Genomic DNA, 55881 nt, shown 5'->3' with positions numbered 1-55881 from the left:
CGCGGCTCGACGACTTGTGCGTGATCTCGATGCGCTCGCCGATCCCGGCGAACAGCACGGTGTGATCGCCGACGATGTCGCCGCCGCGCACCGCGGCAAAGCCGATCGACGACGGATCGCGCTCGCCCGTCACGCCGTGGCGGCCGTACACCGCGCAATCGTCGAGCGTGCGCCCGAGCGCGCCGGCGACGGCCTCACCCATCATCAGCGCGGTGCCCGACGGCGCATCGACCTTGTGGCGGTGATGCGCCTCGATGATCTCGATGTCGTAGCCGTGCGAGAAATGCTTGGCCGCGAATTCGAGCAGCTTCAGCGTGACGTTCACGCCGACGCTCATGTTCGCCGCGAATACGATGCCGATCCTGGCCGCGGCGGCCTGCAGCCCGGCCTTCTGCTCGGCGGTGAAGCCGGTCGTGCCGATCACGAGCCGCACGTCGTGGCGCAGCGCGGCCTCGATGTGCGCCATCGTGCCTTCCGGACGCGTGAAATCGATCAGGTAATCGGCCTGCGCGAACACGGCGTCGAGGTCGGCGGTCAGCTTGACCCCGGTTTCCTTGCCGAGGAACGCGCCGGCGTCCTGGCCGAGGAACGGCGAATCGGCACGGTCGAGCGCGCCGACGAGCTGCGCGTCGGCATCGTTGAGAACGGCTTCGATCAGCATCCGGCCCATTCGGCCCGATGCGCCGGCAATCGCAATCTTCATGGCTTTCTACACGACAGGTCTAAAGGCGGGCGGCGCATGCCGCCCGGTTCCCGCTTACTGCGACTGGGCCGGCGCGGTGATCGGCTGGTTCTGCAGCGTGTCCGAGCCTTGCGGGCCGACCGGCTGCGCCGCGTCGCTCGACGTGTTCGGCTGCGGCGGACGGTGGAACTGGAACTGCGGCTGGATCGCCGGCACGGCGCCCGGCGGCTGGCCGCCCGGCACCGGCGCGCCGCTGGAAGCCTGCGTCGACGGCGTGAACCGGCGCGCGGCCGCGGTCTGCCCGGACACCTGGTTGGTCGCGCGGTTGGCCGCGCGCGCCGCCTGCTCGTTCGCGTCCTGGCCGGCCGCAGCGGCCGCGTCGGACGGGCCGGCGACGGCCTCCGGCGCCGGCGCGCTCGCCGCTTGCGCGGCGCTCGCGGCGGCAGCAGCCTCGGCGGCCTTCTTCGCCGCCGCGGCCGCCTTCGCCTTCTTGCCGCCGCGGTCGCCGTCGATGTCGGCCAGCAGGTCGAGTTCCGAAGGCAGGTTGTCCGCCCCCGTCCAGCCCGCGACGCGATCGCCCACGAACGTCACGACGAGGTCGCGCTGCTGGACGACGGCGGTCGAGCCGCGCTTGAAGTAGAACAGGTAATCCCAGCGGTCGGCATGGAACATGTCCGCCAGCAGCGGCGTGCCGAGCAGCGTGCGCACCTGCTCGCGCGACATGCCGACCTGCAGCTGCGCGGCCTTCTCCTGCGACACGAAGTTGCCTTGCACGACGGTAATCCGGTAAGGGGTGATGCTCTGCGCGATGCGCTGCGTCACGCTGTCGTACGACGAACAACCAGCCAGCGCGGCAACGGCGGCGGCAGCGATGATGACACTCCGCATGCGGCTCCTCTGAAAGTGCGAAAGAGATTCTGGAATCATTTCCCTCACCGTGCAGGCCCGTGGCAGGCCGCGCGTGTTTCTGGAACGGCGAAAAGCCGGTAACATTGAAGCCCTGCATTGTACTCTAGGGATGCCTAGCCATGACCAATCCGACGGATCTCAAGAATATCGGGCTAAAGGCCACCCTACCGCGCCTGAAGATTCTCGAGATCTTCCAGCAGAGCCCCGTGCGCCACCTGACGGCCGAAGACGTCTACCGGAACCTGCTCAACGAGCAGCTCGACATCGGGCTCGCGACCGTCTACCGCGTGCTCACGCAGTTCGAGCAGGCCGGCCTGCTCTCGCGCAGCAACTTCGAATCCGGCAAGGCCGTGTTCGAGCTGAACGAGGGCTCGCACCACGACCACCTCGTGTGCCTCGATTGCGGCCGCGTCGAGGAATTCTTCGATCCCGAGATCGAAAGCCGCCAGCAGGCGATCGCGAAGGAGCGCGGCTTCCGGCTCCAGGAGCACTCGCTCGCGATGTACGGCTCCTGCACGACCGAGAACTGCCCGCACCGCAAGCACTGAACCGGCGCGACCCGCGCATGCGACACGGCCCGGCCGGCATCTCGCCGCCCGGGCCGTGTACTTTTCCGGCTCCCGCCTGCCGCGCGGGATCGCCGGCAATGCTTACGAAACCCCTTCGATACCCGCGCAAGCCGGCTCGAATGCGAGCCCCCACGCATGGTCGAGCGGAATCTCGTCGCAGTTCGGCTGCGGCCCGCCGCGATCGACGACCACGAAATCGCTGACCGCGTCGAGCGCGAGCAGCGGGTGGTGCCAGACACCCTTCGCATAATTCACGCCCTGCCACCCTTCGGCCAGGAACGCGCGCATCGCGTCGGGCCGGAACTCGCCGGCCGGCGCGACGACGATCGCGTAACGCGACACCGCCGCGAGCGGGATGAACGCCTGGCTGCCGTGCGGATGGCGCTCCATCAGCGTGACCGCGACCGGCAGCGCGCGCGGCTGCGCGCGGAACATGCTGACGAGCGGCCGGCCGCCGTCCGCGCACACGTCGATCGTCGCGAGATCGTGAAAGCGTTCGGTCGAGCCGCCGTTGATCGGGAAATGCCGCGCGCCTTCGAGTGCGATCACGTCGCCGAACGGCGCGAACGCTTCGCGGGTCAGGCGCTCGACGCGCAGGATGGGAGATCCGCTCATGCCGTTGCCCTCCTTCACGCCGGCTCGCCCCACAGACGCAGGCGCGACACGCCGCCGTCCGGGAAGATGTTGAAGCGCACGTGCGTGACGGGGCCGAGCGCGGCGAGCTGGTCGAACGTGTGGACGTGATCCATCGACAGCTTCTGCTCGCCGAGCAGTTCGGCCCAGAACATCGCCTGCGTGACGAGCGAATCGTCGGTGCCGCCCGCGACCCGCGCGGCCTGCAGCGAGCAGCGGTCGGGGAAATTGCCCTTGAAGAACGCCGTGTCGACCTCGACGCGCCGGATGACGCCCGGCCGCGCAAGCGCGACGATCGCCCAGTCGTTGCCGGGCTCGCGGCGCCGCCGCGTTTCCCAGCCGTCGCCCATGTTCGCGCCGCGCCCCGGCATCAGCATCTGCGAGGCCGAGCCGAAGTGCTGGTTGTTCGCGGCCACCAGGTGGCCGCCGTTCTCGATCGCCGCGAGGTCGACCAGCTCGCCGGCCGGCTGGTCGCGCCAGTCGCGCTGCGGCTGGCCGTACACGCGCAACCGCGCGAGCCCGCCGTCCGGATACAGGTTCACGCGCAGGTGCGTGTACGGCTGCGCATCGGCGACGCTCACGTAGTGATGCGCATTGCCCTGCAGCGTCGTCGCCGGAACGATCGTGCGCCATTCGGCGTTGTCGGGGGGCGTGTCGCCTTCGGCGATACACGCATCGATCGACGCGGCCGGCGGGAAGTTGCCGGTGAAGTGGCTCGTGTCGAGGGCGACGCCGTGAATCACGCCCGGCCGCGCGAGCCGCACCACGCAGAAGTCGTGGCCGGTCGTGCGCTTGCGGCGCGTTTCCCAGCCGTCCATCCACTTGCCGTGGTCGTCATACTTGCCGGGAATGAACACCGCCGGCTCGGGATTGAGCATGCGTTCCTTCGGCGCGAAGAATTCGTCGCTGGCGAACAGCGCCTGCGCACCGAGGCGCGGGTCGGCAAGGTTCATGTAACGCCGTGCGAACGCCGGCGCGTCCGGATCGAGAATGGGGGCTGCCATGTCGTCTCCTGAGGTTCGATGAAGGGCCGGCGCGTCGAGGCGCCGGCCACATGAATGCCGGATGCGCGGGGCGGCCGCGAGCGCCGCCGCCCCGCGCGGGGTCGCGCTCAGAGCGCGTGAGCCTGGTCGCCGGCGACCGGCGCCGCGCGGCCTTCCTCTTCGGCGGGCACGTAGCGCAGCTCGCGATTCAGCACGCGCGTCGCGCGGGCGCGGTCGATGTCGTTCTCCCACACCGCGACCACGACCGTCGCGACGCAGTTGCCGATCAGGTTGGTCAGCGCGCGGGCGATGCCGACGAACCAGTCGACCGGCAGGATCAGCACGAGGCCCAGCACAGGGATCGCGGGGATCGCCGACAGCGTCGCCGCGAGGATCACGATCGCCGACCCGGGGATGCCGTGCGCGCCCTTCGACGTGACGAGCGACACGAGCAGCACGACGATCAGGTCGTGCGTCGACAGCGGCGTATTGGTGGCCTGCGCGATGAACAGCACGGCGAGCGTCAGGTAGATCGAGAAGCCGTCGAGGTTGAACGAATAGCCGGTCGGGATCACGAGGCCGACCGTCGAATCCTTGACGCCCATGTATTCGAGCTTGCGCATCACCTGCGGCAGCACCGCGTCCGACGACGCCGTGCCGAGCACGATCGACAGTTCCTCGCGCAGGTAGCGGATCAGCTTGAACACCGAGAAGCCCGCGAGCCGCATCACCGTTCCGAGCACGACCGTGACGAACACGAAGCAGCTCAGGTAGAACACCGCGACGAGGTAGCCGAGCTGCTTGAGCGACGCGACGCCGTACTTGCCGGTCGTGAACGCGATCGCGCCGAGCACGCCGAGCGGCGCGAGCTTGATGATGAAGCCGATGATCCGGAAGAACACGTGCGACAGTTCCTCGATCAGCGAGTTGACGCGCTGCGCCTTGTCGCCGAGCAGCGACAGCGCGGAGCCGAACAGCACCGCGAACACGAGGATCTGCAGGATGTCGCCCTTCGCGAACGCGTCGATCGCGGTCTCGGGGATGATCTTCATCAGGTAGCCGGCCGTGTCCTTCAGGCTCTCGGCGTTCTTCGCGTACGACGCGAGCGACGCCGCGTCGAGCGAGCGCAGGTCGATGTTCATCCCGACGCCCGGGCGCGTGAGCCAGGCGAGCACGAGGCCGATGCCGAGCGCGAGCGTCGTCATCACCTCGAAGTAGACGACCGCCTTCAGGCCGACCCGGCCGACCTTCTTCAGATCGCCCGCGTTGGCCATCCCGCTGACCACGACGCAGAACACGATCGGGCCGATCACCATCTTGATCAGCTTCAGGAAGCCGTCGCCGAGTGGCCGTAGCGATTCGGCGAAATGCGGGAAGAACGCGCCGAGCGCGACCCCCAGGATCAATGCGACGACTACCCGGCCAAACAGCGAATTGAGGAATTTCGACACGGCGCTCTCCCGATCCAACGGTTGCAGTTTCGTCTGTTCATACTGGTAAGACCAGTGATGTTATGGTGGATAGTAGGAAGCCGATATAGTGACGTCAAGGACGGACAAAATAGGGATTTCCCGCCCCTTCGCACGCGTCGTTCCCGCCCCGGAACGGGCCGGGTCGTGGCTTTCCCGTAGGGCGCTCATGCACCGCGCAAGTGCGGATTACAATGCCGGTCAGACCGGCCATCGTTCGCATCATGAAAAATGTTCCACATACCGTGACCGACGCCGCCATCGCGACGATCCGCGACCGGATCGAGACAGGCGTGTATCCGGTCGGCAGCCTGCTGCCGGCCCAGCGCCAGCTCTCCGAGGAGCTGGAGATCAGCCGCGCGTCGCTGCGCGAGGCGCTGTCGACGCTCGAGGCGCTCGGGATGCTGCGCATCCGCGCGGGCAAGGGCGTGTACGTCGAAAGCGCGCAGGCCGCGACCGCGCACGCGTGGCAGTTCGCCGAGCAGTCGTCGCCGCCCGATACCTACCAGATGCGCTATGCGCTCGAGGGATTCGCCGCGCGGATGGCCGCGCACGTCGTCAGCGACGACGACATCGCGTGGTTCGAGACCAACCTGACCGACCTGCACGCCGCGCTGTCCGACAGCGCGCTCGACGAAGCGTCGCAGCTCGACTTCGACTTCCACATGCGGATCATCCACCTCGCCGGCAACGCGGCGATCGAATCGATCCTGCGCAGCAGCGCCGACATCATGAAGGAAAGCCAGCGGATGCCGTTCTACCGGCGCGAGCTGCTGCTGTCGACCTGGCACGAGCACCGCGCGATCGTCGATGCGCTGATCGCGCGCGACGCATCCGCCGCGGGCAGCGCGATCGAGACGCACATCGCGAACGCCGCGCAGCGCGCCGGCATCTTCTTCCCGACGCCGCGCGCGTAACGCGGCCGCGCCGCCGCGTGGTCGCGCCGGTCACCCGCCCGACGGTTCGCGATACGCGAGCGCGCGCTCGATGAACGCGCGCGCCGCGACGCTGCGGTACGCGCCCTTGCGCGTGAGCAGCGCGGCCGTGCGCGTGGGCAGCGGCGGATCGATCTCCAGCGCGCACAGGTCGCTGCTCTCGCGCGCAACCGCGTGAGGCAGCACCGTCGCGAGCCGGCCGCGCCGCACGAGCTCGAGCACGGCGCTGATCGTGTTCGTCTCGATCGCGATCTTCGGCTGCGCGCCATGCTCGATGAAATACCGGTCGATGCGCTCGCGTGTCGCGAACGCGCGGCTCAGCAGCACCAGCGGCTCACCGCCGAGTTCCGCCGGCGTCAGCGCACGGCGGCGCCGCGCGAGACGGTGCGTGCGGCCCGTCACGAGCGCAAGCGGCTCGTCCCACAGTGGCAGCGCGTCGATGTCCGGCGCACGCGGCGGTACGAACCCGAAGCCCGCGTCGAGACGATCGTCGGCGAGCAGCGCCTCGATGCGCTCCTGCGGCATCGCGTCGATCGTCAGCGCGACGTTCGGATAGTCGGCATGGAACGCGTCGATCAGCGAGCCGCTCAGGTAAGCCGCGAAGGTCGGCATCATCGCGAGCCGCAACGAGCCGCCGCCGAGATCGGCCACGTCGTGCAGCGCACGCTGCCCCGTGTCGAGTTCCTGCAGCGCGGCGCGCGCGTGGCGCGCATAGACTTCGCCGAATTCGGTGAGGCGCACCGTGCGGCCCGACCGGTCGAACAGCGGCACGCCGAGCGTCGCCTCGAGCTGGCGGACCTGCTGCGACAGCGTCGGCTGCGACACGTGAAGCGCGTCGGCCGCGCGCGTGAAGCTGCGCTGCTCGGCGACGGCCAGGAAATAGCGGATGTGGCGGAGTAGCATCGCGGCCAATGTATTGGGATTGCCAATGCAGGCCATAAGGATCCAGTCTTGGACGCTATGGGTCGATTCCCGCATCATACCCACATCCGCTCCCGTGCCCCACGCCTGTCGCCGCCTTTCTCGCGACCATGGAACCGCATCACGACAACCACCCTCCCCTCACTCGTGGCATGACGCTGCTGTTCGCCTGCGCGTGCGGCATCGTCATCGGCAACATCTATTACGCGCAGCCGCTGCTCGCGGCCATCGCGCGAAGTTTCGGGCGCGCGCCGACCGAGCTCGGCTATCTCGTCACGCTGACGCAGCTCGGCTATGCGGCGAGCCTGCTGCTGATCGTCCCGCTCGGCGACGCGGTCAACCGCCACACGCTGATCGTGCGGCTCCTGATGCTCAACGTCGTCGCCCTGGTCGCGGTCACGGTCAGCACGAACTTCACGATGTTCGTCGTCGCGAACGTCGCGGTCGGCTTCGTCACGTGTTCGACCCAGCTGCTCGTGCCGTTCGCGGCGTCGCTCGCCGATGCGCGCTCGCGCGGCCGCGCGGTCGGCACCGTGATGAGCGGGCTGCTGCTCGGCATCCTGCTCGCGCGCGTCGCGGCCGGCGCGATCGCCGACGGGTTCGGCTGGCGCGCGGTGTACGGCATCGCCGCGGCGCTGGTGCTCGCGCTGACAGCCGTGCTCGCCGCGAAGCTGCCGAAGGATCGCCGTACCACGCGCGTCGACTACGCGGCGCTGATGAAGTCGCTCGTCGCGCTGGTGCGCGCGCAACCGCTGATCGCGCTGCGCTCCGCCTACGGCGCGCTCGTGTTCGCGTGCTTCAGCCTGCTGTGGACCGGCCTCACGTTCCTGCTGAGCCAGCCGCCGTATGGTTATTCCGAAGGACAGATCGGCCTGTTCGGGATCGTCGGCGCGGTGGGCGCGCTCGCGGCGACGTCGGCCGGCCGGCTCGTCGATCGCGGGCACGGCAATGCGGCGACCGGGCTGTTCGCGGCCGCCGTGCTTGGATCGTTCGCGCTGATCGCGGCCGGCGCGCACTCGCTCGCGGCGCTGATCGCGGGCATCCTGCTGCTCGACGTCGGCGTGCAGGGGATGCACATCTCGAACCAGAGCGTGATCTATGCGCTGGCCGGCAACGCACGCAGCCGCGTGACGACGCTCTACCTGACGAGCTACTTCATCGGCGGCGCGTTCGGGTCGTTCGCGGCGAGCGTCGCGTACGGCAGCGACGGCTGGCGCGGCGTCTGCATCGCGGGCGCGGCGCTGTCGGGCGTACTGATCGCGCTGTGGCTCGCGTCGCAGCGCATCGGCGCGCGGCAGGTCACGCAGTAGTGCGGCAGCGCTTGCGCTGCCACGACGCAAAAAAAAAAGCACGCCGCGCGGATCGCGGGCGTGCCTTTTTCAACGATGCCGGCCTGCCGATGGTGCTGCGCGCAGGCGCCGGGCCGTCACGCGGCCTCGTCCGCGAAATCGATCAGCACCTTCATCGCTCGCTGCCGGTCGCCGGCCAGCTCGAACGCGAGGTTCGCGTCGCGCATCGGGAACACGCGCGTGACGGCGGGCCGCAGGTCGACGCGCCCCGCGTTGATCAACTGCACCGCGAGCGCGAATTCCGCATGGAAGCGGAACGAACCGCAGATCGACAGCTCCTTCGCGACCACGACGTTCTGCGGCAGGCTGACGTCGCCGCCGAGCCCGAGCTGCACGACGACGCCGCGCGGCCGCATCACCTCCAGCCCGTCGCGCAGCGCGCGCGCATTGCCGGAACACTCGATCATCACGTCGAACGTGCCCTTGTCGGCGCCGTAGCGCTCGACCCACCCGGCATCGGCCGACGCATTGATCATGCGGTCGGCGCCCAGCGCGCCCGCCACCGCCAGCGGCGCATCGACCACGTCGGTCGCGACGATCTCCGCCGCACCATGCACGCGCGCCGCCGCGACCGCCAGCACGCCGATCGGCCCGCACCCCGACACGAGCACGCGCTTGCCGATCAGCGGGCCCGCGCGCGACACCGCATGCAGCCCGACCGCGAACGGCTCGGCGAGCGCCGCGAGCGACAGCGGCACGTGATCGGCCACCTTCACGCACTGCCCCGCGTCGCACACGAGCGCGTTGCGAAACGCCCCCTGCACGTGCGGCATCCGCATCGCGCTGCCGTAGAAGCGCATGTCGAGACACTGGTTCGGCAGCCCTTCGAGGCAGTAGCGGCATGCACCGCACGGCCGGCTCGGATTGACCGCGACGCGATCGCCGACCCTCACCGACGTCACGTCCGGCGCCACTTCCGCGACCGTGCCGGCCACCTCGTGACCGAGCACCATCGGCTGCTGCAGCCGGATCGCGCCGAACCCGCCGTGCCGGAAGTAATGAAGGTCGGAGCCGCAGATGCCGCCCATCGCGACATCGACGCGCACCTGGCCCGGGCCGATCTCGCCCGCGTCCTGCCCCTCGACCCGCAGGTCGTTCGGCCCGTGGATCACGACACACATGCAACGCATACGCATGACACCCTCCTCAGGCGACCGGCGTGAGCAGCGGCTCGCCGGCGAAGTGCGCGGCGAGGTTGTCGCGCACCAGCCAGCCCATCGCCTGGCGCGTCTCGATCGTCCCGCTCGCATGGTGCGGCTGCAGCAGCACGTTCGGCAACGCGAGGAAACGCGGGTCGATGCGCGGTTCGTTCCAGAACACGTCGAGCGCCGCGCCGGCGATCGCGTTGCGCTCGAGCGCATCGAGCAGCGCCGGTTCGTCGACGGTCGTGCCGCGCGACACGTTCACGAGATAGCCCTTCGGCCCGAGCGCGTCGAGCACGGCGGCGTCGACGAGGTGGCGTGTCGTCGGCCCGCCCGCGAGCGTGACGATCAGCAGGTCGCACCAGCCGGCCAGCTCGGCGAGGTCGCCGAAGAAACGGTGCGGGCTGTCCGCGCGCGGCGCGACGTCGAAGTAGCCGAGCTCGACGTCGAAGCCGGACAGCCGGCGCGCGAGCGTCGAGCCGATCCGGCCGAAGCCGACCACGCCGACGCGCTTGCCGTAGAGCCGCGTGACGAGCGGCATGTCGCCGTCGCGCCACGCGCCGGAACGCACGTAGGCGTCGCCGGCGTCGATCCGGCGCATCATCGCGAGCGCGAGCCCGACGCCGAGATCGGCCACGTCGCCGGTCAGCACGTCGGGCGTATTCGTCACGCGAATGCCGCGTGCGCGCGCCGCGGCGAGATCGATCGCGTCGGTGCCGACGCCGTAGCACGCGATGATCTCGAGCTTCGGCAGCGCGGCGATCAGTTCCGCATTCGCGCCGAGATCGCCGCGCGTCGCGAGCGCGCGCACGCCGGCGCCGTGCTCGGCGAGGAACGCCGCGCGGTCGGCGGCTTCCCACAGCCGGTGGACGTCATAGCCGGCCGTCAGCCAGGCGTCGTCCCACGGCTGGTAAGGGCCCGTCATCAGCAGTTCGGGCCGCTGGATCGATTCTTGCGCCATCTGCGCTTGCTCCTGTCGAGGTAAATTGAATGCGAAAGCGTGCCGGGCCGCATCGGCCGCCCGGCCCGGTCATGCGTGCCGGGCGAGCGGGTCGGCATCCGGTGTCGGCGCCGCCTGCGCGGCGTCGAGCGGATCGTCGAGATCGCGGTTCAGCGTTTCGGGCATCCGCGCCGTCGTGAACAGCGTGATCAGCGTCAGCAGCACCAGGTACGCGGCGATCGGCACCCACGCGCGCACGCCGGCCGTGTGGTCACCCCCATGCAGCGCGATCACCGTCGCGATGATCGTCGCGCCGACGAGCGGCGCGATCCCGCCCGCGAGCACCGCCGACACTTCGCGCGAGAACGACACGCCCATGTAGCGGTGACGCGCGCCGAACAGTTCGGGCAGCAGCGCGGCCTGCGCGCCGAGCATCCCCCAGTTCGCGAAGCCCTGCGCGACCGAGATCGCGACGACGCTTGCCACCACGTTCCCCTGGCTGAAGATCCACCACACCGGGAACGCGAGCGCGAGTTGCAGCCACGCGAACGTGCGATACACCCGCACGCGGCCGAAGCGGTCGCTCAGCCGGCCCGCCAGCGGCACCGTGCACGCGCCGACGGTTGCCGCGCACACCAGCGCGAGCGCGCCGATCGGCCCCTTCATCCCGATCACGCCCGCGAGATAGCTGACGGCGAGCGCCTGGTAGATCGACGAGCCGCCGTTCTCGGCCATCCGCAGGCCGATGCCGATCAGCAACGAGCGCTTCGAATGCTGCACGGCGCTCTTCAGCGGATTCGCCAGTACCTGCGCACGCTTCTCGAGCCGCACGAAGGTCGGCGACTCGTGCAGCCGCACGCGCATGTAGATCCCGACCGCGACGATCACCGCGCTGAACAGGAACGGCACGCGCCAGCCCCAGCCGTCCGTCACGCGGTCGAGGTTCGCGAGCAGCAGGAAATAGACGGCGGCCGCGAGCACCGTGCCGAGCTGGATGCCCAGGAACGGCAGCGACGCATAGAAGCCGCGTTTGCCCGGCGGCGCGTATTCGGTCATCAGCACCGCGGCGCCGGCCTGCTCGGCGCCGGCGCCGAGGCCCTGCAGGATCCGTAGCAGGACGAGCAGCGCGGGGGCCCAGTAGCCTGCCGTTTCGAAGGTCGGCAGCACGCCGATCAGCGTGCTCGCGACGCCCATCAGCAGCACCGTCGCCGTCAGCACGAACTTGCGGCCGATCCGGTCGCCGAGCACGCCGAACACAACACCACCGAGCGGGCGCACCGCGAAGCCGACGAAGTAGGTGCCGAAACTCGCGATCAGCCGCATCTCGGCGGTCTGCCCGGGAAAGAACAGCGGCCCGAACACCAGCGCCGATGCGAGCGTGTACAACGCGAAATCGTAGTATTCAAGCGCGCTGCCCAGCGAGCAGGTCCACGCCGCGCGGTTGAGCTGCTTGGGGTCGACGCCGCGGCGCTCGACGGTTTCGCCCGGCGCGCCGGAGCCTGCATCGTGCCGCGCGGGCGGCGGGAAAGTGCGGTCCATCGTTGTCTCCTGTCTCCTGCTTCCGTTCCGGAACCGGGTCGCGCGATGCGCGCCGGGACATCGGCCCGCTCGTGCGGCGGGCTCTTCTGGGAATTCGGATGCCGGCCGTGGCCGGCGCGACGGCGCGAACGCCGCCGCTCAGACGGCGGCGGTCAGGCCGCCGTCGACGAACAGCGTCTGGCCGTTCACGAAATCGGATGCGGCCGACGCGAGGAAAATCGCCGCGCCGCACAGCTCGTCGACGCGCCCCCAGCGGCCGGCCGGCGTGCGCTTGCACAGCCAGTCCGAGAACGCCGCGTCATCGACCAGCGCGCGGTTGAGTTCGGTTTCGAAATAGCCGGGTGCGAGGCCGTTGGCCTGGATGCCGTGGCGCGCCCAGTCGGCGCACATGCCTTTCGTCAGCATCCGCACAGCGCCCTTGGTCGCCGCATACGGCGCGATCGTCGGCCGCGCAAGCTCGCTCTGCACCGAGCAGATGTTGATGATCTTCCCGCGGCCGCGCGCGATCATGTGCCGCGCGACGGCCTGCGCGACGTTGAACACGCCGTCGAGGTTCACGCGCATCAGCGCCTGCCAGTCGTCGGGCTCGAACGCGTCGAGCGGCGCGCGGCGCTGGATGCCCGCGTTGTTCACGAGGATGTCGATCGCGCCGACGCGCGCCTCGAAATCGTCGACCGCCGCACGCACCTGCGCATGCTCGGCGACGTCGAATACTGCGTAGTCGGCCGTGAAGCCTTCCTCGCGCAGGTGCCGCACGAGCGTCGCGGCCTTCTCCTCATTGCGATCGTTGATGACGATCGCGGCGCCGGCTTCGGCCAGCCCGCGGGCGAGCGTCAGCCCGATCCCGCGTCCGGAACCGGTAATCAGTGCGCGGCGGCCGTCGAGGCGGAACCGGTCAAGCGCGTGGGTCATGCGTGTCTCCTCGTGCCAAGGGAGCCGGCTGCCCGTCGCGGCCGGTCTCGCGTTGACGGTATCTTCGGCCGCCGGCCGGGGGCCGTGCCAATGGTCTTTTTTGATCCGGTTATCATGAAATCTGATTACCGATCTCCCGTACCCGCCGCCCATGGAACTCAAGCAATTGCGCGCCTTCGTCACGCTCGCGGAAGAGCTGCATTTCGGGCGCGCCGCGCAGCGCCTGTTCATCGTGCAGCCCGCGCTGAGCATGCAGATCAAGGCGCTCGAGGAAGAACTCGGCGCGCGCCTGTTCGAGCGCGACCGGCACAAGGTCGAGCTGAGCGACACGGGGCGCGTGTTCCTGCCCGAAGCCCGCGCCACGCTGCAGCAGGCCGCGCGCGCGGAGCAGATGGCGCGGCTGTCGAGCCGCGGCGAGATCGGCACGCTGCGGATCGCGTTCGTGTCGTCGGTGCTGTCCGCGCTGCTGCCGGCCGTGCTGCGCACGATGCGCGAGCGCTATCCACTGATCGCGCTCGAACTGAAGGACATGCCGACGCCCGACCAGATCGCCGCGCTGCGCGACCGGCGGATCGACTTCGGGATGATCCGGCTGCCGGCCGCCTATGCGGGCATCGACACGCGCGTGGTGCTCGAGGAAGGCTTCGTCGTCGCGCTGCCGCTCGACCATCCGCTGGCCGCACACGACGCGATCGCGCCGGCGGCGCTGCGCGGCCAGCCGGCGTTCGTACTCGCGCGCCGCTACGCGCCGGGCTTTCACGACGACATGCTGCTCGCGCTGAGCCGCGCGGGCACGACGCTCGAGATTGCACAGGAGTTCGGCGAATTCACGACGATGCTGGCGCTCGTCGCGGCGGGGATGGGCATCGGGCTGATCCCGGCGGAAGCCGCCAGCGCGCTGCCGCCGAACGTGCTCGCGCGGCCGCTCGATCTGGCCGGACACCGCACCGGCATCGGCCTCGCGTGGACCGACCTCGACAGCCCGCTGAAGCGCGCCTTCGTCGCCGCGCTCGAGCAGGTGACGGCAACGCCGGGGCCCTGAGCCCGGACAATAAAAAAGCCCGGCCGGAAAACCGGGCCGGGCTCGTTCGCCGCGCAGGCCGCCTGGCGGCGGCTGCGCAACGCGGCGATTACTTCGCGTTCGCGAACGCGACTGCCGTATCCAGCATGCGGTTCGAGAAACCCCACTCGTTGTCGTACCAGCTCGACACCTTGACGAGGCGGCCCGACACCTTGGTCAGCGTCGCGTCGAACGTCGACGAAGCCGGGTTGTGGTTGAAGTCGATCGACACCAGCGGTGCGTCGTTGTAGCCGAGGATGCCCTTCAGCGCGCCTTCCGATGCTTCCTTCATGATCGCGTTGACTTCCTCGACCGTCGTGTCGCGCTTGGCGATGAACGACAGGTCGACGACCGACACGTTGATCGTCGGGACGCGGATCGCGTAGCCGTCGAGCTTGCCGTTCAGTTCCGGCAGCACGAGGCCGACGGCCGACGCAGCGCCCGTCTTCGTCGGGATCTGGCTGTGGGTCGCCGAACGCGCACGGCGCAGGTCTTCGTGATAGACGTCCGTCAGCACCTGGTCGTTCGTGTACGCGTGGATCGTCGTCATCAGGCCGGTTTCGAGGCCGATCTTGTCGTTCAGCGGCTTGACGAGCGGTGCGAGGCAGTTCGTCGTGCACGATGCGTTCGAGATGACCGTGTGCTCGGCCTTCAGCACGTTGTGGTTCACGCCGTAGACGATCGTTGCGTCGACGTCCTTGCCGCCCGGCGCCGAGATGATCACCTTCTTCGCGCCGCCCTTCAGGTGCGCGCTGGCCTTTTCCTTGGTCGTGAAGAAGCCCGTGCATTCCATCACGACGTCGACGCCCAGCTCGCCCCACGGCAGTTCGGCCGGGTTGCGGTTCGCCAGCACGCGGATCTTGTCGCCGTTCACGACGAGGTAATCGCCGTCGACCGACACTTCGCCCGGGAACTTGCCGTGCGCGGTGTCGTACTGGGTCAGGTGCGCGTTGGTCTTCGCATCGCCCAGGTCGTTGATCGCGACGATCTCGAGATCGTGCTTCTTGCCGTTTTCATAGAACGCGCGCAGCGTGTTGCGGCCGATACGGCCGTAGCCGTTGATTGCGACGCGAATCGTCATGGTCTATCTCCTGATGGCTGAAAAAATTCGTTTCGTGCAGCTTCACGGTGCGACGCGCGCGAGGGGTGGCGCGCGTCGCGTAGGTTCTCAGGCCAGCACGGCCTTCGCGGTTTCGACGACGTGCTCGACGGTGAAGCCGAAGTGCTTGAACAGCACGCCGGCCGGCGCCGATTCGCCGAACGTGTCGATCCCGACGACGCCGCCTTCGAGGCCGACGTACTTGTGCCAGAAGGCCGTCACGCCCGCTTCGATCGCGACGCGGCGCACGCCGTGCGGCAGCACGCGTTCGCGGTATTCGGCGTCCTGGCGGTCGAACACGTTGGTCGACGGCATCGACACGACGCGGGCCGCGATGCCCTGCTGCGCGAGCGGCTCGACGGCCTTCATCGCGAGTTCGACTTCCGAGCCCGTCGCGATCAGGATGATCTTGCGCGCGACGATCTCTTCGTCCCAGTCCTTCAGCACGTAGCCGCCCTTGTCGATGTTCGCGATCTGCGCATCGGTACGCGGGTTGAACGCGAGGTTCTGGCGGCTGAAGATCAGGCTCGACGGACGGTCTGCGGCAACTGCGTGGGTCCACGCGACGGCCGTCTCGACCGTGTCGGCCGGACGCCACACGTCGTGGTTCGGGATCAGGCGCAGGCTCGACACGTGCTCGATCGACTGGTGCGTCGGGCCGTCTTCGCCGAGGCCGATCGAATCGTGCGTGAACACGAAGATCGACGGCACCTTCATCAGCGCGGCCACGCGCAGCGCGTTGCGGCTGTAGTCGGAGAACGTCAGGAACGTGCCGCCGAACGGCTTGTGGCCGCCATGCAGCGCGAGGCCGTTGATCGCGGCGCTCATGCCGAATTCGCGCACGCCGTAGTTGATGTGGTTGCCGAGCGCGACGCCCGGGCCTTGCGGATTCGCGCGGACGGCCTTCGAGGCCTTCCAGTTGGTCAGGTTCGAGCCGGTCAGGTCGGCCGAGCCGCCGAGCAGTTCCGGCAGTGCGGCGGCCAGGCCTTCGATCGCCTGCTGCGACGCCTTGCGGGTCGCCACCGTCTCGCCGCGCTCGTTCGCGCCGGCGATGATCGCCGCGGCCTTTTCGGCCCAGTCGGCCGGCAGCGCGTTGGCCATCCGGCGCTCGAATTCGGCCGCTTCCGCCGGGAACTGCGCGCGATACTGCGCGAACGTCGCATCCCATTCGGTTTCCGCGTGCTTGCCGGCTTCCTTCGCGTCCCACGCCGCATAGACTTCCTGCGGAATCACGAACGGCGCCCAGGTCCAGCCGAGCGCTTCGCGCGTCTTCGCGATTTCTTCCGCGCCGAGCGCCGCGCCGTGCACGTCGTGGCCGCCGGCCTTGGTTGCCGCGCCCTGGCCGATCACCGTCTTGCAGCAGATCAGCGTCGGCTTGTCCGACAGCTTCGCCTTCGCGATGGCCGCGTCGACCGCGTCGACGTCATGGCCGTTCACGTTCGGGATCACGTTCCAGCCGTACGCTTCGAAGCGCTTCGGCGTATCGTCGTGGAACCAGTTCACGACGTCGCCGTCGATCGAGATGCCGTTGTCGTCGTACAGCGCGATCAGCTTGTTCAGCTTCAGCGTGCCGGCGAGCGAGCAGGCTTCGTGCGAGATGCCTTCCATCAGGCAGCCGTCGCCGAGGAACACGTACGTGTGGTGATCGACGATCTTCGCGCCGTCGCGGTTGAATTCGTCCGCCATCAGCGCTTCGCCGAGCGCCATGCCGACCGCGTTCGCGAGGCCCTGGCCGAGCGGGCCGGTGGTCGTCTCGACCCCCGGCGTGATGCCGTACTCCGGGTGACCCGGCGTCTTCGAGTGCAGCTGGCGGAAGTTCTTCAGCTCTTCCATCGGCAGGTCGTAGCCGGTCAGGTGCAGCAGCGCGTACAGCAGCATCGAGCCATGGCCGTTCGACAGCACGAAGCGGTCGCGGTCCGCCCAGTGCGGATTCGTCGGGTTGTGCTTCAGGTGGCGCGACCAGAGCGCGACGCCGATTTCGGCCATGCCCATCGGCATGCCGGGGTGGCCGGAGTTCGCTTGCTGGACGGCATCCATCGCGAGCGCGCGGATCGCGTTGGCCATCAGGGTGGTAGAGGCGGGAGACGAAGTCGTCATGTCGAGTCCGGAGAACGAGTCGAGGAAACGGGGCACGGCGGCATCCGGAAGCTCGGGCGTCGATCGTTCCCGGCGCGCGGTGCGGCGCCTGACGGACGCGAAGCGGACGGAGCCTACGGACGAGGCTGCAAAGCTCGACATTTTAACAGATGGGCTGACATTTCCCTTGTCCGCGCCTAGTGTTCCGGCACGGTTTTCAGCCAAACCGCACGCCTCCTATAATTCAGGCGTCGGAACTGCCTGCCCCCAACGGCCCGCCCGTGAGCACCACGCTACTTTTCCACCCTACGCCCGACGCCACCTACGGGTTCCCGAACGCCCGGCGGCTCGCGCACGTCGCGTCCCCGCACCAGCGGATCGAAGTCTGGGAAACCCCGCAGCTCGGCCGCCTGTTCACGCTGGACGGCCGGCCGATGACGTCGGTCGGCGACGAGTACGTCTACCACGAGTGCATGACGCACCCGGCCGCGCTCGCGCACCCGTCGCCGCGCCGGGCGCTCGTGCTCGGCGGCGGCGACGGCGGCGCGGCGCGCCAGTTGCTCAAGCATGCATGCATCGAGCGGATCGTGGTCGCGGAACTCGACGACGAAGTGATCGGGATGGCGCGCCGCTATCTCGACGACGTGCACCAGGGCGCGCTCGACGATCCGCGCGTCGAGGTCGTGATCGGCGACGCCGCGCATTTCGTCGAGTCGACCGTCGAGCATTTCGATCTCGTCGTGTTCGACCTCACGCCGCCCGATTCGCCGGCGGCCGGCCTCTATACGCGCGCGTTCTACGCACGGCTCAAGCGGATCCTCGCGCCGTGCGGCGCGATCTCGATGCACCTCGGCTCGCCGGTGTTCCACGCGGCGCGGATCGCCGCGCTGCTCGACGACCTGCGCGCGAGCTTCGCGGTCGTCGATCCGCTGTCCGCACACGTGCCGCTGTACGGCTCGCAGTGGCTGATGGCGATCGCGAGCGACACGCTCGACGCCGCCGCGCTGTTCGCGCACGACATCGACGACCGGCTCGCCGCCCGCCACGTCCAGGGTTTGCGCTACTACGACGCGCGGCTGCATGCGTCCCTCTTTGCCCTGCCGCGCGCGCTGCGCGATACACTGGGCGTCCGCCGCTAGGCGGCCCGGGCCGCCACACCGCACCGCGGCACTGCCGCACCGCGCCATCGCGGCGTCGCCGGATGTGCGATGCGCGGCACCGGAGCGAACACGCGGCGCCCCCTGAACGAACGCCTGGGCACGGAATCGAAGCAAGCGCCGAAGCGCCAACACAGGAGATTTTCATGACCGATCCACGTCCGGCCAACGTGCCTTGGTTGACACCCTACCTGGCCGTACGCAACGCGCGCGCCGCCATCGAGTTCTTCAAGGCCGCATTCGGCTTCGAGTTGCGCGACCTGCACGACGAAGACGGCGCGATCATGCACGTCGAGATGGCCTATCGCGGCCAGCTGATCGTGATGTTCGCGCCCGAGGGCGCGTTCGGTTCGACCGCGCTCACGCCGAAAAGCGCGAACGCCACCGCACCGCAATCCTTCTATTTGTATGTCGACGACGTCGACGCCACGTGGCAGCGCGCGCTCGACGCGGGCGCCCGGTCGCTGACCGCGCCGCAGGACCAGTTCTGGGGCGACCGCTTCGCGCAGATCGAGGATCTCGACGGCTACCGATGGGCCCTCGGGCGCCGTCTCGACACATGAACGACACAGTGACACGCATGACCGAAGCCACCACCACCGCGGCCGTGCCGCGCTTTTTCGTCGACGCCGCGCTGCGCGCCGACGCCACGCTCGCGCTGCCGGCCGACGTCGCGCGCCACGCGCAGGTGCTGCGCCTGCAGCCCGGCGACGCACTCGCGCTGTTCGACGGCACGGGCGGCCAGTACCGCGCACGACTCGTCGAGATCGACAAGCGCAGCGCGCTCGCGCAGATCGACACATTCGAGCCGGCCGAGGCCGAGCCGCCCTATCGCGTGACGCTCGCGCAAGGCATCGCCGGCGGCGACAAGATGGACTGGGTGATCGAGAAGGCCGTCGAGCTGGGCGTCGCGGCGGTCGTGCCGCTGTCGACCGCGCGCGGCGTCGTGAAGCTCGCCGGCGAACGCGCGGACAAGCGCGTCGCACACTGGCGCGGCGTCGTGCGCGCGTCATGCGAACAATGCGGGCGCAACCGGGTGCCCGACGTCGCCGCGATAGCCGGCTTCCATGCGTGGCTCGATGCGCTGCCGGCCGCGCCGGCCGACGGCGAGTTGCGGCTGCTTCTGTCGCCGCGTGCCAGCATCCCGTTCGCATCGCTGCCCGACGCGCCGCCCGCGGCAACTGTCACGCTGCTGATCGGGCCCGAAGGCGGGCTGTCGCCCGACGAAGAAAACGCGGCGCGGGCGCGCGGCTTCACCGCGCTGTCGCTCGGGCCCCGCGTGCTGCGCACCGAGACGGCGGGCGCCGCCGTGCTCGCGGCACTCGCGGCGCGCTGGGGCGGGTGGTAACGAACGGGCCGTGCCTCCGCCCGGCGGTGCGGCACGCGCCCGCCCTCGATCCCGCAATGCGCGGGATCCTGCCGGCCGCCCCGCCGGCAAGCGGTGTGCGGCGGCGCCGCGATGTATCGCGCCTTACCTGTCGGCCGGCGCACCATCCGGCATCGAATCCCGCAACGCGTCGATCACCGGCATCAGCACGTCTTCGGGGCTACCGGTCGTCCAGCCGCCGTCGAGGCTGTACACATCGATCTTGCCCGTCACCGGCAGCGTGACCGGTGCGTCGTCCAGAACCTGCGCGAGACCGGTCAGGACCGCCTTGAACGCGGCAATGCGCGCCGCATCGTTCTTCAGGCGTCGATCGGGGCCCAGTCTGGCCTCCAGCGCCTTCCCGCCCGGCCCGGCATTCGCCACGCGGCAGGCGAATTCGACGGTCGCGACCGTTGCGCCGGCGACCGCCGGGTTCGGCCGTTGCGATGCCCCGGTCGCCTCGCACGCCGACCGGTTGATCGCGCGCTGATAGGCCGCGGCCATGGTCTCGGCCGACGGACGCAATGCGGCGCCGACCTTCGGCGGCATCGACGCGAGCACGCCGCTGGCCAGATTCTTTCGCAACGACTCGCCGAGCTTCGACAGAACGTCGACGTCGAGCGCGTCCTTCCCGCCGTAACTCGCGCGGACCGCATCGTTGAATGCGCGGGCCTTCGACATGTCGCCGTTGACGAATGCGCCGATGTAAAGGTCGACGGTCTGCTCGGGCGTCAGCGGCGCGGCGTGCGCGACACCCGCCGCAGCCAGCAGGGACAGCACGGCGGCGCGTGCGGAACGGGAAATGCTCATGGGAAGACAGCCCTCTCTCGATGGTTTGTTTTGAGTGCCCGATGCGGCGGCCGCAGCCAGGCTGACCGGGATTGTCGCGAAAAAAAGGGGGCCGATGAAAGACCGGGGCCGGCCTGCGCCACGCCACGCCAGCGCGCGCGCCGTACGCGCGCAAAAAAGCCCGCTCGAAGCGGGCTTCTTGCCGGATCGGCCGCGGGCCGATGCGGGCTTACGCGAACGAGTAGAACACGCGGAACGCGACCTTGCGTTCGGCCCAGAATTCGGCCGCCTCGCGGAACACGTCGAGCAGCGTCTCGCGCCCTTCCTTGTCGAACTTCTGCGCGATCGGCAGCCCTTCGAGAACGATCACGAAACCGGGCTGCGCGCCGGCCTTCGCCACGAGGTCGGTCAGGCTGTCGTACAACGCGTCGTAGTTCTTCCCGAAATGCTTCGGGAACAGGAACGACGTCGCGATCGTTTCCATCACTTCCTGCTTCGACTGCGCGGCGCCGCAATACGCGTACAGGAAATGCTGGCCGAGCCGGCCGGCTTCGTCGGCAAGATCCTGCACGCGGAACGCGCGGATCGACTGCACGAGGTTGGGTCGCACGGTCGTGAAAAGGCTCATAGGCTCCTCGTTCGATGAAAGCCCGGGTTCGGCTTCCTGTTGCGCCGGTGCGCCGACAGCCTGCGCCGCCGCGTGCAGCTGGATCACGCGCTGAAACAGATTGCCGTCACCGGCCGCGAACAGTTCCGCCGCCGCCGTATCGTGCGCGTAGATGGAGTCGCTCATGCCATTCGTCCCGAAGTCATTCAACAATACGTTTAAAACTGTTGTAGTGGTCGCCCGTGTAATAACAGTTGTCGATCCGGCGCAACGGACCGCCACAAACGATCCGGCGCGCGCCGCGGTTGCGGGCGCGCGGCGTCGGCACCGTGTATTCATGGTAGTAGCCGCGCTTCGCTTTCGGCAGGATCCGTTCGCGATTGCCGAATACGACGCCGTCTTTCTCGTACGGATAGGGGCCGCCGGCGCCGATCAGGCCCAGCGTCGTCACGGCCTCGCGCGGAAGACGGGCGGTCGGAATCGTGTCGAGCCCGCTCGCGGCCACGTCGGCCGGAACGGCCTCCCGTGCGTAAGCGGCGGAAACCAGACTGCCCGTCGGCGTGCCGACGATACCCATCGCGAACATCGCGAAGACGGACGCGAGCGCGCCGTTGCGGAGCCACTTGCGTGCCATGAACCAGGGTTCCCGCTGTTAAATCAAGTAGTTGACGACCAACAAAGGCGTTAGCGTAGCGTTATTGGCCGCGCGAATCAATGTCCGTTTGGAGATCGAAAGCCCCGGAATACCCGGAATTGCAGATTTTTTACCCCATAAACACTACATTTATCTTACATAGGATAAAATACGGGCGGCATCTTCCTGAAGGCAAGTCCTGCCTCCTTGCCTCGCTCGCTGCCTGGAGTGGGAAGATGCCGGTAGTTGCTTGAGGGAGGCGCGCTTGCGCCTCTGCCCGGCGGCGTGCCCATCGCGGGCACGCCTCTTTTTGCTTTTGTTTACATTTCGCCCGGCGCGCGGAGCCGGTTCGACCGGCCTCGCGCGCTCGTTCCGGCTCAGCGCGTGGCGTTGACGTCGGCGACCAGCAGCGCCGCCATGTTGACGATGCGACGAACGGTCGCTGATTCGGTCAGCACGTGCACCGGCTGCGCGGCGCCCAGCAGGATCGGCCCGATCGCGATGTTGTTGCCGGCGGCCGTCTTCAGCAGGTTGTACGCGATGTTCGCGGCGTCGATGTTCGGCAGGATCAGCAGGTTCGCTTCGCCTTCCAGCGTCGACTCCGGCAGGATTTCCTTGCGCAGCGCCGCGTCGAGCGCGACATCGCCGTGCATCTCGCCGTCGACCTTCAGTTCCGGCGCGCGTTCCTGCAGGATCGCGAGCGTATCGCGCATCTTCTTCGCCGAAGGGGCGTTGCTCGTGCCGAAATTCGAGTGCGACAGCAGCGCGACCTTTGGCTCGATGCCGAAGCGGCGCACCTCTTCCGCGGCCATGATCGTGATCTCGGCCAGTTCTTCCGGGGTCGGATCGACGTTCACGTGCGTATCGACGAGGAAAATCTGGCGGCCCGGCAGCACGAGGCCGTTCATTGCCGCGTACACGCTGCAGCCCGGGCGCTTGCCGATCACCTGGTCGATGAAGTGCAGGTGGCGGTGCGTGGTGCTGATCGTGCCGCAGATCATCCCGTCCGCCTCGCCCTTCTTCACCAGCATCGAGCCGATCAGCGTCGTGCGGCGGCGCATCTCGACGCGCGCAAGCTGCTCGCTGATGCCCTTGCGCGCCATCATCTTGTAGTACGTCTGCCAGAAGTCGCGATAGCGCTCGTCGTGTTCCGTGTTGACGACCGTGAAATCGGTACCCGGCGTCAGGCGCAGGCCGTAGCGCTGGATACGGTGCTCGATCACCGACGGGCGGCCGATCAGGACCGGCTTCGCGAGTTTTTCGTCGACGATGATCTGGACGGCGCGCAACACGCGCTCTTCCTCGCCTTCGGCGAACACGACCCGCTTCTTCTCTTCCGGCGCGGCGCGCGCGATCTGGAAGATCGGCTTCATCGTCGTGCCGCTGTGGTACACGAACTGCTGGAGGTGGACGCGGTACGCCTCCATGTCCTCGATCGGGCGCGTCGCGACGCCGCCGTCCATCGCCGCCTGCGCGACGGCCGGCGCGATCTTCACGATCAGGCGCGGATCGAACGGCTTCGGAATCAGGTATTCGGGCCCGAACGAAAGGTCCTGGATGCCGTAGGCCGTCGCGACGATGTCGCTCTGCTCGTGCTGCGCGAGTTCGGCGATCGCGTTGACCGCCGCGATCTCCATTTCACGCGTGATCGTCGTCGCGCCGACGTCGAGCGCGCCGCGGAAGATGAACGGGAAGCACAGGACGTTGTTGACCTGGTTCGGGTAATCGGTGCGGCCGGTGGCCAGCACGGCGTCCGGGCGCACTTCGAGCGCGAGCTCCGGCAGGATTTCCGGAGTCGGATTCGCGAGCGCGAGGATCAGCGGGCGCTCCGCCATGCCCTTCACCATCTCCTGCTTCAGCACGCCGGCGGCCGACAGGCCGAGGAAGATGTCCGCGCCGTCGATCACTTCGGCCAGCGTCCGTGCGTCGGTTTCGCGTGCGAAACGCTCCTTGTCCGGATCCATCAGCTCGGTGCGGCCCTTGTAGACCACGCCGGCCAGGTCGGTCACGATGATGTTCTCGAGCGGCAGCCCGATATCGACCAGCAGGTCGAGACACGCGAGCGCGGCCGCGCCCGCGCCGGACGCGACGAGCTTGACCTTCTTGATGTCCTTGTTGACGACCTTCAGGCCGTTCGTGACGGCCGCGGCCACGACGATCGCGGTGCCGTGCTGGTCGTCGTGGAACACCGGAATCTTCATCCGCTTGCGCGCTTCGCGCTCGACGATGAAGCAGTCCGGCGCCTTGATGTCTTCCAGGTTGATCCCGCCGAAGGTCGGCTCCAGCGCGGCGATCACGTCGACGAGCTTGTGCGGGTCCGACTCGTTCAGCTCGATGTCGAACACGTCGATGCCCGCGAACTTCTTGAACAGCACGGCCTTGCCTTCCATCACCGGCTTCGACGCGAGCGGGCCGATGTTGCCGAGCCCGAGCACCGCCGTGCCGTTCGTGACGACGCCTACCAGGTTGCTGCGCGCGGTGAAGCGCGCCGCGTTGAGCGGGTTCTCGACGATCTCCTCGCACGCATACGCCACGCCCGGCGAGTACGCGAGCGCGAGGTCACGCTGGTTGATCATCTGCTTGGTCGGGGCGATCGCGATTTTCCCGGGCGTCGGGAATTCGTGATAATCGAGCGCGGCTTCGCGGAGCTTGGCTTTGGAGGAGGATTGCGTGGACATGTGTCTCGTGACGGGCGGATTAGAATAACTCTTCGACGGGGCATTGTAGCGCCAATCACCGGCCGCCAGACCTGCGATTCGGGTGCAACAGCCGCGACAAAAATGTACCGAACGGTGCAGGAACCCCGCCGTCCGCCTCGTACAATGCCGTTCCCTCTATCGTTTCGGATCATCCGCCGTGCCAGCCGCCCTCTCCGAGTTTTCGCTGATCGAACGCTTCTTCACGCGCCGCGCCGCCCGCGGGGCACGCGTGTCGACGCTCGGCATCGGCGACGATTGCGCGCTGATCGAGCCACGATCCGGAAAGTTGATGGCGATTTCAACGGACATGCTGGTGGAAGGCCGCCATTTCTTCCCCGATGTCGCAGCCGACGCGCTCGGCCACAAGACGCTCGCGGTCAACCTGTCCGATCTCGCGGCGATGGGCGCCGAGCCGCGCGCGTTCACGCTCGCGTGCGCGCTGCCGCGCGCCGACGCGGCGTGGCTCGAGGCGTTCGCCGACGGGCTGTTCGCGCTTGCCGAGCGGTTCGGCTGCGAGCTGATCGGCGGCGATACGACGAGCGGGCCGCTGAACCTGTGCGTGACCGTGTTCGGCGAGGTCGCGCCCGACGCGGCATTGCGGCGCGATGCCGCGCGCGACGGCGACGACGTCTGGGTGTCCGGCACGCTCGGCGACGCACGCGCGGGCCTCGGCGTCGCCCGCGGCGAATGGGCGGCCGGCGCGGCAGAAGCCGCCGCGTTCCGGCGCGCGCTCGAGCGCCCCGAGCCGCGCATCGCGCTCGGCCTGGCGCTCGCGGGCGTCGCGCACGCGGCGCTCGACATCTCGGACGGCCTCGCCGGCGATCTGCAGCACATCCTCGCCCGCTCGAACGTGCGCGCCGAAATCGACGCCGACGCGGTGCCGCGCTCGGCCGCGCTCGCGACGCTGCCGCCCGATGTGCAGCGACGCTGTACGCTCGCGGGCGGCGACGACTACGAACTCTGCTTCACCGCGCCGGCCGCGGCCCGCGCGGCGGTCGAGGCGGCCGGCGCGACGGCCGGCGTGGCGGTCACGCGAATCGGTACAATACGCGCGTTGTCCGCGCCGTCGGAACCGCCCGCGATCGCGTGGTACGACGCTGCCGGCGCGCCCCTCGCTCTCACGTTGCACGGTTTCGACCACTTCCATGCAGACTGACCCGACGCCCGCGCACGCCGCGGCTGCTCCCGGCGCCGCGCCGAAGGCGCGGCAGCGCGTGACCGCACGCTTCATGCTGTCGCACCCGGCGCACCTCGTGTCGCTCGGCTTCGGCAGCGGGCTCGCGCCGATCATGCCCGGCACGTTCGGTTCGCTGTTCGGCTGGCTCACGTTCGTGCTGCTCAACCGCTACCTGGCGGTGCCCGAATGGTGGGCGCTGATCGCGATCGGCTTCGTGGCGGGCACGTGGCTCACCGGTTTCACCGCGAGGAAGATGGGCACCACCGATCCGGGCGCCGTCGTCTGGGACGAGATCGTCGCGATCTGGCTCGTGATGCTGTTCGTCACGCCCGCGACCTTCGTCGGCCAGCTATGGGCGTTCGTCGTGTTCCGCTTCTTCGACATGCTCAAGCCGCCGCCGATCCGCTATTTCGACCGCCGCCTGAAAGGCGGGCTCGGCATCATGGTCGACGACCTGGTCGCCGCGTTCATGACGCTGCTCGTGATCGCCCTGTGGCGCTCCGTCGTCGGCTGACCGATTTCCCGACTCCCGTTTCCCGACGCGCATGCCAACCGATTCCGTCGTCCATCAGCTTGCGATCCGCGCAGGCAACAAGCTGCGTGACGAGCATCTGTCGCTCGCCACTGCCGAATCCTGCACCGGCGGCATGATCGCCGCGGCGATCACCGACATTTCCGGCAGCAGCCAGTGGTTCGAGCGCGGCTTCGTCACGTACTCGAACCAGGCCAAGATCGAGATGATCGGCGTGCCGCACGATCTGATCGACAAGCACGGCGCCGTCAGCGAGCCCGTCGCGCGCGCGATGGCCGAAGGCGCGCTGCGCAACAGCCGCGCGCAGGTCGCGCTGTCCGTCACCGGCATCGCGGGCCCGGCCGGCGGCAGCGAGAAGAAGCCGGTCGGCACCGTGTCGTTCGGCTGGAGCAATCGGCTGCATACCGACGTCGAGACGCTCGTGTTCAAGGGCGACCGCGAGCAGATCCGCACGCAGGCGGCCGCGCATGCGCTGCGCGGACTGCTGAAGCTGCTCGACGAACGCGAAGGCTGATCGCCCCCGGCCGCGCTTGCCGGAACGCATCGGGCTTCGCGACGATCCGGTTGCGGTTCGCCGTCACCGGCAGGCCGGGCGACTTCTGCCGCGCGGCCTGCCCGTGCGAAAGATCCCCGCATGGGCGAAGCGCAAGCAAAGCAACGCGGCCTGCGTGCCCGGAACACATCGGGACCGCATGGCCATGGCGTTGCGCCTTTCCTGACCTTTCCGTTGTAGATCGACGGCAAGCGGCAGCATCGCCGCGATTGTCGCGCGGGCGAGCGATGCGGATACGCCGGGAAGTTCCGCGCACGCCGGTGCGAGCCGGGCTGCGCGGGAAACGACGGAAAAGACAGGAGGCGTGGCACCGGCCGCCCGGGCGGGCGGCCGGCACGACCGGTCAACGATGCGCGTTGATCGTGTCGCGGGTCTTCTGTGCGGCGAGCGCCGCCGCTTCGGCAAAATCCTCGCCGTTGCTCGCATACAGGATCGCGCGCGACGAGTTGATCATCATGCCGGTGCCGTCGGCCGTGCGGCCCGCGTTGACGGTCGCCTGCACGTCGCCGCCCTGCGCGCCGATGCCGGGAATCAGCAGCGGCATGTCGCCGACGATCCCGCGCACGATCTCGATTTCGTTCGGGAACGTCGCGCCGACCACGAGGGCGAGCTGGCCGTTCTTCGCGTTCCACTTGTTCGCCGCGAGATCCGCGACGACCTGGTACAACGGGCGGCCCGGATGGCCGGCCGCGCCCGTTTCGAGGAATTGCAGGTCGGAGCCGCCCGGGTTCGACGTGCGGCACAGCACGATCACACCCTTGCCTTCATGCTCGAAATACGGCTCGACCGAGTCGTAGCCCATGTACGGGTTCACGGTGACCGCGTCCGCGCGATAGCGCTCGAACGCTTCGCGCGCGTACTGCTCGGCCGTGCTGCCGATGTCGCCGCGCTTCGCGTCGAGGATCACCGGGAGGCCCGGATGCTGCAGGTGGATGTGCGCGATCAGCCGCTCGAGCTGGTCTTCCGCGCGATGCGCGGCGAAGTAGGCGATCTGCGGCTTGAACGCGCTCGCGTATTGCGCGGTGGCGTCGACGATCTGCCGGCAGAATTCGAAGATCGCGTCGGGCTGGCCGTCGAACTGCACCGGAAAACGCGACGGCTCGGGATCGAGGCCGACGCACAGCAGCGAATTCGTGCGCTGCCACGCGGCGCGCAGCGATTCAATGAAAGTAAGCGGGGAAGACATGGCGGGTACTCGCGGCAAACCGTTGGTAGACCGCGTATTTTACCCGCGTCGCCGGCGTCCCTCGCGTGTCGCGGCATTGCTGCGCGCATCGGCCCGCTCGACGGTGAACGCGAAACGCCGCGTGAGCCGCTCGCCCGGCGCGAGCAGCGTCATCCCGTGCGCGGCCGCGCCGCCCGGCAGGTTCACCGCATTGATCGGATGATCGACCGGCTCGAAGCAGAAGAAATCCTCGCCCGGCGGCGTATAGAGCACGTACGCGTCGGCATCGGCCGCGACCGTCAGCGACAAGCCGCGGCGCGGCCAGCTCACCGTCGCGCGGCCGCCCCAGCCGGTGAACGCGTGATTGACCAGCGTGCCCGGCAGCGGATACGCGACGCCAAACTGCCACGCCGGCGGCACGCTCACGTGCCGCACCGGCAGGAAATCGGCGCCCGACAGCCACAGCCCGCCGGCCGCCGCCGCCAGCTCGGTCGCCGCGTCCCGCACGAGGAACGGATGCACGCCGAGCCCGAACGGCAGCCGGGCACGCCCCGCATTCTCGATCGTCAGCGCAATCGACAGCGTCCCGTCGTCGAGTTCGAACGACTGGAACGCACGGAACGCGTACGGCGCGCCGCCGCTGCGATCGAGCGACAGGTGCAGCGACGTGTCGGTGGCATCGCCCACCTGCCACGGCGCGAGCCAGCCGTCGCCATGGATCGGCAGCGGTTCGTCGCGACGGTTGCGCGGCACCGCGACGCTGCGGCCGTCGCATTCGAAACGCCCGTCGCCGATCCGGTTCGAGTACGGCAGCAGCGGATAGCACGCGAGCTGGTTCGGATCCGTCGCCGCCTCCGGGTGCTCGCAACGGCGGAACACCGGCGTCAGCGCGCCGTGGTCGCCGCGCCAGTCGAAGCGCGCGATGCCGCCGCCCAGGTGCGGCAGCACGTCCAGCCGCAGCGACGCATTCGACAGCGTGACGGCCGCCGCATGCGCGGCGCCGACGCCCTGCGCGAACGCGGCTGTCTGCGGGCCGGCGCTGACCGGCTGCGCGGCGGCGGCCAGCCGCGCGCGGCGCGACTGGCTGGTGGACGACGATGCGCGCGAGGACGTGGCGGTCATGATGAGCTCCTTTCCTTCGTCGAAGAAACGATGCGGGTCGTGCGAACGGTCAGGCCCAGCCGCCGTCGACGATCAGGTCCTGCGCGGTGATCATCCGGCTGTCGTCGGCCGCCAGAAACAGCGCCATGCGTGCAAGATCGGCCGGCAGCAGCTCGGCGTCGAGGCACTGGCCGGCCTTGATCGCCGCGCGGCCCGCGTCGTCGAGCCACAGCCGGCGCTGCTTGTCGGTCATCACCCAGCCGGGCACCAGCGAGTTCACGCGGATGCCGAACGGGCCGAGATCGCGCGCCAGCCCGCGCGTCAGCCCCTGCACGGCCGCCTTCGCCATCACGTAGACGGGATAACCGCCGTTCTTCAGCATCCAGCTGATCGAGCCGAGATTGATGATCGCGCCGCCGCCCCGCTGCTTCATGTCGTCGATCACCGCCTGCGCCGCGAAGAACTGGTGACGCAGGTTCACCGCGATGCCCGCGTCGAACGACGCCGGCGTCACGTCGCCGATCGCGTGGCGCGCGTCGTTCGCCGCATTGTTCACGAGCACCGCGATCGCGCCGATGCGGGCGCGGATCGCGTCGATCGCACCGCGCAGCGCGTCGATGTCGGTCAGGTCGCACGGCAGGAACAGCGGCGCGTGGCGCGCGTGCGCGAGGCTTTCAGCCAGCGCGGCACCGGCCGCCGCATCGAGGTCGACGAACGCGACGCGCGCGCCCTGCTGCGCGAAGTGCTCGACGAACGACGCGCCGATGCCGGTCGCGCCGCCCGTGATCAGCACCGCGCGATCCTCGAGGCTCGGGTAGCGTGCATGGCGCGCGTCATGCGCGGAAGTGGCGTGGGTCATGCGGTTCGTCTCCATGTCGGCCCGCCCGGTCAGTCGCGCACGCCGCGGTTCTTCAGCTGGTCGAGCAGCACGGCCGCGAGCAGGATCGCGCCGCGCACGAGGTACTGGTAGAACGCGTCGATGTTCAGCAGGTTCATCACGTTCTCGACCGTGCCCATGATCAGCACGCCGATCACGACGCCCGAAATCGTCGCGCGGCCGCCCATCAGCGACACGCCGCCGAGCACGCACGCGGAGATCACGTTCAGCTCGAAGCCCTGCGCGGCGTTCGGCTGGCCCGACGTGATGCGCGACGCGAGGATCACGCCGGCGAGCGCCGTCACCGCGCCCTGGATCAGGAAGATATACACGCGGGTGCGTTCGACGTTGATCCCCGCGAGCCGCGACGCCTCGGGGTTGCCGCCGATCGCGAGCGTGTTGCGGCCGTACACGGTCTGGTTCAGCAGCACGCCGAACGCGATGAAGCACAGCAGCGTGACCCAGATCGGCAGCGACACGCCGAACAGCGTGAGCCCGCCGAGTGCGATGAACGTGTCCGACGACACGCCGACCGCCTGCCCTTTCGACACGATGAAGCCGAGCCCGCGCACGATCTCCATCGTCGCGAGCGTCGTGATCAGCGCGTTGATGCGCAGGTACGCGATCACCGCGCCGTTCACGAAGCCGATCGCGGCGCCGGCCGCGACCGCCGCGACAATCGCGACGAACGTGTTGTCCGTCGCGTTCAGCACCATCGCGCACAGCACGCCCGAGAACGCGACGGTCGAGCCGATCGACAGGTCGAAGTCGCGCGACGCGAGACAGAACATCATCGTGCACGCGACCATGCCGATCTGCGAGATCGACAGCGCGAGGCCGAGCATGTTGTCGATCGAGAAGAAGTGATCGACCGTCAGCGACATCGTCACGAACATCACCGCGAAGATCGCGATGAGGCTGTATTCGGTCAGATGCTGCCACCACTTCTGGCGTTCGTTCTGTTGCGGAACCAGCGCGTCGACCGACGGCTTCGCGGCAGCGCTGGCGAGGTTTTCCCTGACTTGCATGATGGCGTCTCCTGCTCCTGCATCGCGCGGCCCGCGCCGCGCCTGGTCGATTCGAATGTCGTGCGCCGCGTCACGCCGCCTGCGCGGCGCTCGTCTGCGGCAACGCGAGTCTCAGCACCGCGTGCTCGTTCGCCTGCCCGCGCGGCAACTCGCCCGCGATCCGGCCTTCGCGCATCACGACGATGCGGTCGGACACGCCGAGCACTTCCGGCAGTTCCGACGACACCATCACGATCGCGCAGCCGCGCTCCGCGAGCCGGTAAATCACGTCGTAGATCTCGTGCTTCGCGCCGACGTCGATCCCGCGCGTCGGCTCGTCGAGGATCACGACCTTCAGGTCGGGCTCCGCGAGCCAGCGCGACAGGATCGCCTTCTGCTGGTTGCCGCCCGACAGGAAGCGGATCTTCTGGCGCCGGCTCGGCGTCTTGATCTTCAGCCGCTGGATGAAGCGGTCGGCCGTCTCGCTTTCGGCCCTGCGGTTGAGGAAGAGCCCGGCGCGCAGCGAATGGCGGCGGCAACTGATGTTGATGTTCTCCGCGACCGACGCGATCGCGATGATCCCCTCTTCCTTGCGGTCCTCGGGGCACAGCACGATGCCGTGGCGGATCGCGTCGCCGGTGCGCTTCACGTCGATGCGCGCGCCGTCGAGCGTCAGCACGCCCGCGCGCCGGCGGTCCGCGCCGTACACGAGCCGCATCAGTTCGCTGCGGCCCGCGCCGACCAGCCCGAAGAACCCGACGATCTCGCCCGCGCGCACCGCGAAGCTCGCGGGTTCGCGCAGCGCCGGGCCGTCGATGCCTTCGACCGAGAACCGCACGTCGCCGAGCGCGCGCGGCGCGTAGTGGTAGATATCCGAAATCTCGCGCCCGACCATCTCGGCGACGAGCCGTTCGCGCGGCACCTCGCCGAGCGACGCATGCGACGCGATCTTGCGCCCGTCGCGGAAGATCGTGCACGCATCGCACAGCCGGTAGATCTCGTCCATCCGGTGCGAGATGTAGATCAGCGCGCGGCCCTGCGCACGCAGGTCGTCGACGAGCTTGAACAGCACCTCGGTCTCGCGATGCGACAGCGAGCTGGTCGGCTCGTCGAGCGCGATCACGCGCGCGTTGCGCATCAGTGCCTTGCAGATCTCGACCATCTGCCGCTGCGCGATCGACAGCCGCCCGAGTTTCGCGTCGGGATCGAGATCGACGCCCATCGCCGCGAGCCGCTCGCGCACGTAGCGCTTCGCCTCGCGCTTCCGCACCCAGCCGAACGCGTTCGGCAGGCGGCCGAGCAGCAGGTTTTCCGCGACCGTCAGGTCCGGCACGTACTGCAGCTCCTGGTGGATCACCGCGACGCCGGCCGCGATCGACGCGGCCGCATTCGCGAACTGCACGGGCCGGCCGTCGACCAGCACGCTGCCCGCATCGGGCTGGTATTCGCCGCCGAGAATCTTGAGCAGCGTCGACTTGCCCGCGCCGTTCTCGCCCATCAGGCCATGCACCTCGCCCGCGTGCACGTCGAACGAAATGCCGTCGAGTGCGCGCACGCCGGGAAAGACCTTGCCGATATTGTCAAAACGCAGTGCAGCTGACACGTCGTCTCCCCACATCCGGATCGATCGACCGCCGGCCGCCGCATCGCCGCGGCAGCCGGCGGGACGCTTACTTCGACGCGAGCCCCATCTCGTCGCGCACCTTCGACACGTTGTCGCGCGTCGCGAGCATGCCGGTCGTCAGCGTCAGCGGCGGCGGTGCCTTGCCCTGCGTGATCCACGTGTACATCAGGTCCGAGGTTTCCTCGCCGTGGCGCTTCGGGCTGATGATCACGGTGCCGTAGAAGCCGGTCGGCTGCGGCTTCTTGAACTCGTTCAGCGCCGAGTCGGAGCCGCCGATGCCGATGCCGATCATGTTGTCCGCCTTGAAGCCGCGCCCTTCGGCCGCGCGTACCGCGCCGAGCACGGCCTCGTCGTTCAGGCCGTACGCGACCCAGTGCTTGAACTGCGGGTTCTTCGTGAGTGCGATATTCGCCGCGTTGAACGCATTCTCGGTGTCGGTCTTCGCCTGCGGCGCCGCGATCACGTTCGCCTTCGGAAAGCCCGCGGCCACCAGCGCATCGGTCGCGCCGGTCGTGCGGTCGTGCGCGGTCGGCAACTGCTCGTAGGTGATGTCGATCGCGCCGACGTCCTTCATGTCCCAGCCGCGCTTCCTGATCTCGGCCGCGATGCCGTCGCCGACCTGCTTGCCGATGTTGTACGCGGAGATCCCCATGTGCGGCACCGACTCGAGTGGCTTGCCCGCGCCGTCGACGAGGCGGTCGTCGACCGTCATCATCTTCAGGCCGTGCGACTTCGCCTTCGCGACGATGCCTGGCCCGAGCTTCACGTCGGGCGTGCAGATGATGAAACCCTGCGCCTTCTGCGCGGACAGGTTGTCGATCGCGCTCATCACCTTCTCGCCCGACGGCGCGCCGATCTTCACGAGCGTGAAGCCCTTTTCCTTCGCGGCGATCTCCGCGAACTTCCACTCGTCCTGGAACCACGGCTCTTCCGGCTGTTTCACGAGAAAGCCGATCTTGACCGGATCGGCCGCGTGCGCAAGCGGGCTCCCGATCACCACCGCGGCCGCGGCGGCCAGCGTTACGAACGTTCTGCGTCTCATCTCCAGTGTCTCCTTGTCTTCATCGAACAGGATGCAGCCGCTTGTTGGTTTCGACGCAGCGTGCGCGCGGCCGTCGCACGTGCGGTCTTTCGAATCGTCGCGTCAGTCGTGGTACAGCGCCGCGCGCCCGCCGTCGACGGTGATGCATGCGGCATTGATGAAGGGCGCTTCGTCGGACGCCAGGAACACGGCCGTCATCGCGACCTCCTCCGGCCGGCCGATCCGCTTCATCGGCTGCAGCGCGAGCGTCGCGGCGCGCGCGGCGGCCGGATCGGGCTGCGCGTCCCACCAGTCGCGCGTGAGCTGCGTCTCGATGTAGCCCGGCGCGATCGCGTTCACGCGTACGTTGCGCGCCGCGTATTCGACGCCGAGCGCACGCGTGAGGCCCAGCACGCCGTGCTTCGCGACCGGGTACGGAAAACAGCCCGGGATGATCCTGAATGCGTGCGTCGACGCGATGTTGACGATGCTGCCGCGACCGCGGTCGACCATGCCGGCCAGCGCCGCGCGGCAGCCGTGCCACACGCCGTCGAGATCGACCGCAAAGCAGCGGCGCCAGTCGTCGTCGGTCATCGTCAGCGGATCGGCGAACACGTTGATGCCCGCGTTGTTCACCAGCACGTCGAGCGGGCCGAACGCCGACTCCGTCCGCGCGACGGCTTCATGCACCGACGCCTGCAGCGCGACGTCCGCCTGCAGCGGCAGCACGCGCGCGCCGTCGGTGTCGTGCGCGATCGCGGCGGCTGTGTGCTGCGCCTGCGGGAAGTCGAGGTCGACGAGCGCCACGGCCGCGCCCTCGCGGGCGAACGCGCGGGCGATCGCGGCGCCGATGCCGCGGCCCGCGCCCGTCACCATCGCAACCTTGCCCGCGAGGCGGCCCATCATGCGGCTCCGCCGCGCGCGGCGCGCCAGCCGGCCTGGAACGCACGCGCGTTCGCCGCGGTCGCGTCGGCCGCCTGGCCGGGCCGGTACAGCGCCGAGCCGAGCCCGAAGCCGTTCGCGCCGGCCGCGAGGAACGGCTGCATGTTGTCGGGCAGGATGCCGCCGACCGGAATCAGCGGCACCGCGCGGTCGATCACCGCGCGCCACGCCTTCACGACCGGCACGCCGAGCTGCTCGGCCGGGAACATCTTCAGCACGTCGGCGCCGTTCGCGAGCGCCGCGAACGCTTCGGTCGGCGTCGCGACGCCCGGTGCGCTCGCGAGGCCGCGCTCGCGTGCGCGGCGGATCACGGCCGCGTCGCTGTGCGGCATCACGATCAGCGCACCGCCCGCGTCCTGCACGCGATCCACGTATTCCGCGCGCAGCACGGTGCCTGCGCCGACGACCGCATCGTCGGGCAGCGCGCGCCGCAGCGCCGCGATGCTGTCGAACGGGGCCGGCGAGTTGAGCGGCACCTCGACGATCCGGAAACCGGCTTCGTAGAGCGCATGGCCGTGGTCCGCGGCTTCGGCGGGCGTGATCCCCCGCAGGATCGCGATCAGCGGGCACGTGTCGAAGGCGCGCATCAGCCCGGCGTGGGGGGTGTACGGCGCGGGCAACGTAAGGTCGGACGGCATGACGGGGTTCCTCTGCAAGCGGTTCATTGGTCGGCGAAGGCGGGTTCGCCATCGGTGCGCACGAGCCCGGCGCGCGACGCGATCCGCCACAGGCCGCGTTCGGTCGCATGCGCGACGACCTGCGCATGCGGATGGCCGAATTCCTGGAGCGCATCGACGTAGCGCGCGCACAGACCGTCGTCGCCGATCAGCCGCAGCGGCTGGTCCGCGAGCGCGATGCCGCGCTCCGCGAGCATCGCGTCGAGCGCATTGAGTTCATGGCCGATCAGCAGGCCGGACAGATAGTCGCCCTGCGCATCGGGTGCGAGCCGGTCGGTCAGGCCGAGCGTGCGCGTGCTGAAAATCGTCGCGAGCAGCCCCGTGCGCTGCGCCCCGCGCGCGACCGAGACGCCGCGCATGAACGCCGCGCGATCGGGCGACACGCTGGCGCGCATCGTGCGGCCGAGGATCGTGTGGTCGCGCAGCACCGCGAACAACTCGCCCGTCATGAAGGTCTGGAAGCGCTCGATCAGCCCGTCCATGACCCACGCCCATTTTGCGTGCGTGCCCGGCAATCCGATCAGTAGCCCTGAACGATCGGCGCCAAGCATGGGATCGTTCTCGAGTGCGCCGAATATCTGCGTTTCTTCACCGCGCATCACGTCGGGCAATTCGCCCGTCGCGATGACGCCCGGCACGATCGACACCGTCGCGCCGCGCGACGACGTCACCGTGATGAGGCCCGCGACGAGCGCGTCGGCGCCGGCCGGCACCGCGACGTACGGCGCCTCGCGCCAGCCCTGCGCGCTGCCGACCATGCCGGCCGCGAGCACCGGCAGGCCGGGCGTACGGTCGAGCCAGTCGCCGCACGCTTCCTCGAACACCGCGTCGAATGCGCGCGCGCCGCCGCCCGGCACATGCATCACGCCCGCCGCGCGGCTGCGCGTGTCGACGATCGCACCGTGCGCGTCGTACAGATACGCGCGCAGCGACGTCGTGCCCCAGTCGAGCGCGATCAGCGACGGGGAAGCGGAACTGGAATCCGGAACGGGCCGGGTCGAAATCGTCATCGTTTGATCCTGCGGGTACCCTGCGGCGGGCTCCAGCCCAGTTCCGCGGAAATGGCTCGCGCTTCGCGCTGCACGAGCGGAATCAGTTCGTCCATCCGGTCGTGCGGCATGTACGGAATCGTGCTCGCCACCGACACGGCCGCGACGATCGCGCCCGACGCGTCGCGGATCGGCGCGGCCACGCAGCGGATCGACGCCTCGTTCTCCTCGAGGTCGAACGTGTAGCCGCCGGCCGCGTAATGGGCCATGCGCTGCAGGAACGCGCTCGTCTCGGGCCGGTTGTCCGGCTTGAAGTTGACGCCGGCCAGCGCGCGCCGCGCGGCCTCGAACAGCGTGCTCCACAGGTCGGGATCGAGGTCGAGCATCATCGCCTTGCCGATGCCGGTCGACGCGAGCGGCATCCGGTGACCGACCCGCGAGCGCATCTCGAGGCCGCGCGTGCCGGGAATCTTGTCGATATACAGCACGTCGTCGCCGTCGCGCACGCCGAGGTGGATCGTGTCGAGCGTCGCTTCCGCGAGCGCTTCGAGGTGCGGACGCGCCACGGCGGTGAGCGGCATCTGTTCGAGCGCGATCGTGCCGAGTTCGATCAGCTTCGGGCCGAGCAGGTAGCCGCCCTGCACCTGCCGCAGGTAGCGCGCCTGCACGAGGCTGCTGACGAGGCGGTGCGTCGTGCTGCGCGTCGTGCCGAGCGCGGCGCCGATCGCGCGCATGTCGCGCGCGCCGTTCGCGATCGCCTCGAGAATCGCGAGGCCGCGCAGCAGCGTCTGCGTGCCGGCCTGCTGGGCGGCAAGATCGAGCGGCGTGCTGGTCGCGCCGATGCTGTCGGTGAGCGACGCACCGTCCGGCGTCGCGCGCCGGGCGTCGAGTACAAGGGAGTCGGGCATCTTGGTCATGGAACGGGCTTCTTCAACGGAATCGGTGAAGCCGCTCGCGCGACGCCGGAACCGCGTCCGGCATGGCCACGAGGCGGCGGTCGATGCACCGAGTAAAACGCCCGGCGAACTTCATGGAATGTGTCTCCGTGTGCGTCGGGCGCCGCGCGATGCGTGGGTCCGAAGCCGTCGATGTGCTTCGGATTGTAGGAGCGCGTGAACGCGTCTCCAATATTTGAATGTATTGTCCAGATAATGAGAATCCGGCCATGATCCGCCGCGTCCGCGACATGACGGCGGCACCATGCGCAAGGGGGCGGAACCCGCCGTATCGCAGGTTCCGCCCCCGTTTGCTCACCGCGCGCCGCGCTTACTGCTGGCTTGTGCTGCGTGCCTGCATGTAGCGCTGTACGTCCGCGAACGACACGCGGCCGCTGCCGCCGGAATCGATCTGCCGGAAGTGGTTCGCGACATAGCCGAGGCCCGCCGCGCGCGCCTGCGATTCGGTGATCGAACCGGTGTTCTGCGTGTCGGCCGCGCTGAACTGCCGTGCGAGCTTGCGCACCACCTGCGCATGCAGCGCCGCGCCCGTCGTCTGCGTGCCGGCGGTCGCCTTGCGCGCGGCCGGCGGCACGTACGGATCGCCGAGCTGCGCCTGGCGCGCCCGCGCCGGCGCGGCGGTGTCGCTCGCCTGCGCGAACGCGGATACGGATGTTGCGGCACCGGCCCATGCGAGCGCCGCGGCAACGACGATGAAACGATTCTTCATATCAGGCTCCAGTCAGGAATGAGGTCGTCGACGGCCGGCGGGCGGCGCCACGGGCGCCTGCCGCCGGTCTCGCGCATCGCGTCAGTGCGCGACCGCGTTGTAGAAGGTCACGAGGTCGGCCTTCTCCTGCGGCCGCGACGTATCGTCGAGATAGACCATGTGTCCGCCCTGATAGTCCTTGATCGTCAGGTTCGGTTGCGTCCCGAGCCGGGCGAGGTCGAGTTCGGTCTGGTAGAACGGCGTCGCGATGTCGTGATACCCGTTCAGCGACAGCACCTTCAGCGACGGGTTCAGCGTCAGCGCGGCCGCCAGATCGGGGATCGTGTCGGGCATCGCGAGGCCGTCGTGCGTCCAGTCCCACGTATTGATCGCGTTGCTGCTCAGCGAATACGCCGACTGCGCGGTGTACTTCAGCTCGTTCGGCAGGTACTGGCCGATCGTGTCGGTGAACGGCTGCGTGATGTACGTGCTCGACGGATCGCCGCCCGACGCGAGCGGGCTCGATACCGGCACGTTCACGCGCGCGTCGTAGCGGCCGAGCAGCGTGCCCGGAATCAGCGACAGCTGGAAGCTGTTGTCGAAGAAGGTCGGGATCACGTTGAAGTTCGCGTTCCACAGCGCCTGCTTCACGCCGGTCGAATTCGCCATCGTCGTGACGAGGCTCGGCGGCGGCGCCGTATGACTCGCCAGGTACGCGTTCACGGCAGGCGAATAGCTGCCGGCCGTCAGCAGGCGCATCTGGTCGGCATACTGCGGCAGGCTCGACGGATTCGGATTGTCGAGCTGGTAATACGCGCCGACGGTGCCGTAGGACGGCACGAAGCCGGCGCAGCTCACCGGGCTCGAGCCGTTGTTCGAGTTGCCGACATAGTCGCTCGCCATGTCGCAGTTGGTGTTGTAGTTCAGGATCGACGACTGCAGCACGATGCCCGCGAGCTTCACGCCGGCCGTCTCGAGCAGGTTCGCGAGCACGTCGGTGCGCGGCGTGCCGTACGATTCGCCGAACAGGTATTTCGGCGAGTCGTTGCGCTGGTTCACGCTCAGGTAGCGCGTCACGAAATCGCGGAACGCGCCGCCATCCTGGTCGACGCCCCAGAACGTCTGGTTCGTGTTCGGTGCGATCGCTTCGGAGAAGCCGGTGCCGATCGCGTCGACGAACACGAGGTCGGTCGTGTCGAGCAGGCTTTCCTGGTTGTCGACGAACGGGAAGTTCGACGTGTTCGCGTTCGGGTCGCCCGTCTGGATCCGGCGCGGGCCGAACGAGCCGAGATGCAGCCACACCGATGCCGAGCCGGGGCCGCCGTTGTACAGGAACGTGACGGGCCGCTTCGCCGCGGGCTGGTTGTCCGCCGTGTACGCGACATAGAAGAACGACGCTTCGGGCGCGCCCGTCTGCGGATTGCGCGCGACGAGGTGGCCGGCCGTGGCCGTGTAATGGATGGTCTTGCCGTTCAGCGTGATCTGGTGATGCGTGACGGCGGCCTTTTCAACCGCGGCGGATGCGTCGAGCGACGCGTTCGCGCTCGACGAATAACTGTTCGGATCGTTGTACGCCGTGTCCACCAGACTGGCGGGATCGGCTGAGCTGTCGGCGCTGGCAGCGGCGGACGGTGTCACGTCGTCGTTGCAGGCCGTCAGAATCAGCGAAGAAAACACCACTCCCAACAACAGCTTCGCTTTGCTCGCTGGCATCGTTGCTTTCCTTCTCTCGGATGTTTTTTGTATCGAGCAGCCGGATACGCCGCCCCCCGCCTCGATTGCGGCCGATAAGCCGAGGCGCTGGCCAATATACGCGAGCCCTTCAGCTTTGAAAAATTTTGAAATATTTGGCCGATGCGCAGTGCGGCGCACACCTTTCAGAAATAATTCGACTCGTGAAACGTTGCATTTCACATGCCTTTCATTGACCTGCGCACTGACTCGCGGCAACTGAACTTTCACCGATTTCGTGCCATATCGGCAGGCAAAATCGCGCACTCGCCGGGATTGCTCAGCAAAACGAAATAGACGGATTCGTCTAAAGGATATGGCCCGAAATGCGGGCGTCACGAATACGCTGCAGCGCACAAACGGCGCACAGGCGGCGAAACGGACAATGCGGCGGCGTGCTGCCGCCGTTCACTCCGATTGCGGCAGCTCGGCCGCGCCCATCCGGCGCGCGATGATCGCCGCGCGCTGCGCCTGGTAGGCCGAGCCGCGATGCGCGTCGAACCAGCGCGGCTTCGGCAGCATCACCGCGAGACGCGCCGACTGCCATGCGCCGAGCCGGCTCGCGGGAATCTTGTAGTAATAGCGTGCGGCCGCCTCGGCGCCGTAGACGCCACGCCCCCACTCGACGGAGTTCAGGTAGATCTCGAAAATCCGCTCCTTGTCGAGCACCGCTTCGAGCATCCAGGTGATGATGAGCTCCTGCCCCTTGCGGACGTAGCTCTTCTCGCGCGACAGGAACAGGTTGCGCGCGAGCTGCTGCGTGATCGTCGAGCCGCCCGCGACGATCCGGCCGCGCGCCTTGTTCTTCTCCCACGCCTGCAGGATCGCGTCGACGTCGTAGCCGTTGTTGGTCGCGAAGGTCGAGTCTTCCGACGCGATCAGCGCGCGCTTCAGATTGCGCGAGATCTGGTCGTACGGCACCCACTGGTGCCGGATCTGCGCGGGCGGCGTGTCGCGCGACAGCCACCATGCGTCGGTGCGCATGAACGCGGTCGAGCCCGGGTTCACGAACGACCACAGCGCGATCTGCGCGAGATAGAACAGTTGCGTCGCGAGCCACGCACCCGCGAACACCGATCCCGCATAGACGATCCAGCGTGCCAGGCTCGCCGTCCGCGTACGCTGCGTGCCGCTCACCGCCGCCATCTGCCGCGCCCCGTTCAGCCTGCCGCGAGCGCCTGGCGCAGCGCGGCCAGCACCGCCGCGCCGTCCGGCCGCACGCCGCGCCAGATGAAGAACGATTCGGCCGCCTGCTCGACGAGCATCCCGAGCCCGTCCGCCGTGCGAGCGCCGAGCGACGCCGCATGCTGCATGAACACGGTCGGCTGCGCGCCGTACATCATGTCGTACGCCAGCGTGCCCGCACCGAACGCGGCCGCATCGCACTCCGGCAGCGCGGCGTCGAGGCTGCCTGCCGTCGCGTTGATCACCACGTCGTACGGCTCCGCGCGCACGACGTCGGGGCCGCCGCCCGCGAGCGTGCAGCCCGCATCGTGCGCGGCCTGCATGAACTGGCCGACGAGCGCTTCGGCCTTGCTGGCGGTACGGTTCACGATCGTGATCGACAGCGGCGCGCGGTCGAGCAGCGGCAGTACGACACCGCGTGCGGCGCCGCCCGCGCCGAGCAGCAGGATGCGCGCCCCCGCGAGCGACACGCCGAGATTCGTTTCGATGTCGCGCACGAGACCGGCGCCGTCGGTGTTGTCGCCGTGGATGCGGCCGTCGGCGTCGATGCGCAGCGTGTTCACCGCGCCCGCCGCCGCCGCGCGCGACGACAGTGTGTCGGCAAGCGCATGCGCCTCGAGCTTGAACGGCACCGTCACGTTCGCGCCGCGCCCGCCTTCGGCGACGAAGGCCCGCACGGCCGCCTCGAACCCGTCGACCGGCGCAAGCCGGTGCGTGTACGCAACCGCCTCGCCGGTCTGCGCGGCGAACTGCGCGTGGATGAACGGCGACTTGCTGTGCGCCACCGGGTTGCCGAACACGACATAGCGGTCGGCGCCGCTCGTCGACGCAGCCGCGTTCATGATGCGCGCCCCTCCTCGCTGTCGTTGCCGTTGCCGCCCGCGGCTTCGCCGCCGGCGTCCGCCGTCGCGCCGTCCGCTTCGGCCAGCGCTTCCGCCTCAGTCTCCGCGGTGGCGTCTTCCGCGTCGATCAGCGTGTCGCCGCTTTCCGCTTCATCCTCTTCTTCCGGCGCATCGCCGCTCGTCACGGTCGGCGCGTCGAGCACGTTCAGCAGCCGCACCGACGCCTCGATCGTCAGCTCGTCGAGCGACATCACGTCGAGCAGCACGCGCGTGCCGCGCGCATGCACGCCGAGCCCCGGCACGTGCAGCAGCAGCGGAATCTCCTCGAGGCGCACGAGATCGCCCTTCACGACGCTCGCGACGACCTGCTTCTTCTGCTCCTGCGCGAGCCAGCGCAGGCACCAGAAATATTCCATCCGGCGCTGGTAGTCGGCATAGGCCGTATACGTATCGTCGAAGCCCTGGACGACCGCGTACAGATCGGCGTCCTTCGGCTTGAACGGCGCGGCGAGCTTCGCGGTGACGCCGTGCTGCACGCACGCGAGCAGTTGCCACTGGTTCACGAGGTCGACGTAGCGGCGCAGCGGCGACGTGCTCCATGCGTACTGCGGCACGCCGAGGCCTTCGTGCGGCGCGGCCGTCGTCTGCATCCGCGTGCGTTTCGGGCCCGGTGCGCCGAAACCCCGCTGCGAGCGGTAGATGCCGGGCACCGTGTGATCGTGCAGGAACGCGCCCCAGGTCGAGTTCGCGAGAATCGCGAGTTCCGACACGATCAGGTCGAGCGGCGACCCGCGGCGGCGCGGCGTGATCGACACGTGCTCGCCTTCGACGTAGAAGTTGTAGTCGGTATTGCGCTGCACCTCACGCTTCAGGCCGTAGCCCGCGCGCGCCAGCTGGCGCTTCTCGAACAGCGCCTGCGCGAGCGGCCACAGCACGGCGATGTCGTCCTTGTGCGGATAGTCGCCGGTGCCGGCCGCGAGCGTCTCTTCGGTGACGAGCTCGTCGAGCGTGTTGTGGCGCAGGTTGTTCTTCACGAACACGAGCTCGGCGCGCGTCTCGTTCGCGACGATCTCCTGCGTGTCGCGGTTGACGATGATGTACAGCGACAGCGCCGGACGGTAATCGCCTTCCTTCAGCGTGAACACGTCGACGACGTCGTCCGGCAGCATCGTGATCTTGTCGCCCGGCATGTAGACCGTCGACAGGCGCGCCCGCGCGATCGCATCGACCGCGTCGCCGCGCACGATGCCGAGCGCCGGCGCGGCGATGTGCACGCCGATCCGCACCCGGCCGTCGGACAGGTGCTCGACCGAGAACGCGTCGTCGATTTCGGTCGTCGTGACGTCGTCGATCGAGAACGCCTCGACGTCCGCGCGCGGCAGGTCGTCCGGCAGCGCACCGACCGTGACGGGCGGAAAGCCCGTGCCGTGCGGGAAGAATTCCGCGAGGAAGCGTGCCTCGTGCAGCGCACGCGGCGACGCGATGCCGCCGCAATCGAGCATCAGCCGCGCCGGCGACACGCCGCGCGCGCCGGCCGCCGCTTCCATCGCCTTGTATTCGATCGCGTTCTTGTCCGGCCGCGTCAGCAGCCCGAGCACCTTGCCCGCGAACGCTTCCGGCAGCTTGCCGGCCTTCAGTTCCTCTTCATACTGCACCTGGACGAGCGCCTGCTGGCGCTTGCGCTCGAGCGACGCGAGCGCCATCTTGAGCTGCTCCTCCGGTGCGCGCTGGTATTGGCCGCGCCCCTTGCGGCGGAAGTACACGGGCGAGCCGTGCAGCCGCAGCACCAGCGCCGCGCGCTCGACCGGACCGTACGCCGTGCCGAAGTACTCCTCGGCCAGCGCCGTGTACGCGAACTCGTCGGACGGCGCGCACTCCCACAGGAAGTCCAGATCGATCTGCTGCGCGGCCGTGTCGGCCTCCTGCATCAGTTCGCTCGCGGCCGGCTTCTCGAATTCGATCAGCACGTCTTTCGCACGCACCTTCGCACGCCGCCCGCCGGGCAACTCGACCTGAAATGCGTCGCCCTGGCGCGACAGCACGCTGCCCGCCTTGAAACTGCCCGATTCCTCGAAGAAAACGTTCACTCAGTACTCTCGTTCAGACTGCCGGGCACCGCATCGGCGGCGCCGCATGATGATGGGGATTCGATCGGCACGGGGCCGGGTTATGACGCTTTTCCGTCGCAAAACGCGAGAACGTCGTCGACATAGTCGGCAAATTCGCTGATTCCATGATCGCTGCCTTCGATCACGCGCGTCTTCGCGCCCGGGTAATGGGCCAGCATCTCGCGGTAATCGAGCACTTCGTCGCCGGTGGCCGCGAACAGATAGTAGCGGTCGGCACGCGTGATCGCCGGCACGCGCAGCGCGTCGAGCTCGTGCAGGTGACGGCGCTCGACGACGATCGTGCCGCCGCCGTGCCATAGCGGCTGCTCGCCCAGATGCTGTTCGAGATCGCGCTGCGGCACGATGGCCGGATTCAGCAGCACGGCCTTCCAGCCGTGCTTTTCGGCCAGCCACGTGGCGTAGTAACCACCGAGCGAGCTGCCGATGACGGTCACGTCGCGCGCGCCCGCCACTTCCGCTTCGGCCAACGCGATCGCCTTGAGCGGCGACACCGACAGCGACGGGCACCGCCACTCGTCCGTGCGGCCGAGCTCGGCCATGCGCGCGGCGAGCAGCCGCGACTTCTGCGATTCCGGCGACGACCGGAAGCCGTGCAGATACAGGATCACGTGCGGCTCCCGAGCGCGTCGAGCAGCTTCTGGTGCACGCCGCCGAAGCCGCCGTTGCTCATCACGAGTACGTGGTCGCCCGGCCGGGCGGCCCCGACGACCGCCTTCACCAGCAGGTGAAGATCGTCGAACGCGTGTGCGCGGTCGTCGAGCGGCGCCAGCGCCTCGGCAAGATTCCAGCCGAGCGCGTCGCGCCCCGCCGGTGCGCCGTAGCCGAACACGAGATCGGCGTCGGCCAGGCTCGCCGGCAATTGCGACTTCATCACGCCGAGCTTCATCGTATTCGAGCGCGGCTCGAGTACGGCGAGGATGCGAGCATGCTGGCGGCCGATGCGCGCACGAAGGCCTGCGATCGTGGTTTCGATCGCGGTCGGATGGTGCGCGAAGTCGTCGTAGACGGTCACGCCGTCCACGCTGCCGCGCACTTCCATGCGGCGCTTCACGTTGCGGAACGACGCGAGGGACGCGGCGGCCTGCGCGGGCGGCACGCCGACGTGGCGCGCGGCGGCGATCGCCGCGAGCGCGTTCATCCGGTTGTGATCGCCCTGCACCTGCCAGGCGACTTCGCCGACGCGCCCGGCCTGCGCATACACGGCGAAACGCTCGTCGACCGGCACGCCGTCCTCGGCCGGCAGCGCCTGCCAGCCGCCGTCGACGCCGAACCGCTCGACCTCGCTCCAGCAGCCGCGCGCCAGCACGCGCTCGAGCGCGTCCGACCGGCCGTTCGTGACGATCCGGCCGACTCCGGGCACGGTACGCACGAGATGGTGGAATTGCGTCTCGATCGCGGCGAGATCCGGGAAGATGTCGGCGTGATCGAACTCAAGATTGTTCAGCACCGCGGTGCGCGGCCGATAGTGGACGAACTTCGAGCGCTTGTCGAAGAACGCCGTGTCGTATTCGTCGGCCTCGATCACGAAGAAGCTCGAATCGGTGAGCCGCGCCGACACGCCGAAGTTCAGCGGCACGCCGCCGATCAGGAAGCCCGGGTTCAGGCCTGCGTCCTCCAGCAGCCACGCGAGCATCGACGACGTGGTCGTCTTGCCGTGCGTCCCCGCGACCGCCAGCACCCATTTGCCGGCCAGCACGTGTTCGCCCAGCCACTGCGGGCCCGACACGTACGGCAGGCCGCGATCGAGGATCGCTTCCATCAGCGGATTGCCGCGCGTGACGACGTTGCCGATCACGAAGAGATCCGGTTTCAGGTCGATCTGCTCGGCGCCGTAGCCCTCGGTCAGCGTGATGCCCTGCGCTTCGAGCTGCGTGCTCATCGGCGGATAGACGCCCGCGTCGCAACCCGTCACCGTGTGGCCCGCCTCGCGCGCGAGTACGGCGAGACCGCCCATGAAGGTGCCGCAGATGCCAAGAATGTGGATGTGCATAGATGAATGCTTTCGCGCCGCCGGGGCGCCGTCGATTCGGAAAGATTGCGTCTGCGGCGCGCCGGACACGCCGTGCGACCGGTGCCCGTTCGACGGCGGTTGCCGCGACACAAAGAACACTATTGTAACTGACGGCCTGCCGTGCCCGGCGGCCCGAACGATGTCCGCGAACGGCGCCGGCGCGCCCGGCGGCAGGCCGCCGCACCTGCGCTCGGGCGCTGCGGCGATCGAGTATGATTGCCGGATCATGTCTCGCAAACCTCTTGTCGACCCGCGGCGCGTCCGCGAGGAAATCGCCCAGTCCGCCGCCCGCCTGATCGCGGAGGACGGCCTGGACTACGCCGGCGCGAAACGCAAGGCCGCGCGCCAGTTGCTCGGCGAATCGCGCGTTGCCGGCGAATGGCTGCCGGATAACGACCAGATCGAGGAAGAACTGCACGCGTACCTCGCCCTGTTCCAGAGCGACACGCAGCCGGACGAGCTGCGCCGCCTGCGCGAGGTCGCGCTGGAATGGATGCGCCGGCTCGCCGAGTTCAACCCGTATGTGACGGGCGCCGTGCTGAACGGCACCGCGAACGCGCATTCGGACATCCATTTGCAGGCATTTACCGATAACCCGAAGGACGTCGCGATCTACCTGCTGAACCAGAACGTCCAGTACGACGTATCCGAGACGCGGCACTTCGCGGGCCGCGGCGACGTCGAGACGCTGAGCTTCCTGTGGCGCCCGCGGCGCGACGTGGACGCGATCGGCATCCACCTCGCGCTCTATGCGAGCGACGACCTGCGCGGCGCGGTCAAGGCCGATGCGCGCGGCCGGGTCGCCCGCGCGGATGCCGCGGCGCTGCGCGCGCTCGTCGAAGCAGGCGACGCCCCTTCCGAACCGGAATGATTCAACGATGACAATGAAACGCATGATGGCGCTCGCGGTAGTCGCGGCCGCCGCCGTTGCCGGCGGGATCGCCGCCGGCCACTGGTTCCGCGGCGCTCCCGGCGACGGTGACGGCGTCGCCGTCGCCGCGCCCGCCGCGCACGGCAGCCCGGTCGAGCAGCTGTGGGCGGCATCGCTCACGGATGTCGACGGCAAGCCGGCTTCGCTGGCCGCCTTCAAGGGCCAGAAGGTCGTGGTCAATTTCTGGGCGTCATGGTGCGGTCCGTGCGTCGAGGAGATGCCCGAGCTCGTCGCGCTGTCGCACCAGTACAAGCAGAAGGGCATCCGTTTCATCGGAATCGGCGTCGATTCCGGGCAGAACGTGAAGAACTTCCTGCAGAAGGTGAAGGTCGACTATCCGGTTTTCGTCAGCGGATATGCAGGCGCCGATCTGGCCCGGAATTTCGGAAATACCGCCGGCGCGCTGCCGTTTACGGTCGTCATCGACGAAACCGGCAAGATTCGCGAGACAAAATTAGGGCAAATCCAGCCGGCCGAGCTGAAAAAGACGCTCGACGCGCTGTAACCTGCCCGAACGGCTGTACGTGCGTTGGCGGCCATTTGTCCGTCGATCGCCGCAATTTCGCGTGAATTCGCCGACACTTTGCATCCGTACCGGCAATTCCCTCAGGCCCGGAACGCCCGGCCGTTCGGCGAAACTAGACAAATTTCTCTAAATAGCGCTAAAGTTCGCGCAATTCCGCAGAAATAGAAGCGACCATGACACGATTGCTGGTGCTGCACGGCCCCAACCTGAACCTTCTCGGCACCCGGGAACCGGAGGTGTACGGCCGCGTCACGCTGGCGCAGATCGATCAGGCGCTTGCCGCCCGTGCCCGGGAAGCCGGTGCCGAACTGTCGTCGTTCCAGAGCAACCATGAAGGCGCGCTGGTCGACCGCATCCAGGCCGCGCGGGAAGAACAGACCGATTTCATCCTGATCAATCCGGCCGCGTATACGCACACGAGCGTCGCGATCCGGGACGCGATCGCCGGCGTTGGCATTCCGTTCGTCGAGGTTCACTTGTCGAACGTGCATCGTCGCGAAGCGTTCAGGCACCACTCCTACTTTTCCGACCAGGCCGAAGGCGTGATCTGCGGGCTCGGCTGGAAAGGTTATCTGTACGCGCTCGAGTACGCGCTGGACAAGCTGCAAGGCGCGTCGCGCGGCTGATTTCGCGATCTAGATTGAGCGCCGGCCACTAAACCGGCGCTTTCACGTATTGAAAGGGGAATTCCCGATGGATCTTCGTAAGCTGAAAACTCTGATCGACCTCGTTTCCGAATCCGGCATCTCCGAGCTGGAAGTGACGGAAGGCGAAGGCAAGGTGCGCATCGTCAAGAACGCGCCGCCGGTCTACGTGCAGCCGACGGCTGGGTATGCCCCGCAGGTCAGCGCGCCGGTCCCGTCGGTCGCGCTGCCGACCGACGGCGCTGCCGCGCCGGCCGCAGGCGGTGCCGCCGCACCGGCCGCTCCGCAGGGCCACGTCGTGACGTCGCCGATGGTCGGCACGTTCTATCGCGCACCGTCGCCGGGCGCGGACCCGTTCGTCCAGGTCGGCGACACGGTCAAGGAAGGCCAGACGATCTGCATCATCGAAGCGATGAAGCTGCTCAACGAGATCGAGTCGGACAAGGCCGGCGTGATCAAGGAAATCCTCGTCGAGAACGGCCAGGCCGTCGAATACGGCCAGCCGCTTTTCGTGATCGGCTAAGCCCGCCGCGCGGCCTGCGGGCCGCGCGCCGCCGATGCTCGCCAGGCGCCGTTCGCGCGCCCCTCGAAGAGACGAATACTCGCTATGTTTGAAAAAATCCTCATTGCCAACCGCGGTGAAATCGCGCTGCGCATTCAGCGCGCGTGCCGCGAGCTCGGCGTCAAGACGGTGGTCGTCTACTCGGAAGCCGACAAGGAAGCCAAGTACGTGCGCCTCGCGGACGAAGCCGTCTGTATCGGCCCGGCTCCGTCGAACCTGAGCTACCTGAACATGCCGGCGCTGATCAGCGCCGCGGAAGTCACCGACGCCGAGGCGATCCACCCCGGCTACGGCTTCCTGTCGGAAAACGCCGATTTCGCTGAGCGCGTCGAGCAGTCGGGCTTCACGTTCATCGGCCCGCGCCCGGAAACGATCCGCATGATGGGCGACAAGGTCACCGCCAAGCAGACGATGATCAAGACCGGCGTGCCGTGCGTGCCGGGTTCGGAAGGCGCGTTGCCGGACGATCCGAAGGAGATCGTCAAGATTGCGCGCGCGGTCGGCTATCCGGTCATCATCAAGGCGGCCGGCGGCGGCGGCGGGCGCGGCATGCGCGTCGTGCACACCGAGGCCGCGCTCGTCAATGCGGTCAACATGACCCGCGAGGAAGCCGGCCGTGCGTTCGGCAACCCGCAGGTGTACATGGAAAAGTTCCTCGAGAACCCGCGTCACATCGAGATCCAGGTGCTGTCCGACGCGTACAAGAACGCGATCTGGCTCGGCGAGCGCGACTGCTCGATGCAGCGCCGCCACCAGAAGGTGATCGAGGAAGCACCGGCGCCGGGCATCCCGCGCCGCCTGATCGACCGCATCGGCGACCGCTGCGCGGACGCCTGCAAGAAGATGGGCTACCTCGGCGCCGGCACGTTCGAGTTCCTGTACGAAAACGGCGAGTTCTACTTCATCGAGATGAACACGCGCGTGCAGGTCGAACACCCGGTATCGGAGCTGATCACGGGCGTCGACATCGTGCAGGAACAGATCCGCATCGCGGCCGGCGAGAAGCTCACGCTGCGCCAGCGCGACATCCAGTTCCGCGGACATGCGATCGAATGCCGGATCAACGCCGAAGATCCGTTCAAGTTCACGCCGTCGCCCGGCCGCATCACGTCCTGGCATACGCCGGGCGGCCCCGGCGTGCGCGTCGACTCGCACGCCTACAATGGCTATTTCGTGCCGCCGAACTATGATTCGATGATCGGCAAGCTGATCACCTACGGCGCGACGCGCGAGCAGGCGATCAGCCGGATGCGCATCGCGCTGTCGGAAATGGTCGTCGAAGGCATCCAGACCAACATCCCGCTGCACCGCGAGCTGATGATCGATTCGAAGTTCGTCGAAGGCGGCACCAGCATCCATTACCTCGAAAACCGGCTCGCGCAGAAGCAGCAGGTCGCACCGGAAGAAGCGTAAGCATGAGCTATCGCGAACTCGTCGTCGAACTGGCCCGCGAGCATGCGGAGGCGCTGTCCGACGCGCTGCTCGAACTCGGCGCGCTGTCGGTGTCCGTCGAGGACGCCGACGCCGACACGCCCGACGAACAGCCGCTCTTCGGCGAGCCCGGCCTCGTGCCGGACCGCACCGCGTGGCAGCACTCGCGCGTGGTCGCGCTGCTGTCGGCCGACCACGAGCCGGCCGTGCTGCTCACGGCGGCCGCGAACGAGATCGGCATCGCCGAGACGCCCGGGTTCACCGTGCGCGAAGTCGAGGAACAGGACTGGGTGCGGCTCACGCAGTCGCAGTTCGAGCCGATCCCGATCGGCGAACGGATCTGGGTCGTGCCGTCGTGGCACGACGCGCCCGATCCCGATGCACTCGTCCTCGAGCTCGACCCCGGCCTCGCGTTCGGCACCGGCAGCCACCCGACCACGCGTCTTTGCATGGAATGGCTCGAGCAGTCGGTGAAGTCCGGCCAGTCGGTGCTCGACTACGGCTGCGGCTCGGGCATTCTCGCGATCCTCGCGAGGAAATGCGGGGCGAACCCCGTCATCGGCATCGACATCGATCCGCAGGCGGTCGAGTCGGCGCGGCAGAACAGCGAACGCAACCGCGCGGAAGTCACGTACGGGTTGCCCGATGCGTGCCCGGACGGCGAATTCGACATCGTCGTCGCGAACATCCTGTCGAATCCGCTGAAGCTGATGGCGTCGATGCTTGCCTCGAAGGTCAAACCGGGCGGGCGTATCGCGCTGTCGGGCGTGCTGGCACGCCAGGCGGACGAGGTGGCGGCCGTCTATGCACGCTACGTCGACATCTCGGTCTGGCGCGAACACGAAGGTTGGGTATGCCTCGCCGGAACGCGGCGGGAAAGCCATTAGAATAGCGCTGTCCTTCACTCTGGCCTGCAGGCCGCCCGGCTCGACATGCTTCTTGCGACGCGCTGTCCTCATTGCGAAACCGTCTTCCGGCTGCAGCAGGAACAGCTCTCGCTGCATCACGGGCTCGTGCGCTGCGGGCATTGCCACGAAGTCTTCAACGCGTCCGAGTCGCTCGTACCCGAGCACGCGCAGCAACCCGAACCGACCGTGACCGAACCGGCCGGCGAGCCGGACGACGGCGAGGTACACCATCCCGCTCCGCCGGCCCGCCTGTTCACTTCCGCTGCGCCGGCCGGATCTCCTGCCGACACCGATTACGAGCCGGAACACTGGGACATGTGGGCGCCCTGGCTCGATGCCGGCGTCGATCCGGCTCTGCAGCACAACGTGCGGACGGTGCGTACCGCGCCGCTCGTGCCGGTCGCGCTCCCGCCCACGGAAGCCGGCGTCGTCCACCTGTCGGCCTCGGCCGCGCCGTTCGCCCCGTCCGCGGCCGCGCCGGCCGCCTCCTCCGTCGCGCAATTGGCCGAATCGCCGTCGGCGCGGATCCATCAAGATACCGAAGCATCCGCTGAGTCCGCTGAGTCCGCTGAGTCCGCTGAGTCCGCTGAGTCCGCTGAGTCCGCTGAGTCCGCTGAGTCCGCTCAGTCCGCTGAGTCCGCTGAGTCCGCTGAGTCCGCTGAGTCCGCTGAGTCCGCTCAGTCCGCTGAGTCCGCTCAGTCCGCTCAGTCCGCTCAGTCCGCTCAGTCCGCTCAGTCCGCTCAGTCCGCTCAGTCCGCTCAGTCCGCTCAATCCGCTCAGTCCGCTCAGTCGCCCGTGGAGCGCGATCCACGTGAACCGCGCTTCGTCGCCCACCTTCCGCCCGAAGCAGACACCGCGCACGAAGCAGCCGAACCCGTCGGCTCCGCGCGCTTCACATTGCCGGACGACGAACGCGCGCCGCGCGAACCGCGATTCGCGTTCACGCCGTCGCCGGCCGCCATCGAACAGGCACCCGAAACCGCCGCCGCGCGTCGCGACACAGCCACAACCGCGGCAGCCGACACGCCGGCCGCACCGTTTCCGGCTGCGCTGACCGACGACGATCGCCCGCACTTCGCCGTCACGCGCGAGACGCGCGCACCGCAGCGACGCGGGATCCTCGGCGGCTTTTTCGGCGGCCTCGTCGCCGCCGCGCTGGCCGTGCTGCTCGTTGCCCAGCTCGCGTGGTGGCAGCGCGAGGCGTTGATGATCCGCTGGCCCGCCACGCTGGGCTGGTTCCGGCAGGCCTGCGCGCCGCTCGGCTGCACCGTCGCGCCGCCGCGCGCGATCGACGGCCTGCGGCTCGACGCAACCGACCTGCGCCAGCTCGACGGCCCGCGAGAACTCGAGCTGAAGGTGCCGCTGACGAACCGCTACCGCGTTGCGCTCGCGTACCCGTCGCTCGAACTGACGCTGCTCGACGACACCAGTCACGTAACCGTGCGCCGCGTGCTCGCGCCGCGCGACTACGTGCGCCCGGGCACGCCGATCGACGCCGGGCTGCCGCCCGGCACGACGCAGACGATGGTCGTCCGCCTCGAAACGAACGGCACGCCCGCCTCGAATTTCCGCGTCCAGATCTTCTATCCTTGACGCGCCGCGGCGCGCGCATGCGCGCCCGTCTCAACCCGCGCGCCCGAGCGGCGCGCTATTTCGGAGCACGAACATGAGCAAAGTTACGCTGGGTGGCAACCCGATCGATCTCGCCGGCACGTTCCCGACTGTCGGCGCCCAGGGCGCCGATTTCAAGCTGGTCGGCAAGGATCTCGCCGACCTGTCGCTCGCCAGCTTCGCCGGCAAGCGCAAGGTGCTGAACATCGTGCCGAGCCTCGACACGCCGACCTGCGCGACGTCGACCCGCAAGTTCAACGAAGCCGCATCGTCGCTCGACAACACGGTCGTCGTCGTCGTGTCCGCCGACCTGCCGTTCGCCGCCACGCGCTTCTGCACGACCGAAGGCCTCGAGAACGTCGTGACGGCTTCGACGTTCCGCACCGGCCGCGCGTTCGCGAACGCATACGGCGTCGACGTGACGAGCGGCCCGCTGAACGGCCTGACCGCACGCGCGGTCGTGGTGCTCGACGCGCAGGACAAGGTGATCCACGCGGAACTCGTCGGCGAAATCAAGGACGAGCCGAACTACGACGCCGCGCTCGCCGCGCTGAAGTAATCCCGCTGCCGCCCGGCCCTGCCGCGCGAAGCCCGACGACGGGCCGTTCGCGCGCCGGCCGGGCGGCCGCTTCCCTTTGTTCTCTACAGGAACGTACGCCTTGACTACGCTGATTTGCGGCTCGCTCGCCTACGACAACATCATGACCTTCGAAGGTCGCTTCCGCGAGCACATCCTGCCCGACCAGGTTCACCTTCTCAACGTGAGCTTCCTGGTGCCGACGATGCGTCGCGAATTCGGCGGCTGCGCGGGGAACATCGCTTACGCACTGCACATGCTCGGGGGCGACGCCCGCATCATGGCGACGGTCGGCGCGAACGATGCCGACCGGTATCTCGAACGCCTCGACAGCCTCGGCCTGTCGAAGGCAAACGTGCGCGTGGTGCCCGATACGCACACCGCGCAGGCAATGATCACGACCGATCTCGACAACAACCAGATCACCGCCTTCCACCCCGGCGCGATGATGCAGTCGCACCTGAACCGTGCTGACGACGTCGCGGGCGTGAAGCTCGGCATCGTCGCGCCGGACGGCTTCGACGGCATGGTCCAGCACGCCGAGCAGTTCGCGAAGGCCGGCGTTCCGTTCATCTTCGATCCGGGCCAGGGCCTGCCGCTGTTCGACGGTGCGACGCTGCGCCGCATCATTGAACTCGCGACGTTCGTCGCGGTCAACGATTACGAAGGCAAGCTCGTCAGCGACAAGACGGGCTGGTCCGAACAGGAAATCGCCAGCCGGGTTCAGGCGTTGATCATCACGCGCGGCGAGCACGGCTCCACCATTCTTCACAAGAACGGCGAAGAACAGATTCCCGTCGTGGGTGCCGAGCGCGTCGTCGATCCGACCGGCTGCGGCGATGCCTTCCGGGGCGGCCTGCTGTACGGCATCGAGAATGGCCTCGACTGGGCAACCACGGGCCGCCTCGCGAGCCTGATGGGCTCGCTCAAGATCGCCCACCAGGGGCCCCAGACTTACGTACTGACGCGCGCCGAGATCGACGCGCGCTTCGAGGCTGCCTTCGGTTACAGTCTCGAATGAATTTTGTGGGAGAGCAAAGATGTTGACGAAAAAGACCCTCACGCTCGCGGCCATGCTGACGGCCTCGCTGACGCTCGCCGGCTGCTTCACGCCGCCCGGGTCGGCCGACGTCTATAGCGTCGGCCAGGCGCAGCGCGAACAGACGGTCCGCATGGGCACGGTCGAAAGCGTCCGCGCGGTTCGCATCCAGTCCGACGGCGGCGGCGCCGCGATCGGCACGATCGGCGGCGGCGCACTCGGTGCGGTGGCAGGCAGCGCGATCGGCGGCGGCAAGGGATCGATCCTGACGGCAATCGCCGGCGGTCTCGTGGGTGCGGTCGCGGGCAACGCGGTCGGCGAAAACCTCAGCACGGCGAACGGTGTCGAAATCACCGTGCGCCTCGACAACGGCGATCTGCGCTCGATCACGCAGGCCGCCAGCGGCGAAGCGTTCCGCGCAGGCGAGCGTGTGCGACTGCTGTCGAGCGGCGGCGTCACGCGCGTCACGCACTAACCGGTATCCTCAGCACGCGGCGCAAGCCGCGGTCGAACGCATGTGCGAAGCTGCACATGCGTTTTTTTTCGCCCCTGCTCGCCGCAGCCCGCAGACGGGCACCCGGCGCACGCTCGAATGCGGGCGAAAAAAAATCCCGCCACCTGAGCCAGATGGCGGGATCGATTGAGTAGCGCTACTCAACCCACGGACACCACGTGAGTGCCCGGGTAGTGCTGGTCAGCCTCGATTACGGACGGCTGCCGGTCGGGAACGGCCATGCCGCTGCCGGGTTGAGCGCGGTCTTCACGCCCGATGCCGGCGCAACCGATGCGGTCGACGCGGTCGTTGCCGGCGCAGCCTTCTTCACGACGGCCTTCTTCGGTGCAGCGGCCTTCTTTGCGGGAGCGGCAGCCTTCGGAGCGGCAGCTTTCGGCGCAGCAGCCTTCTTCGCCGGAGCGGCAGCCTTCGGTGCAGCAGCCTTCTTCGCCGGAGCAGCAGCCTTCGGTGCAGCAGCCTTCTTCGCCGGAGCAGCAGCCTTCGGCGCAGCGGCCTTCTTCGCCGGAGCGGCAGCCTTCTTCGCAGCGGCCTTCTTCGCAGCAGGCGCAGCCTTCTTCGCGACAGCCTTCTTCGCAGCAGGCGCGGCCTTCTTCGCAGCAGCCTTCTTAGCCGGTGCTGCCTTCTTCGCAGCAACCTTCTTCACTGCGACCTTCTTCGCTGCAACCTTCTTCACTGCGGCCTTCTTGGCCGGTGCTGCCTTCTTCGCGGCAACCTTCTTCACCGCGACTTTCTTCGCTGCAACCTTCTTCGTTGCGACCTTCTTCACCGCGGCCTTCTTGGCCGGTGCTGCCTTCTTCGCGGCAACCTTCTTCACCGCGACCTTCTTCACTGCAGCGGCCTTCTTCGCCGGAGCAGCAGCCTTCTTCGCAACGGTCTTCTTTGCAGCAACCTTCTTAGCAGCCGGTTTCTTCTTGGCGGTAACCATGTTGTTCTCCTTCAGGTTCAGATGAGAGTCAGTTCAAACTACACCCTTCGTCAAAACCCGCTTCCCGCGGACGCTGTTCAGGACGTGCGCTTCGAAGCGGGCTATTCATCGGCGTACGCGGATACCACGCGCTTACGCTAATGAATACGGTATGGCGCGCGTGACCGCCCGGCCTCGCGCGCCAAATCAAGTCGGTAGCCGGCGCACCTCGCGCCGCTACCCCTAATCGCTTGATCAAGCGGACCGCCACACGGCCGTCCGCTTTTTCCGGAGGGAAGTTTGCCCATCCCACTGAAGGGTTCGCAAAGTGCCTGTCGTATCGTTGGGCCGTTAAGGCACCGGGCATGCTTTGCATCAGGCGTTCTTGCTCCTAAACCTTGGGCCGGGGCCGAGAGGCCACCGGCTGCTCCATCATGTGACGGGTTCGCTGCTGCGGGTTATTCCCAGGACAGCGCGCCCCCCGTCTGATACTCGATCACACGCGTCTCGAAGAAGTTGCGTTCCTTCTTCAGGTCGATCATCTCGCTCATCCACGG

56 protein-coding genes (2 of these 56 running past the window's edge) are annotated in these 55881 nt (G+C 68.4%); 20 read left to right on the top strand and 36 right to left on the bottom strand.

All coding sequences use genetic code 11. The features are described from left to right. Positions 1–703: the 5' portion of a 4-hydroxy-tetrahydrodipicolinate reductase gene (gene dapB, locus GQ57_RS13265; RefSeq protein WP_031398870.1), read on the bottom strand. Its footprint begins 95 nt before the window's first position; 703 of the gene's 798 nt are visible here — the first part of the coding sequence; it begins with the start codon at positions 701–703; its stop codon lies beyond the left edge, outside the window. A gap of 54 nt (positions 704–757) precedes the next feature. Next, complete coding sequence (locus tag GQ57_RS13260; RefSeq protein ID WP_031398871.1) at positions 758–1570, bottom strand: outer membrane protein assembly factor BamE; 813 nt, start codon at positions 1568–1570, stop codon at positions 758–760. Positions 1571–1710: 140 nt separating this feature from the next. Between GQ57_RS13260 and fur the strand changes: the two genes are divergently transcribed. Next, positions 1711–2139: a ferric iron uptake transcriptional regulator gene (fur, locus tag GQ57_RS13255; protein WP_031398872.1), complete on the top strand. Its 429-nt coding sequence runs from the start codon at positions 1711–1713 to the stop codon at positions 2137–2139. A gap of 102 nt (positions 2140–2241) precedes the next feature. Here the strand turns inward: fur and GQ57_RS13250 are convergent, their stop codons facing one another. The 3 genes from GQ57_RS13250 to GQ57_RS13240 form a co-directional block, all read right to left on the bottom strand. Next, positions 2242–2775 carry an ureidoglycolate lyase gene (locus GQ57_RS13250; protein ID WP_034198079.1) on the bottom strand — a complete coding sequence of 178 codons (534 nt, stop codon included), beginning with the start codon at positions 2773–2775 and terminating at the stop codon, positions 2242–2244. A 14-nt stretch (positions 2776–2789) separates the two neighbouring features. After that, positions 2790–3797 carry an allantoicase gene (gene alc, locus GQ57_RS13245; protein WP_034198066.1) on the bottom strand — a complete coding sequence of 336 codons (1008 nt, stop codon included), beginning with the start codon at positions 3795–3797 and terminating at the stop codon, positions 2790–2792. A gap of 107 nt (positions 3798–3904) precedes the next feature. Further along, the gene (locus tag GQ57_RS13240) at positions 3905–5227 is read right to left on the bottom strand and encodes a C4-dicarboxylate transporter DctA (protein WP_031398875.1); all 1323 of its coding nucleotides are present in this window, start codon (positions 5225–5227) and stop codon (positions 3905–3907) included. A 212-nt stretch (positions 5228–5439) separates the two neighbouring features. Here GQ57_RS13240 and GQ57_RS13235 point away from each other — a divergent pair, with 212 nt between their 5' ends. Beyond that, on the top strand, positions 5440–6162 hold the full coding sequence (locus tag GQ57_RS13235) for a FadR/GntR family transcriptional regulator (protein WP_081896649.1): 723 nt from the start codon (positions 5440–5442) through the stop codon (positions 6160–6162). Between the two features lie 30 nt (positions 6163–6192). Here GQ57_RS13235 and cynR read toward each other — a convergent pair whose 3' ends face one another. Further along, positions 6193–7083: a transcriptional regulator CynR gene (gene cynR / locus GQ57_RS13230; RefSeq protein ID WP_031398877.1), complete on the bottom strand. Its 891-nt coding sequence runs from the start codon at positions 7081–7083 to the stop codon at positions 6193–6195. A gap of 128 nt (positions 7084–7211) precedes the next feature. Between cynR and GQ57_RS13225 the strand changes: the two genes are divergently transcribed. Further along, positions 7212–8411 (top strand): MFS transporter, encoded by a 1200-nt coding sequence (locus GQ57_RS13225; protein ID WP_034198064.1) that lies wholly within the window; start codon positions 7212–7214, stop codon positions 8409–8411. Positions 8412–8527: 116 nt separating this feature from the next. Here the strand turns inward: GQ57_RS13225 and GQ57_RS13220 are convergent, their stop codons facing one another. The 4 genes from GQ57_RS13220 to GQ57_RS13205 all read right to left on the bottom strand — a co-directional run bounded on the left by GQ57_RS13220 (position 8528) and on the right by GQ57_RS13205 (position 12983). After that, complete coding sequence (locus GQ57_RS13220; RefSeq protein ID WP_031398879.1) at positions 8528–9586, bottom strand: L-idonate 5-dehydrogenase; 1059 nt, start codon at positions 9584–9586, stop codon at positions 8528–8530. A gap of 10 nt (positions 9587–9596) precedes the next feature. Continuing rightward, positions 9597–10553 (bottom strand): 2-hydroxyacid dehydrogenase, encoded by a 957-nt coding sequence (locus GQ57_RS13215; protein WP_031398880.1) that lies wholly within the window; start codon positions 10551–10553, stop codon positions 9597–9599. A 69-nt stretch (positions 10554–10622) separates the two neighbouring features. Then, positions 10623–12071 carry an MFS transporter gene (locus GQ57_RS13210; RefSeq protein ID WP_031398881.1) on the bottom strand — a complete coding sequence of 483 codons (1449 nt, stop codon included), beginning with the start codon at positions 12069–12071 and terminating at the stop codon, positions 10623–10625. Positions 12072–12209: 138 nt separating this feature from the next. Next, positions 12210–12983: an SDR family NAD(P)-dependent oxidoreductase gene (locus GQ57_RS13205; protein ID WP_031398882.1), complete on the bottom strand. Its 774-nt coding sequence runs from the start codon at positions 12981–12983 to the stop codon at positions 12210–12212. 151 nt (positions 12984–13134) lie between these two features. On the opposite strand from GQ57_RS13205, the gene GQ57_RS13200 reads away from it, so the two are divergent. After that, the gene (locus GQ57_RS13200) at positions 13135–14025 is read left to right on the top strand and encodes a LysR substrate-binding domain-containing protein (protein ID WP_031398883.1); all 891 of its coding nucleotides are present in this window, start codon (positions 13135–13137) and stop codon (positions 14023–14025) included. Between the two features lie 88 nt (positions 14026–14113). On the opposite strand, the gene gap is transcribed toward GQ57_RS13200, so the two are convergent. Beyond that, on the bottom strand, positions 14114–15124 hold the full coding sequence (gap, locus tag GQ57_RS13195; protein WP_014898111.1) for a type I glyceraldehyde-3-phosphate dehydrogenase: 1011 nt from the start codon (positions 15122–15124) through the stop codon (positions 14114–14116). An 87-nt stretch (positions 15125–15211) separates the two neighbouring features. After that, positions 15212–17239, bottom strand: a complete 2028-nt coding sequence (gene tkt / locus GQ57_RS13190) for a transketolase (RefSeq protein ID WP_052001294.1) — start codon at positions 17237–17239, stop codon at positions 15212–15214. Between the two features lie 260 nt (positions 17240–17499). Here tkt and speE point away from each other — a divergent pair, with 260 nt between their 5' ends. The 3 genes from speE to GQ57_RS13175 all read left to right on the top strand — a co-directional run bounded on the left by speE (position 17500) and on the right by GQ57_RS13175 (position 19723). After that, complete coding sequence (gene speE, locus GQ57_RS13185) at positions 17500–18357, top strand: polyamine aminopropyltransferase (RefSeq protein WP_031398885.1); 858 nt, start codon at positions 17500–17502, stop codon at positions 18355–18357. 164 nt (positions 18358–18521) lie between these two features. Continuing rightward, positions 18522–18938 (top strand): VOC family protein, encoded by a 417-nt coding sequence (locus GQ57_RS13180; RefSeq protein ID WP_031398886.1) that lies wholly within the window; start codon positions 18522–18524, stop codon positions 18936–18938. 17 nt (positions 18939–18955) lie between these two features. After that, positions 18956–19723 carry a 16S rRNA (uracil(1498)-N(3))-methyltransferase gene (locus GQ57_RS13175; RefSeq protein ID WP_031398887.1) on the top strand — a complete coding sequence of 256 codons (768 nt, stop codon included), beginning with the start codon at positions 18956–18958 and terminating at the stop codon, positions 19721–19723. A 123-nt stretch (positions 19724–19846) separates the two neighbouring features. Here GQ57_RS13175 and GQ57_RS13170 read toward each other — a convergent pair whose 3' ends face one another. From GQ57_RS13170 to GQ57_RS13155, 4 genes are all read right to left on the bottom strand, one after another. Further along, positions 19847–20551, bottom strand: a complete 705-nt coding sequence (locus GQ57_RS13170) for a hypothetical protein (protein WP_031398888.1) — start codon at positions 20549–20551, stop codon at positions 19847–19849. Between the two features lie 208 nt (positions 20552–20759). Next, positions 20760–21323, bottom strand: a complete 564-nt coding sequence (locus tag GQ57_RS13165; RefSeq protein WP_031398889.1) for a barstar family protein — start codon at positions 21321–21323, stop codon at positions 20760–20762. A 16-nt stretch (positions 21324–21339) separates the two neighbouring features. Further along, the gene (locus GQ57_RS13160) at positions 21340–21771 is read right to left on the bottom strand and encodes a ribonuclease domain-containing protein (protein WP_031398890.1); all 432 of its coding nucleotides are present in this window, start codon (positions 21769–21771) and stop codon (positions 21340–21342) included. Between the two features lie 377 nt (positions 21772–22148). Beyond that, a complete protein-coding gene (locus GQ57_RS13155) occupies positions 22149–24449 on the bottom strand; it encodes an NADP-dependent malic enzyme (protein WP_031398891.1) in 2301 nt (766 codons plus the stop codon). Positions 24450–24627: 178 nt separating this feature from the next. On the opposite strand from GQ57_RS13155, the gene thiL reads away from it, so the two are divergent. The 3 genes from thiL to GQ57_RS13140 are packed head-to-tail and all read left to right on the top strand — an operon-like array spanning position 24628 to position 26693. Next, a complete protein-coding gene (gene thiL / locus GQ57_RS13150; protein ID WP_031398892.1) occupies positions 24628–25626 on the top strand; it encodes a thiamine-phosphate kinase in 999 nt (332 codons plus the stop codon). Continuing rightward, complete coding sequence (locus GQ57_RS13145) at positions 25616–26161, top strand: phosphatidylglycerophosphatase A family protein (protein ID WP_031398893.1); 546 nt, start codon at positions 25616–25618, stop codon at positions 26159–26161. Before thiL ends, GQ57_RS13145 begins: the two co-directional genes overlap by 11 nt. Before the next feature lie 31 nt (positions 26162–26192). Then, positions 26193–26693 carry a CinA family protein gene (locus GQ57_RS13140; RefSeq protein WP_031398894.1) on the top strand — a complete coding sequence of 167 codons (501 nt, stop codon included), beginning with the start codon at positions 26193–26195 and terminating at the stop codon, positions 26691–26693. A 382-nt stretch (positions 26694–27075) separates the two neighbouring features. On the opposite strand, the gene pyrF is transcribed toward GQ57_RS13140, so the two are convergent. The 17 genes from pyrF to mpl form a co-directional block, all read right to left on the bottom strand. Then, positions 27076–27918, bottom strand: a complete 843-nt coding sequence (gene pyrF, locus GQ57_RS13135; protein WP_031398895.1) for an orotidine-5'-phosphate decarboxylase — start codon at positions 27916–27918, stop codon at positions 27076–27078. 39 nt (positions 27919–27957) lie between these two features. After that, positions 27958–29019 carry an aldose 1-epimerase gene (locus GQ57_RS13130; protein WP_031398896.1) on the bottom strand — a complete coding sequence of 354 codons (1062 nt, stop codon included), beginning with the start codon at positions 29017–29019 and terminating at the stop codon, positions 27958–27960. Positions 29020–29068: 49 nt separating this feature from the next. Continuing rightward, entirely contained in the window at positions 29069–29857 is a 789-nt protein-coding gene (locus GQ57_RS13125) for an SDR family NAD(P)-dependent oxidoreductase (RefSeq protein WP_031398897.1), read from the bottom strand. A gap of 29 nt (positions 29858–29886) precedes the next feature. Then, positions 29887–30903 (bottom strand): L-arabinose ABC transporter permease AraH, encoded by a 1017-nt coding sequence (gene araH / locus GQ57_RS13120; RefSeq protein WP_031398898.1) that lies wholly within the window; start codon positions 30901–30903, stop codon positions 29887–29889. A 70-nt stretch (positions 30904–30973) separates the two neighbouring features. Beyond that, complete coding sequence (gene araG, locus GQ57_RS13115) at positions 30974–32485, bottom strand: L-arabinose ABC transporter ATP-binding protein AraG (RefSeq protein WP_034198078.1); 1512 nt, start codon at positions 32483–32485, stop codon at positions 30974–30976. 67 nt (positions 32486–32552) lie between these two features. Next, a complete protein-coding gene (locus tag GQ57_RS13110; RefSeq protein ID WP_031398900.1) occupies positions 32553–33548 on the bottom strand; it encodes an arabinose ABC transporter substrate-binding protein in 996 nt (331 codons plus the stop codon). A 102-nt stretch (positions 33549–33650) separates the two neighbouring features. Next, on the bottom strand, positions 33651–34430 hold the full coding sequence (locus GQ57_RS13105; RefSeq protein WP_031398901.1) for an SDR family oxidoreductase: 780 nt from the start codon (positions 34428–34430) through the stop codon (positions 33651–33653). Beyond that, positions 34430–35107 (bottom strand): 2-dehydro-3-deoxy-6-phosphogalactonate aldolase, encoded by a 678-nt coding sequence (locus tag GQ57_RS13100; protein ID WP_031398902.1) that lies wholly within the window; start codon positions 35105–35107, stop codon positions 34430–34432. The genes GQ57_RS13105 and GQ57_RS13100 overlap by 1 nt, the downstream gene beginning before the upstream one ends. A 23-nt stretch (positions 35108–35130) precedes the next feature. Next, complete coding sequence (locus tag GQ57_RS13095) at positions 35131–36156, bottom strand: 2-dehydro-3-deoxygalactonokinase (protein WP_034198063.1); 1026 nt, start codon at positions 36154–36156, stop codon at positions 35131–35133. Then, the gene (locus GQ57_RS13090) at positions 36153–37052 is read right to left on the bottom strand and encodes an IclR family transcriptional regulator (RefSeq protein ID WP_031398904.1); all 900 of its coding nucleotides are present in this window, start codon (positions 37050–37052) and stop codon (positions 36153–36155) included. Before GQ57_RS13090 ends, GQ57_RS13095 begins: the two co-directional genes overlap by 4 nt. Before the next feature lie 349 nt (positions 37053–37401). Continuing rightward, the gene (locus GQ57_RS13085; protein WP_034198062.1) at positions 37402–37800 is read right to left on the bottom strand and encodes an EF-hand domain-containing protein; all 399 of its coding nucleotides are present in this window, start codon (positions 37798–37800) and stop codon (positions 37402–37404) included. Positions 37801–37881: 81 nt separating this feature from the next. Next, positions 37882–39492 carry a S10 family peptidase gene (locus tag GQ57_RS13080; RefSeq protein ID WP_031398906.1) on the bottom strand — a complete coding sequence of 537 codons (1611 nt, stop codon included), beginning with the start codon at positions 39490–39492 and terminating at the stop codon, positions 37882–37884. Positions 39493–39918: 426 nt separating this feature from the next. Further along, the gene (gene mtgA / locus GQ57_RS13075; protein ID WP_034198061.1) at positions 39919–40656 is read right to left on the bottom strand and encodes a monofunctional biosynthetic peptidoglycan transglycosylase; all 738 of its coding nucleotides are present in this window, start codon (positions 40654–40656) and stop codon (positions 39919–39921) included. Between the two features lie 14 nt (positions 40657–40670). Continuing rightward, on the bottom strand, positions 40671–41537 hold the full coding sequence (aroE, locus tag GQ57_RS13070) for a shikimate dehydrogenase (protein ID WP_034198060.1): 867 nt from the start codon (positions 41535–41537) through the stop codon (positions 40671–40673). Then, a complete protein-coding gene (locus GQ57_RS13065; protein ID WP_031398909.1) occupies positions 41534–43624 on the bottom strand; it encodes a ribonuclease catalytic domain-containing protein in 2091 nt (696 codons plus the stop codon). Before GQ57_RS13065 ends, aroE begins: the two co-directional genes overlap by 4 nt. 80 nt (positions 43625–43704) lie before the next feature. Continuing rightward, positions 43705–44274 (bottom strand): YqiA/YcfP family alpha/beta fold hydrolase, encoded by a 570-nt coding sequence (locus GQ57_RS13060; RefSeq protein ID WP_034198059.1) that lies wholly within the window; start codon positions 44272–44274, stop codon positions 43705–43707. Continuing rightward, positions 44271–45656: a UDP-N-acetylmuramate:L-alanyl-gamma-D-glutamyl-meso-diaminopimelate ligase gene (gene mpl / locus GQ57_RS13055; RefSeq protein ID WP_034198058.1), complete on the bottom strand. Its 1386-nt coding sequence runs from the start codon at positions 45654–45656 to the stop codon at positions 44271–44273. The genes GQ57_RS13060 and mpl overlap by 4 nt, the downstream gene beginning before the upstream one ends. 247 nt (positions 45657–45903) lie before the next feature. Between mpl and GQ57_RS13050 the strand changes: the two genes are divergently transcribed. From GQ57_RS13050 to GQ57_RS13005, 10 genes are all read left to right on the top strand, one after another. Further along, on the top strand, positions 45904–46548 hold the full coding sequence (locus tag GQ57_RS13050; protein WP_031398912.1) for a hypothetical protein: 645 nt from the start codon (positions 45904–45906) through the stop codon (positions 46546–46548). A 7-nt stretch (positions 46549–46555) separates the two neighbouring features. After that, positions 46556–47113 carry a TlpA family protein disulfide reductase gene (locus GQ57_RS13045; protein WP_031398913.1) on the top strand — a complete coding sequence of 186 codons (558 nt, stop codon included), beginning with the start codon at positions 46556–46558 and terminating at the stop codon, positions 47111–47113. 194 nt (positions 47114–47307) lie between these two features. After that, positions 47308–47760 (top strand): type II 3-dehydroquinate dehydratase, encoded by a 453-nt coding sequence (gene aroQ / locus GQ57_RS13040; protein WP_027783493.1) that lies wholly within the window; start codon positions 47308–47310, stop codon positions 47758–47760. A 67-nt stretch (positions 47761–47827) separates the two neighbouring features. Next, the gene (gene accB, locus GQ57_RS13035; protein WP_031398914.1) at positions 47828–48301 is read left to right on the top strand and encodes an acetyl-CoA carboxylase biotin carboxyl carrier protein; all 474 of its coding nucleotides are present in this window, start codon (positions 47828–47830) and stop codon (positions 48299–48301) included. Positions 48302–48385: 84 nt separating this feature from the next. Then, positions 48386–49753: an acetyl-CoA carboxylase biotin carboxylase subunit gene (accC, locus tag GQ57_RS13030; RefSeq protein ID WP_031398915.1), complete on the top strand. Its 1368-nt coding sequence runs from the start codon at positions 48386–48388 to the stop codon at positions 49751–49753. Positions 49754–49755: 2 nt separating this feature from the next. Then, a complete protein-coding gene (gene prmA / locus GQ57_RS13025; RefSeq protein ID WP_034198057.1) occupies positions 49756–50658 on the top strand; it encodes a 50S ribosomal protein L11 methyltransferase in 903 nt (300 codons plus the stop codon). 45 nt (positions 50659–50703) lie between these two features. Beyond that, on the top strand, positions 50704–52272 hold the full coding sequence (locus GQ57_RS39285; RefSeq protein ID WP_034198056.1) for a zinc-ribbon and DUF3426 domain-containing protein: 1569 nt from the start codon (positions 50704–50706) through the stop codon (positions 52270–52272). Between the two features lie 73 nt (positions 52273–52345). Further along, positions 52346–52849 carry a thiol peroxidase gene (tpx, locus tag GQ57_RS13015; protein ID WP_031398917.1) on the top strand — a complete coding sequence of 168 codons (504 nt, stop codon included), beginning with the start codon at positions 52346–52348 and terminating at the stop codon, positions 52847–52849. Between the two features lie 100 nt (positions 52850–52949). Beyond that, entirely contained in the window at positions 52950–53888 is a 939-nt protein-coding gene (locus GQ57_RS13010; RefSeq protein WP_031398918.1) for a carbohydrate kinase family protein, read from the top strand. Positions 53889–53907: 19 nt separating this feature from the next. Further along, complete coding sequence (locus GQ57_RS13005) at positions 53908–54381, top strand: glycine zipper 2TM domain-containing protein (RefSeq protein WP_031398919.1); 474 nt, start codon at positions 53908–53910, stop codon at positions 54379–54381. 229 nt (positions 54382–54610) lie between these two features. Here GQ57_RS13005 and GQ57_RS39280 read toward each other — a convergent pair whose 3' ends face one another. From GQ57_RS39280 to GQ57_RS12995, 3 genes are all read right to left on the bottom strand, one after another. Next, entirely contained in the window at positions 54611–55345 is a 735-nt protein-coding gene (locus tag GQ57_RS39280) for a histone H1-like repetitive region-containing protein (protein ID WP_031398920.1), read from the bottom strand. A 28-nt stretch (positions 55346–55373) separates the two neighbouring features. Then, a complete protein-coding gene (locus GQ57_RS39275) occupies positions 55374–55700 on the bottom strand; it encodes a hypothetical protein (RefSeq protein WP_075122923.1) in 327 nt (108 codons plus the stop codon). 82 nt (positions 55701–55782) lie between these two features. Then, on the bottom strand, positions 55783–55881 hold the 3' portion of the coding sequence (locus GQ57_RS12995) for a ribonucleotide-diphosphate reductase subunit beta (protein ID WP_006758915.1). 1113 nt of this gene lie beyond the right edge of the window; 99 of the gene's 1212 nt are visible here — the last part of the coding sequence; its start codon lies off the right edge, out of view; the stop codon is at positions 55783–55785.

The sequence above is a fragment of the Burkholderia sp. MSh2 genome (genome assembly GCF_000731655.1).
In the GTDB taxonomy this organism is placed as follows: domain Bacteria; phylum Pseudomonadota; class Gammaproteobacteria; order Burkholderiales; family Burkholderiaceae; genus Burkholderia; species Burkholderia paludis.
This window is presented reverse-complemented; position numbering and strand designations above follow the sequence as displayed.

Coding starts and splice junctions, on each gene's coding strand:
- GQ57_RS13045 (WP_031398913.1), top strand. CDS start 46,556: ATGACAATGAAACGCATGATGGCGCTCGCGGTAGTCGCGGCCGCCGCC.
- GQ57_RS13125 (WP_031398897.1), bottom strand. CDS start 29,857: ATGACCCACGCCACTTCCGCGCATGACGCGCGCCATGCACGCTACCCG.
- GQ57_RS13110 (WP_031398900.1), bottom strand. CDS start 33,548: ATGAGACGCAGAACGTTCGTAACGCTGGCCGCCGCGGCCGCGGTGGTG.
- GQ57_RS39280 (WP_031398920.1), bottom strand. CDS start 55,345: ATGGTTACCGCCAAGAAGAAACCGGCTGCTAAGAAGGTTGCTGCAAAG.
- prmA (WP_034198057.1), top strand. CDS start 49,756: ATGAGCTATCGCGAACTCGTCGTCGAACTGGCCCGCGAGCATGCGGAG.
- GQ57_RS13260 (WP_031398871.1), bottom strand. CDS start 1,570: ATGCGGAGTGTCATCATCGCTGCCGCCGCCGTTGCCGCGCTGGCTGGT.
- GQ57_RS13100 (WP_031398902.1), bottom strand. CDS start 35,107: ATGCCGTCCGACCTTACGTTGCCCGCGCCGTACACCCCCCACGCCGGG.
- GQ57_RS39275 (WP_075122923.1), bottom strand. CDS start 55,700: ATGCAAAGCATGCCCGGTGCCTTAACGGCCCAACGATACGACAGGCAC.
- GQ57_RS13095 (WP_034198063.1), bottom strand. CDS start 36,156: ATGACGATTTCGACCCGGCCCGTTCCGGATTCCAGTTCCGCTTCCCCG.
- GQ57_RS13145 (WP_031398893.1), top strand. CDS start 25,616: ATGCAGACTGACCCGACGCCCGCGCACGCCGCGGCTGCTCCCGGCGCC.
- GQ57_RS13235 (WP_081896649.1), top strand. CDS start 5,440: ATGCCGGTCAGACCGGCCATCGTTCGCATCATGAAAAATGTTCCACAT.
- GQ57_RS13165 (WP_031398889.1), bottom strand. CDS start 21,323: ATGAGCGACTCCATCTACGCGCACGATACGGCGGCGGCGGAACTGTTC.
- aroE (WP_034198060.1), bottom strand. CDS start 41,537: ATGAACGCGGCTGCGTCGACGAGCGGCGCCGACCGCTATGTCGTGTTC.
- GQ57_RS13005 (WP_031398919.1), top strand. CDS start 53,908: ATGTTGACGAAAAAGACCCTCACGCTCGCGGCCATGCTGACGGCCTCG.
- GQ57_RS13090 (WP_031398904.1), bottom strand. CDS start 37,052: ATGACCAAGATGCCCGACTCCCTTGTACTCGACGCCCGGCGCGCGACG.
- GQ57_RS13170 (WP_031398888.1), bottom strand. CDS start 20,551: ATGAGCATTTCCCGTTCCGCACGCGCCGCCGTGCTGTCCCTGCTGGCT.
- GQ57_RS13180 (WP_031398886.1), top strand. CDS start 18,522: ATGACCGATCCACGTCCGGCCAACGTGCCTTGGTTGACACCCTACCTG.
- GQ57_RS13140 (WP_031398894.1), top strand. CDS start 26,193: ATGCCAACCGATTCCGTCGTCCATCAGCTTGCGATCCGCGCAGGCAAC.
- GQ57_RS13220 (WP_031398879.1), bottom strand. CDS start 9,586: ATGCGTATGCGTTGCATGTGTGTCGTGATCCACGGGCCGAACGACCTG.
- cynR (WP_031398877.1), bottom strand. CDS start 7,083: ATGCTACTCCGCCACATCCGCTATTTCCTGGCCGTCGCCGAGCAGCGC.
- alc (WP_034198066.1), bottom strand. CDS start 3,797: ATGGCAGCCCCCATTCTCGATCCGGACGCGCCGGCGTTCGCACGGCGT.
- GQ57_RS13130 (WP_031398896.1), bottom strand. CDS start 29,019: ATGACCGCCACGTCCTCGCGCGCATCGTCGTCCACCAGCCAGTCGCGC.
- tkt (WP_052001294.1), bottom strand. CDS start 17,239: ATGACGACTTCGTCTCCCGCCTCTACCACCCTGATGGCCAACGCGATC.
- GQ57_RS13210 (WP_031398881.1), bottom strand. CDS start 12,071: ATGGACCGCACTTTCCCGCCGCCCGCGCGGCACGATGCAGGCTCCGGC.
- GQ57_RS13080 (WP_031398906.1), bottom strand. CDS start 39,492: ATGCCAGCGAGCAAAGCGAAGCTGTTGTTGGGAGTGGTGTTTTCTTCG.
- fur (WP_031398872.1), top strand. CDS start 1,711: ATGACCAATCCGACGGATCTCAAGAATATCGGGCTAAAGGCCACCCTA.
- GQ57_RS13105 (WP_031398901.1), bottom strand. CDS start 34,430: ATGGGCCGCCTCGCGGGCAAGGTTGCGATGGTGACGGGCGCGGGCCGC.
- GQ57_RS13250 (WP_034198079.1), bottom strand. CDS start 2,775: ATGAGCGGATCTCCCATCCTGCGCGTCGAGCGCCTGACCCGCGAAGCG.
- GQ57_RS13225 (WP_034198064.1), top strand. CDS start 7,212: ATGGAACCGCATCACGACAACCACCCTCCCCTCACTCGTGGCATGACG.
- mtgA (WP_034198061.1), bottom strand. CDS start 40,656: ATGGCGGCGGTGAGCGGCACGCAGCGTACGCGGACGGCGAGCCTGGCA.
- GQ57_RS39285 (WP_034198056.1), top strand. CDS start 50,704: ATGCTTCTTGCGACGCGCTGTCCTCATTGCGAAACCGTCTTCCGGCTG.
- GQ57_RS13175 (WP_031398887.1), top strand. CDS start 18,956: ATGACCGAAGCCACCACCACCGCGGCCGTGCCGCGCTTTTTCGTCGAC.
- tpx (WP_031398917.1), top strand. CDS start 52,346: ATGAGCAAAGTTACGCTGGGTGGCAACCCGATCGATCTCGCCGGCACG.
- GQ57_RS13050 (WP_031398912.1), top strand. CDS start 45,904: ATGTCTCGCAAACCTCTTGTCGACCCGCGGCGCGTCCGCGAGGAAATC.
- GQ57_RS13215 (WP_031398880.1), bottom strand. CDS start 10,553: ATGGCGCAAGAATCGATCCAGCGGCCCGAACTGCTGATGACGGGCCCT.
- araH (WP_031398898.1), bottom strand. CDS start 30,903: ATGCAAGTCAGGGAAAACCTCGCCAGCGCTGCCGCGAAGCCGTCGGTC.
- GQ57_RS13085 (WP_034198062.1), bottom strand. CDS start 37,800: ATGAAGAATCGTTTCATCGTCGTTGCCGCGGCGCTCGCATGGGCCGGT.
- GQ57_RS13160 (WP_031398890.1), bottom strand. CDS start 21,771: ATGGCACGCAAGTGGCTCCGCAACGGCGCGCTCGCGTCCGTCTTCGCG.
- mpl (WP_034198058.1), bottom strand. CDS start 45,656: ATGCACATCCACATTCTTGGCATCTGCGGCACCTTCATGGGCGGTCTC.
- accB (WP_031398914.1), top strand. CDS start 47,828: ATGGATCTTCGTAAGCTGAAAACTCTGATCGACCTCGTTTCCGAATCC.
- gap (WP_014898111.1), bottom strand. CDS start 15,124: ATGACGATTCGCGTCGCAATCAACGGCTACGGCCGTATCGGCCGCAAC.
- GQ57_RS13155 (WP_031398891.1), bottom strand. CDS start 24,449: ATGTCCACGCAATCCTCCTCCAAAGCCAAGCTCCGCGAAGCCGCGCTC.
- aroQ (WP_027783493.1), top strand. CDS start 47,308: ATGACACGATTGCTGGTGCTGCACGGCCCCAACCTGAACCTTCTCGGC.
- GQ57_RS13200 (WP_031398883.1), top strand. CDS start 13,135: ATGGAACTCAAGCAATTGCGCGCCTTCGTCACGCTCGCGGAAGAGCTG.
- accC (WP_031398915.1), top strand. CDS start 48,386: ATGTTTGAAAAAATCCTCATTGCCAACCGCGGTGAAATCGCGCTGCGC.
- GQ57_RS13205 (WP_031398882.1), bottom strand. CDS start 12,983: ATGACCCACGCGCTTGACCGGTTCCGCCTCGACGGCCGCCGCGCACTG.
- pyrF (WP_031398895.1), bottom strand. CDS start 27,918: ATGTCTTCCCCGCTTACTTTCATTGAATCGCTGCGCGCCGCGTGGCAG.